This is a genomic window from Arthrobacter sp. STN4 (genome assembly GCF_024539665.1).
Lineage (GTDB): Bacteria > Actinomycetota > Actinomycetes > Actinomycetales > Micrococcaceae > Specibacter.
The window spans coordinates 1-56,269 of sequence record NZ_JAKZGX010000009.1 but is presented as its reverse complement, the minus strand read 5'-3'; the positions used below and the strand labels follow the sequence as shown (position 1 = coordinate 56,269).

The following is a 56,269-nucleotide window of genomic DNA, read 5'->3' as shown; positions in this document are numbered from 1 at the left end:
CGGCCGGGAGATTCTGTTTCATGTGCTGTCCTTTCAGAGGTGGGCTTGTTTAGCCGTTGGCTCCGCCGGAGCATGCGGCCCCGGGTTCCGGTGTTTGCGGGCCCATGGCGTAGGCCTTGATGAAGACGGGCAGTCGGGAGTCCCCGGCGTTGGAGACGTCCAGCTGGGTGCCCCAGGCGGACGCGGTCACTGCCGCTGCCTGGTCCGGGTTGGGGCTGAGGAGGACATAGGGTTTCCCCTTGACCAGGGCAGTCAGTGTGGTCACATCGGTCCCGGAGAGGCCTGGTTTGTAGCTGATCCATACGGCGCCGTGTTCGAGGGAATGCACGGCCCGGTTCTGGTTCACGGGGGTGGTGTAGGTCCCGCAGTTGGTCCACGTCGCAGCATGGTCCCTGCCGACCCCGGGCTGCTGCGGGTAGGTCACCGGGGTTTGGACGTGGTTACGGGTGAGATTCGGGTAGGTCTTGACTCCGGCGATGGGGCTTTTGGCTGCCTCAGCGGTCGTATTGCGGGTCTGGATGGATCCGGTGATGACAACCGTGACGACGACGATAATGGCGACGGCCAGCAAACCGAACCCGCCAAAGAAGAACAGATTACTTCTCCGTTGTTTTACCCGGTGTGCGGCGAATACGGCGTCGATTTTTGCTTGGCGTTCGGCTTGGCGCTCTTTGGCATTGCTCACTGGGGAGCTCCTTGTGCTGAGGGTTTTGCAGGTTTATCGGATGTACCCGTGGTGGATCCTGGTTCGACGCAGGAGCGGGGCTTTCGTCGCTGCAGCAAGAACGCGGCGGCACCGGCGAGCAGCAACAGGCCCGAGACCCACGTGTTCACCCGCAACCCCAGGATGGTGTTGGCATAGTCGGATCGCAGCAGCTCGAACACGAACCGGCCCGCGGTGTAGAGGACGACGTAGAGGGCGAAGACGGACCCGGCACCGAGCCGGAACCGTTTGTCCAGGTACAGGAGCACGCCGGCCGCGGCCAGGCACCACAGGGATTCGTAGAGGAAGGTCGGCTGGAAGTAGCCCAGCACGACCGGGGCACCGGCGGCGTCCAGGTGGGCGCGGCCGGTGGAGAAGTCCATTTGGTGGATCTGCAGTTTCCACGGCGCCGTGGTGGGGTCGCCGTAGAGTTCGTTGTTGAACCAGTTTCCCCACCGGCCCAGGCCCTGGGCAATCAGGAGCCCGGGGGCGGCGGCGTCGATCAGGGCGGTGAAGGATACCTGGTGGCGGCGGCAGCCGATATAGGCGCCGAGCAGGCCCAGGGCGATGGCGCCCCAGATGCCCAGGCCGCCGTCCCAGATTTTCAGGGCATTCCACGGGTTCCTGCCCGGCACAAAGTACAGTTCCGGGTCCGTGACGACGTGGTAGAGGCGCCCGCCGGCAATGCCGAAGGGCACAGCCCACATGGCAATGTCCAGGACCGCCCCGGGCCGGCCGCCGCGCGCGGTCAGACGCCGGCTGGCGAGCCATACGGCGATGACGATGCCGGCGAGGATACACAAGGCGTAGAAGCGGATCGTCAGCGGGCCTAGCTGGAACGCGCTCACGGTCGGTGAGGGGATGAGCAGGGGATTCAGTGCTGTCACAGTCATGGTGTGTCCGGTCTTAGGTGAGGTAGGAGAAGACGCCCATCATGCCGCGTTCGGCATGGTAGGCGTTGTGGCAGTGGAAGAGCCACTGGCCCGGGTTGTCGGCATCGAAGAAGACAGTGACGGTTTGTTTGGGCCGGACAATGACGGTGTCCTTCCGGGCCCCGGTCGCGCCGACCTGGAAGGTGTGGCCATGGATGTGCATCGGGTGCCACATCTCGGTGTCGTTGACGAACTTCACCTCCACCCGTTCGCCGGCCTTGATGTCAAAGACGTTCTCGAACGGTTTAGCCATGTCGAAGCGGTGCCCGTTGATGCCCCAGTCGTACTTCGCCATCCCGCCGGTCAGGCGAACCTCATGGGTGCGGTCCGGTGTCTTGGTGGGAAGGTTCACGGAGGGGTCGGCGGTGAGCTGTCCGCCGTCGACGACCTTGCCGGTCAGGACCTTCGGCAGGCTGGCCATGGCCGGGGCGGCCCCGGTGCCGGTGGAGATGAGCCCGTAGGCCATTTGGGCCTTCCCTTCGGCCAGGGCGAGCACGGGGGTGTAGCCGTCGCGGACGGTCAGGATCGCATCGATGCGCTCACCCATCCCGAGGACGACGGCGTCGACGTCGGTGTGTTGGACGGGGAAGCCGTCGGTGTGGGTCAGGGTGAGTTTCTGGTTTGGGACCCCGACGCGGTAGGCGGTGTCGCCGGCGGCGTTGATGATGCGCAGCCGGATCCGTTCCCCGGCCTTGGCTGTGAACGTTTCGGGGTTTCCGGGGTCCCGGCCGTTGAAGAGGTGGAGCGGGTAGGCGACATCGCCGGCGTCCCCGCCCAGGAAGTCGCTGCTGGCCCCCATGAGCATGTGCCCCATCACCATGCCCCCGTTACCACCGCCGTGGCTCATGCCACCCATGCTGCCCATGCCCTGGGAGAGTTCCTTCAGGACCTCATCGGGGGTGCCGGTGACGCCGTCGAGCCAGTCGTCCAGGACGATCACCCAGTCCCTGTCGTATTTCAGGGTTTCCTTCGGGTCCTCGATGACCAGGGCACCGTAGAGGGCGCGTTCGCGCTGCATTTCCACGTGCGAGTGATACCAGTACGTGCCCGGGTGGGGGAGCTTGAAGCTGTAGGGGTAATCCTTCCCTGCGGGGGCCGCCTCTTGGGTGAGGGCGGGGACGCCGTCGGCGTTGTTGCGCAGCGCCAGCCCGTGCCAGTGGATGCTGGTGCCTTCGGTGAGCTTGTTGGCGACCGTGACGGCCAGTTGGTCCCCGGCCGTGCCGCGCAGGGTGGGGGCCACCAGGTTGCCGTTATACCCCCAGGTGGTGATCTTCTTTCCCGCCAAGGTGGTGGAGAAGGATTCCGGGGTGAGGGTTTGGGTGACCGTTTTGCCCGTGCTGGCCCGCCGGATTTCGTAGTCGGCGATGAGCGGATCGGTGGGCAGGATGCGGGTGGCCTCTTTGGTGGGCGGTGTGGGTGCGCAGGCGGCAAGGGCTGCCGCGGCGGTTGCCGCGACGGAGAGACCCAGGAACGAGCGGCGGTTCAGTTGGTAGCTCATGAAGGAATCCTTTGAATGATGTGCGTTTAGACGGGGGTGATGAAGGTGCCGGAGAGGTTTTGGAGCTGGTAGATCCACTGCATCCACACGCCGCTGACCATCAGGAAACCGAGCAGGATGAGCATGCTGGCCCCGGCAAGGTTGACGACGCGGATGTGCCGGCGGATGAAACCCAGAATCTGGGTGACCCATCCCAGGCCCAGGGCGACGAGGAGGAAGGGGATGCCCAGCCCCAGGCAGTAGATGAAGGCCAGCAGTGCCCCGCGCCAGGCACTGCCGGAGGTGACGCTCAGGGCCAGCACGGCGCTGAGTGTGGGCCCCATGCACGGTGTCCACCCCAGCCCGAAGACCACGCCGAGCAGGGGTGCCCCGCCCAGGCCCGTGCGGCGGGTGAGGGTGATCTTGCGGGTCTGTTGCAGCCAGGAGAATTTGCCCAGCAACACCAGCCCCATGCCGATCACGACCACGCCGAGGACGCGCATGAGCGGGTCCTGCCAGCGCAACAGCCAGGAACCGATCATCCCGAAGGCAGCCCCGTACAGGGTAAATACGGCGCCGAATCCGAGCACGAACAAGCCGACACCGGCCAGTACGCGGCGCCGGTTCCGTGGCTGGTTCGGGTCGGTCAGCCCAGAGACATAGCCCAGGTAGCCAGGGACGAGCGGGAGGATGCAGGGCGAGAGGAACGAGACGATCCCGGCGATCAGCGCCAAGGGCATTGCCACGAGCAAGGCACCGGAGGTGACGGTGGTGGCGAAGTACTCTCCGACACTCATGGGTCTAGGACGCCGCCGGGCGGAAGGTCGCCCCGCCGTCGGTGGAGACCTGGACACCATCGGTGGTGGCCGCCCAGATCCACGGCTTGCCGGCACTGCCTTCCTGGGCGGTGACGGCTTCGACCTGGCCGCTGATTTTCCCCGTGGCGGACCAGGTCAGGCCGGCATCAGAGGACACGTGGACGGTGCCGTTCGGGGTCACCCCGACAGCCTCCGTGGGAGCCTTCTCCACGGACGTGGCCATGGCGGCGAATTGGATGACCGGGGAGCCAGGGACCAGCTTCCAGGTCTTGCCACCATCGGTGGAGCGCTGCATCCCCTCCTGGGTGGTGGCGAGCACCACCGTGGAGGCGGGGCTGCCTGCGAGGCCGGCCGGGGTGAACGTCGCCGTGGAGTTTTCCCACGAAGTTCCGTCGGTGCTGGTGCGCAGTTGCCCGTCGAAGGCGACCAGGCCACCGCCGGTGGCGGTCAGTGCGTGGAAGTCCGACTGCCCGCCCCGGGATACGGGTTTCCACGTCTTTCCGGCATCGGTGGAGCGGATGAGCCCGACAGGGTTGGGCAGGGACGACCCCTGTCCCGGATGTCCGGAAGCATAGAAAACGTTGGGCTCGGCGGTGGGGGTGAACCCCATCAGGTCAATGGTGTCGCTGACCTTGACCGGGGTCTTCTTGCTCGCGTCGTAGAGGCCGTCGTGGGTGGCGATCAGGATCTTGGTGGTGACCGGTTCCACGGTGATGCCATGGACGTGACTGGCGGCTGCTGCGGATGCGGGGCTGGGAGGCGGGGTGGCGGACGAGCATCCCGCCAGGGCCAGGGGCACGAGCACAAGAGTGGCGGCAAGGGGACGGCGGGCACGCATGAGGGCGGTGCGGGGTTTCACGGGACTCCAAAAGTACGAAGGGGGGGGGAAGGGTGGGGTGGCGGTCCGCAGAGTGTAGGACCGCCATCGGAAGTGCTGGCGCCTGGATGTTACAGGGCGGAGAGCTGGTCCTTCATGTCCTTGATTTCGGTTTCCTGTGAGGCGACGATGCTCTTGGCCAGGGTCACCGCGTCGGCATTCTTTCCCCCGCTGACCTCGGATTTGGCCATCTCAACGGCGCCTTCATGGTGGGCGATCATCTGGGTCAGGAACAGCTTGCTGGCCTTGGTGCCCTGTGCGGCTTTGAGCTTGTCCAGGTCAGCGGTGGTCATCATGCCGTTCATGGAGTGGTTCCCGGCCATGGCGGTGGGTTCGGCCCAGCCGGTGAGCCAGGTCGTCATCTTCGTGATTTCCGGGCCTTGGGCGGCCTTGATGCCCTTGGCCAGCGTCATGATCTTGGGATCGAGGCCGGACTTGGCGAGCATGATGTCGCTCATCTGAACGGCTTGGGCGTGGTGGGGAATCATCATTTGGGCGAACATCGCATCAGCGGCATTGTGGTCCCCGCCGGCAACGGTCGCTTGCATGGAGGAGCTTGTCGACGCGCCGTGGTTCATGCCCGGCATGGAGCCGCCGTCAGTGGAGCACCCGGCCAGGGCGAGCATGGCGGCAGCAGCGGTGGTGGAAAGGGTCAGAAGTTTCTTCAAGGGAATGGTCCTTCACTAAATCAGTCTCAATGTTTTGCAGGGGCTCCCGTATTGAAGGGCGCGTCGATGAGGACCCGCGAAAGTTTCACGGGTCGACTAATCGATTTACGTTCTGCTGATCGAGAGCTGGGTCAGTGAGGGAGGATCGGGAACACGGTCCCCGGACTTGTACCCGGGAATGAGGACGTAAGCGGTCCCAGTGGAAAAATGGCTGAGAGTCCCGGGAAGGGGAACACTCAGCACGGCCGGCCCGAACGACGGCACACAGGCCCCGTGCATGGCCATGGACGCGTCGCAGCCGGCGGGGGAGCATCCGCACACCACGGGACTTCCCTGGTGGCCGGGCTTGGCCGGGCCAACCGTCAAATCGCCCGCCGGCAGGGCGTGGGAAGGGGCGGGGTGTGCCGCCAGGGGAGAGACTGTAGCGCTGACGCCTGCTGTTGCGACAGCACTGCTCACCGTGGCTGGCGTCATCGCCCCTGCTGGGGCGCCGCCGATCACGTGCATGCCCAGGATTCCGCCGACAATGGCGAGGACGACGGCAAGCAACCCGCCCCAGCGCAGCAAAGATCCCACCGACGGCAAGTGATAGCTCGAGCGCATGGGGGTCCTTCCTGTCAGTCGGTCGTCGGGTCGTTGTGCAGTGTACTCACCCTGACTGAACGAACGCTCAGAACGCGATCAGCGGATGTCGGACGGCTGGGGGCTAGTTCGCCGTAACGGTGTAGCCCGCCTCGGCCACGGCCGCGTGAATATCCACCGCCGCAGCGGGGCCGGCAATCCTCAGGACGGAGGTACCTCCGGCGACGAGCTCAACGGTAGCGGATTCCACTCCATGAACTCTTGAGACGGCCGTCTCAACGCTCTGAACGCAATGCCCGCAGGTCAGCCCTTCCAGCTGGTAACCGGTGGTGGCCGCACTGGCGGTACGGGCCGGAGCAGCTGCCGTGGCCGCCGTTGAGCAGCAGGCGCAGGAGCTTTCCGCCATCGGGAGGGCGGTAGGGGTGGCTTCGTGTAGTTCGGTTCCGCACATGATGAGGTGATTCCTTTGGATGAGAGTCAAGGGAGCGTTGCGGGTTGAACGGCAGTGGCGGCCGGAGTGATCCTCGGTCGAGACAAACTACTTCACTAACAACAACGTAAATATACCCCTTAGGGGTATGAAATTCAAATGACCGCCTTCACCCTCGACTCACCTTTCCTTAGATGGGGCTGTGGCCTCGTTCCACCCCTGGTGTGCCGCCGGCGTCGTGGATCGAGATGCCTCTCGACCCTGTTGCCCAACACCAAGGTGTCGCCAGGGCCGGCCCCGATGAGTGATCCGAAGCCGTTGTAGCTGATACCCCCGTGGAGTATATTAGGCCGGAGGCGGGGCCTCCGCCTCGTACAAGAGGGGAAGGGCCATGCACGATCGTAACCGGAAACGCTCTGAATCGTTCACTGCCTCATCTATGGTGCTCTCAGTCGATGCCCCTAGCGAGCGGGGTGCCGCATGTCGGCCTATGTGAGCGTATTCATCGTCGTTGGCGTGTGCATCGTGGCGATCGGCGGCCTGTACCTGCTCGGGCGCGCCATCTCCGTGTCGCCCGATATCGTCGAAGTGCTTCCTTTTCAGTCGGGCTGGAAGCCACGTGAGCACGCGTTGTCCCGATTCCACGCCCGCTGGTACCCGATGACACTGGTATTCCTCGCCTTCGACGTCGAGATGCTGTTCATGTACCCGTGGGCTGTCGTGGTTGCCCGGATCGGTGCCGCAGCGGCGATCGAGATGTTCGTCTTTCTCGGCGTGCTCGTTGCCGGCATCGTCTGGGCCTGGCGGGAAGGGGCCTTTCGATGGGTCTAGGCAGTACGATTGCCCGGTTGGCGACTAGCCGTGTTCACGTCCTCATCATTGAGATCCCGGGCTATTCACTGGTGCGCATTCACGCCGAGGCTGCAATCACCGCCAGGGGCTGGGTCCTCGCCGCTGCGCCCGCCGACGCCGACGTCCTGCTCGTGTGCGGCGAAGCCACGGGCGCGTTCGTGGAGATCACCGACAGCGTCTGGAACCAGATCCCCAGCCCCCGCCACCGCACCACCCTCGCAACGGTCGACGCGCTGGCCCCGACACTGAATTCGATCCCGGCCATTCTGAGCGACCAGCAAAGGCAGCTCGCTGACGCCCGGCAACGCCCCCAGCGCATCATCGGGGAGGACGCCGACGGGCACGGCGACGCGGACACCCACCACAGCCATAAGACCCACCACACCCATGACGGACATGACCATGCTGCGATGGAGCACAACGGGCACGGGGCCCCTGACGCCGACGGCGATCCTGACGCCGGGATGGGCATGGGCGGGATGGACATGGGCGCAGACGCCGGGATGGACATGGGCGGGATGGACATGGACATGCATATGGACATGTCCGGTCCCGCGGGGATTCCGCTCGCCAGCGGTGACGAGAGTGACCGCGATGGTCTTGAAATGGATGTCACCCACCTCACCCTGGGCCCGGTCCTGCCCGATTGGCCGGCGGGCCTGGTGGTGCACTGCACCTTGCACGGCGACGTCATCGGTGAGGCGGCCATCGAGCTCCTTCCCGGCCGCGAGGCGGATGAGCCCCCGACCGGGCGGCTGTTCGGGGACACTATTCGGTCCGTGGAACTGTGCGATGCCGCCGGGCACCTGCTCGCCGTCGCCGGTTGGGAAGCCGTCGAGTTGAAGATCCGCCGGGTCCGCGACGAGCTCCTCACCGGGTCTTCCCTTGAATCGGCGGCCGCGAGATTGAACCGGGCGTCCCGGCAGATTGCCCGTTCGCTGACCCTGCGCTGGTCCCTGGCCGGCATCGCCAAGGGCGGCGGGATCGATGCCCGGGCCAGGCTGCTCGACTGGCTGCGGACCGCCGCCGCGCTGCTGGCCGGGGAAGCTGTACCGTCCAACGACTCCAACTGGCCTGACAACCTCGATGATGTCCGTAGCTCCTTGATCGGGCAGGAGCTGTCCACCGTCCGGCTGCTGATCGCCTGCATCGAACCGTCCCGGCTCAAAAACCTGGTGGGGGCGAGCCATGGATAGCGCCGTTGCCGGTGCCGTTTGGGTGCTTATTCTCCCGCCCGCGTTGGCCGTGGCGGCGTTGCTGGCTGCGGCCGCCAACGCCGTCGTGGACGGCCGCGCCCGTGGCCTGTCCGCCACGGGCGGCCTGGCGGCACCCCTCCGTGAGACTGCCCGGCTGTTGCGTCAGCAGCGGCGGACCCTGCCCGGTGCGGACAGTTTGTTGTGGCGGATCGGCGGTGCCGGGCTCGCGATCGCGGCCGTGTTGAAGGTGCTGGTGATCCCGTTCGGAAATTTCACGTTTGCCGACTTGCCGGTCGGCCTGGTCTGGTTCAATGCCATGGACGTGCTGCTCTGGGCACTGTGGTGGCTCCTGGGGTGGGGCGCCAACAGCGGCTGGTCCCTCGTGGGCGGCTACCGCTTCCTTGCCCAGGCGCTCTCCTATGAGCTGCCCCTGATGTTTGCCCTGACCGCACCAGCGGTCGGCGCCGGGAGCCTTCGCCTGCTCGACATCCAGGGCGCCCAGCACACGTTGTGGTTCGTGGTCTGGATGCCCGTCGCATTCCTGGTCTATGCGGCGTCGGTCGTCGCGTTCTCCTCCTGGGGCCCGTTCCAGACTGCCACGGGACGGGATGCCGCTGGCGGGGTGATCGCCGAACTCAGCGGCGTCGACAGGCTCCTGGTCCTCGCCGGCCGCTACATGGTCCTGGTCGCGGGGGCGGCCTTTGCTGTGCCGTTGTTCTTCGGGGGAGGCGCCGGCCCCTGGCTTCCCGGCAGCGTCTGGGTGATTGTGAAGTCCCTTGCCCTCGTTGCCTTGTTCATCACCGCACGCAGGCTGTTCCCGACCCTGCGCCCCGAGCGCCTCGCTGAGGTCAGCCTGGTGCTGATCATGCCCCTGGTTCTCATTCAGGTGCTGGTGGTCGCCGTCATCGTCGTCGTGAACGGAGGGGCACCGTGATCGCTGCCATTGTGTTTTGGTTCTTCGCGGTCGTGGCCGTCGCCAGCGGCGCGGCCGTGTTCATCGTCAACTCGATGGCCCGGGCCTCCTATGCCCTGGCCATCTCCTTCATCGCGGTGGGGGCGATCATCGTGCAGCTGGACCTGGACTATATCGGGGTGATCACGATCTTGATGATGGTGATGGAGATGGCGATCATGGCCGTGTTCATGGTGATGTACATGGGGATGAACCCGGCGCTGATGCCGATGGACATGACCCACAACAAACGCCGCTCGGCGATCATCGCGGTGGTCGTGTTTCTCGTCCTCGCGGCCGGGGCACTGTTCATTCCGTGGCCAGGCCGGACGGGCTCACCGGCCGGGGACTTGATTGCCTCGCTGGGGGAGGCGCTGATGGGATCGAAGATGCTTGTGATGCTGACGATCAGCCCCGCGCTGTTTGCCACCATTGTCGCCTCCCTCGTGCTGGCCAACCCCCGGGGCCGCTACGACCGGCTTGGGGACAACCTGGCCCGGCGCGGCAGCGACGGACGAGCCGCACCCGAGGATCCGATCCGCGGAGGGCTGGGACGATGACGCTGCAATTGGTGTTGCTGATTGCGGCCGCCCTGTTCGCCGTCGGCCTCTACGGGGCGCTGTCCCAACAGGTCGTGGTGATGGTGATGATGGGCATCGAGCTGATGATCAACGGCGTGCTCCTGACAGGGGGCGCCCTTTGGTTTTACCTTGCTCCGACACCGGACGGGCAGACGCTGCTGCTGGTTGTCCTTGCCGCGATGACTGTGGAGATGGCGATGGGCTTCGCCGCCGCCACCGTGGTCCACCGCTCCAGGAACTCCGACATGACCGACGCTGCCACGGAGCTGCACGGATGACCGCGGTACTCCTGTCCGTCATCGGGCTGCCCACCCTTGCCGGGGTTCTCCTCCTGCTGGCAGGCCACCGGATCGACCGTGTCGCCCCCGCCCTGGCCGTCTCCGTTGCAGCCCTTACCCTCGGCGCCGCCGTCACCGCCGCGCTGGCCCTCCCCGCCGTGAGCCTGCCGTTCATCACACCCGATGGTGCCGCTCTCACGGTCGACGGACTGACCGTGGTCCTGCTGCCCACCGTCGCCGCGGTGGTCCTGCTCGTCCTGGTCTTCGCCGCCGCCGAAGGAATCCGGCCCGCGGCCCGATTCCACGGACTGATGCTCCTGTTCACCGCCGCGGTGATGCTCACCATCACCGCGACTTCACTGCCGGCACTGCTCGCCGCCTGGGAAATCATGGGAGCCACCTCCTATGCCTTGATCGGCTTCCACTGGCAGGAGCCCCGCACGATGCCAGCTGCCCTGGTCGCGTTCGCCGTGACCCGCGGCGCCGACCTGGGACTCTACGCTGCCGCGGGCGCCGCTGTCATCGCCGGGCACGGCTGGCACCTGGACGACCTCGCCGACGCGGACGGGCCCTGGCTGCACGTCATCGCCGCCGGCGTGCTCATCGCGGGACTGGGCAAGGCGGCGCAACTGCCGTTTAGCTTCTGGCTCTCCCGGGCCATGGAAGGACCGAGCCCCGTCAGCGCGCTGCTGCACTCCGCCGCGATGGTCGCAATGGGCGCCTACCTCCTACTCCGCCTCGAACCGCTGCTGCTGGCCTCCGGCTGGGCCGGCCCCACGGCCGCCTGGATCGGCGCCGCCACCGCGATCGTGCTCGGAATCGTCGCCGTCTCCCAGACAGATCTCAAACAGCTCCTTGCCGCCTCGACGGCCGCCCAACTCGGCTTCGTCGTCCTGGCCGCCGGGCTCGGCGCCACCGCCGGCGGCACGGCGCAACTCGTCGCCCACGCCGCCACCAAGGCGCTGCTCTTCCTCACCGCCGGCGCCTGGCTCACCGCGGTGGGTTCGAAGCAGCTTCCCGCCCTGCGCGGCATTGGCCGGCGCTGGCCGCTGGCCGGGGCAACTTTCCTGATCGGGGCACTGTCCCTGGCCGGACTGCCGCCGCTGTCGCTGTGGCTGACGAAAGACGCCATCCTCGCCACCGCCCTCCACACCAGCCCCGCCCTGTATGCCGCCGGCCTCCTGGGTGCCGCACTGGCCGCCGCCTACTCTGCCAAGTTGATCGCCATCGTCTGGGCCAAACCGGACCCGCAGGAACAGGCCGACATTGAGCGAACGCAGTGGGACACGGAACAGGTCGGCACCCGTCGCATCCCGCCGGCGGCGGCTGTGCCCCTGATCGTCCTCGCTCTCGCGGCCGTGGTGCTCGGCGTGACCGCCATCCCGGGCGTGTCCGCACCGTTCAGGGCTCTGCTGAACGCGCAGACGGAGGTCGAAAGCACCGTCTGGGAACTGGTGGCGTCCGCGGGGGTCGCCATCGTGGTGATCATTCTGGTGTTTCGCCGCGGCACCCCGAGCCTCCCCGCCGCCGCCGGCTGGTTTGGGCTTGAACGGGCCGCGGGGGTGGTTATTGTCCGCCCCATGTTCGCCACCGCGGAGGCGCTGGCGCGCCTGGATGACCGCATCAACGCAGCGATCCTCGGTTCCGGCCGCCTGCTGGACCGGGCCGCCGCCGGAGCCGGCGTCCTGGACCGGGCCGTGAGCCGCACGCTTGGCGTCATCACAGCCGGCACCGCCGCCCTTGGCGCGCTGGCCCGCCGGGCCCAAACGGGCGCCATCGCCGACTACTATGCCGGTGCCGCCCTCGTCACCGTCGCCGCTCTCGCCCTTTTGATCGTCGTGAGGTAACCGAAGTGCTCAGTATCGTCATCCTCCTCCCCGTCATCGTCGGCGCGGCTCTCGCCGTGGCGCGCGGGCTGCCCGCCATGGCGGCCCGGCTGGTGTGGCTGGCCGCCACCCTGGCCGACCTCGCACTGCTGATCGTGCTCACCTTCACGGCCGGTACGGGTGCGAATGGATTGCGGGCCGAGGAGCGCGTGAACTGGATGCCGCAGCTGGGCAGCAGCTACCACCTCGGAGCCGACGGCCTCTCCCTGCCCCTGCTGCTGCTGGCCGGGGTCATTTTCGTGGTCTGCGCCATCTGGTCCCTGCGCGAAACCGACCGGCCACGGTCCCAGGCGGCCCTGTTCCTCTTCCTGCAGACGACCTGCCTGGGCCTGTTCGCCGCCCAGGACCTGATCCTGTTCTTTCTCTTCTTTGACCTCTCCATCGTCGGCATGTACTTCGTCATCGCCGGCTGGGGGCACGGCAACCCGCGCCGCTCCGCGCTGGTGTTCTTCATCTACACCTTCCTCGGCTCCCTCGCCCTGTTGCTCGGGTTCATCGGCCTCTACCTCGGGGCGGACCCGCACACCTTCGACATGGTCGAACTCTCCCGGCACGGCGCCTTCACCGGCACTCCCGCCGCGGCAGGATTCGTGCTGGCAGCGATTGTAATCGGCCTGGCCGTGAAGACCCCGACGTTCCCGTTCCACTCCTGGCTGCCACCGGCCCACACCGACGCCCCGACCATCGGATCGGTCGTCCTGGCCAGCCTGCTGCTGAAAATGGGCACCTACGGCTTCGTCCGGATCGCGATGCCCATGCTTCCCGACGCCTGGCGGTCCTGGGCATGGGTGATCGTCACCATCGGCATCGTATCGGTCATCTTCGGAGCCCTCGTCGCACTCGTGCAAACCGACATCAAACGAATGATCGCGTTCACCTCCATCAACCACATGGGCTACATCATCCTCGCCGTCGGCGCCGCCGGCGTCGTGGGACGCAACACCGCACAAGCGCAGCACCTCGCCATTGCCGGGGCGGTGACGCAGATGGTCTCCCACGGCCTGATTACCGGGGCCCTGTTCCTGCTCGCCGGCGTGTTCTACGACCGCACCGGCAGCTATGACCTGCGCCAGTACGGCGGACTCGCCCGTCCCGCTCCACGATTCGCCGGTTTCTTCGCCATCGCCGCGTTCGCATCTCTCGGGCTTCCAGGGTTCAGCGGCTTCATCGCCGAGTTCCAGATCTTCACCGGCAGCATCGGCACCGTCCCCTGGGCCCTCATCGCCCTGCCGGGCATCCTGATCACCGCGGTCCTGTTCCTGCGCGCTTTCCAACGCGTGTTCACCGGAGAAACAAAGCAGCTGTCGGCCGGTTTCGCCGACCTCAACCCCCGTGAAACCACGGCACTGGCGGTACTGACCGTGCTGAGCGTTCTCATCGGCATCGTCCCGGGGCCGCTGCTGGCAATGATTGAACCGGCCGCCAAGGTTCTCATCGGGAGCCTGAACCCGTGACCTCGATGTCAATGAACATGGACTACTGGGCCCTGCTGCCCGAAATTGTCCTCCTCGCCGCCGCGGTGCTGGTGCTCCTGGGCGGCAGCTTCCTGCCCCGGGCCCGGCAGGTCATTACCCGCTGGTTCAGTCTCGGCGCCCTTGCCCTCAGTGCAGCCGCCGGCATGGCCGGACTGGAAGGCATGCCGGAGTCAATCTTCGGGGGCAGCTACGCCGTTGACATCTCAACCGCCGTCGTCCGGATAGCGGCACCCCTGGCGACCCTCATCGTGGTGCTGATCGGACGGCATGAATTCACCGGCTCCGCCCGCGAGAGTGAAACATACGCACTCCTGCTGTTGGCAACCCTGGGGACCGTCGTCATCGGCGGCACCACAGACCTTCTGGTGTTGGTCGCTGGATACCTGCTGGCCAGCGTCCCCCTCTATGCGCTGATCGGGTTGTCCCGCAGCAGCCCCGCCGCCGAAGCGACACTGAAGACCTACCTGATCGGCGCACTGTTCGGTGTCCTCCTCATGGCCGGGGTCACCATCCTCACCGGCATCGCCGGGACCAGCAGTTACCTGGACATGACCGAAGCACTGGGAAATGCCCCGGTCGTCGCTGTCGCCGGAGGCGCCGTCGCGGTACTGATCGGACTGACGTTCAAGGCCGGTGCCGTTCCGGGCCATTTTTGGATCCCGGACGCCAGCCAGGCCTCCGGAATAGCCGTCGCCGCGTTCCTGACGACCGTGCCGAAAATCGGTGCCCTCGTCGCGCTGGCCCGCCTGATCGCCGTCTTGCCCGACACGGTGGACGTGCCCCTGCTCGTCGCCATCCTCGCCGTGGTCAGCATGACCGTCGGCAACCTCGCCGCACTGGCACAGACGAACGTAAGGCGCCTACTCGGCTGGTCGACCGTCAGCCAGGTCGGCTACCTGCTGATGCCCCTCGCCGTCATCACCACCAGCAACGGCGCATCGTTGGCACTGCTGGCCTACATCGGCCTCTACGCGCTCACGAACCTTACCTTATTCGCCGTCGTTGCCTGCTTTCCCCGCCGGGAAGAGCTCGACGACTGGGCAGGCATGGCCCGGGCCCACCCCTGGCTGACCGGTTCCCTCATCGTCGCAGCGCTCAGCCTCGTAGGAACCCCGCCCACGGCCGTGTTCATTGGCAAAGTCGCCGTCTTCACCGTCGCCTGGGACGGGGGCATGCCCTGGCTGGTCGTGGTCGCCGCCGCCAACACCGTCCTGAGTCTCGCCTACTACCTCAGGCTCATCCGGCCCGCCTTCCGGACCCCCGGGATCAGCCCCCAGCACGGGAGCCGGAGCACGCCGGGGGTGGCCCTGACTGTCAGCGGGACGGCTGTCACACTCGGCTTCCTGGTCCTGGCGGCGGGTGCCGGAATCTGGTTGGCGTTCCTCGCGTAGGCTACCCACGGTCCGGATCGCTGGAGCATTCGATGAGCTTCTCAGCCATTGTGGCGGTGGCGTCGTTTAGAGGTCACTGAGGCCGATTCCCTGGTCGTCGAGGCAGGGTGAGCGTTTTCCTGCCGACGGGCCGATGGAGCGCAGGCACGTGCACGCCGGTCCTTTCACGGCGGGCATTGCCAGCCAAACGAACCGTTGCATCTTGTTGAACGTGCCGAAATCCAGGACGGCGCCGTCGAGTTTGGCAGCCAGTTCATGGCTGACGCTGATCACGATCCCTTCATCCCGCCCGGACGTCCCCGGGGCGCTGAGCTGGCACCGGATCGGCTTCTTCGGTTCCGTCCGGGAAAAATACAGGCCCTGCCTACGGCAACCACCCTGGCCCTGGTAGCAATGCAACAAGCCGCCGAACACGCCAATCATGGCAAGAGCGTCGCCGGTCACGATGAAGGTGCCGTGTTTGGGGATGGACGCCTCCAGGCCGCGGCCCAACGCCTCCGGGCTTCCCACACCAGTCCGTGCCTCAGTGATGGACGTGCGTGGAAGTCTCACGACCGGCCTCGGTCTTCCCGTGCGGGTCGGTGATTGGCGTGATTGCCATGTCGTCGAGTTTGGGAAGGGCCTGTTCCAGACGGTGTTCAGCGGCGTGGAGGGTTTCCTGGACTGCTGACAGGGCGGCGTCGGCGACGACGACGGTGGCCGCTCCCTGGAGGCGGTGCCCTACCCAGCGCAGTTGCAGGCGTTCCACCGCGAGAATTCCCGGGGTGCCATCGAGGGCAGATTGTGCGCGGGTGACGAGGTCGGGCTCGATCCCGTCCATGAGTCGGCGGCCAATACTCTTGACCGTGCCCCAGAGCAGGACGATGATGGCGGCGGAGATGAGCAGACCGACGATCGGGTCGGCCAACGGGAAGCCAAGCATGACCCCTCCCGCGCCAAGGACGACGGCGAGGGAGGTGAACCCGTCGATGCGAGCGTGCACGCCGTCGGCCACGAGCGCGGCTGAGCCGATCTGCCGGCCCACGCGAATGCGGTAGATGGCCACAGCCTCGTTGCCGGCAAAACCGATGACACCGGCGGCCAGCACCCACCACAGGTTATGCAGGGGTTGCGGATGAAACAGCCTGTCAATGGACTGCCAGGCCGCTACCACGGCGGAAAGTGCCACGACGGCAACAATAAAGAGGCCGGCAAGGTCTTCGGCCCGGCCGTAGCCGTAGGTGTAGCGCCGGTTCGCGGCCCGGCGGCCCAGGATGAAGGCAATCCACAACGGCACGGCCGTGAGGGCATCGGAGAAGTTGTGGATGGTGTCCGCCAGCAGCGCCACCGAACCGCTGATGAGGACCACCAGGAACTGCAGGACCGTGGTGCCCAGCAGAAGGAAGAGGCTGATCTTCAGGGCACGGACGCCTTGGACGCTGGATTCGAGGGCGTCATCGATCGAGTCCGCGGAATCGTGCGTGTGCGGGACAAACAGCTCGAACAACCACCCCTTGAAACCCGTATGGTGCTTGTGGGAGTGTCCATCGTGGTCGTGGTCGTGGTCGTGGTCGTGGTCGTGGTCGTGGTCGTGGTCGTGGTCGTGGTCGTGGTCGTGGTCGTCGTCATGCGGGTGGTCTTCGCCATGCGCATGGCTATGTGGGTGGTCGTGGTCGTCGTCGTCGTGGTGACGGTGGCCCGCCTGTCCGGTGAGGCTCATGCTGTTTTCTGCTCTGCGCGGTGGTGCGCGGGCATCCCGCCGAGCGCGTGCTCGGCCTGGTAAATCGCGTCAGCGACCAGCTGGCGGGCGTGTTCGTTCTCCAGCCGGTACATGACCTTCGTCCCGTCCTGCCGGGTGGAGACGATGCGTGCCAGGCGCATCTTCGCCAGATGCTGCGACACAGCGGCCGGTGACTTGCCCACTGTCTCCGCCAATGCACCAACCGCCATCTCACCCTCGCGCAGGGCAAGGATGATCCGCACCCGGGTGGCATCGGCCAGCATTGCAAAGACCTCGACCGCCAGTTCCACGTATTGGCTGTCGACATCCAATGTGCAAGCCTTCTTATCTGCATTCATACGCAAAGTCTCTCATTAAGTGTTTGACAATGTCACTTACGCCGCCAAGGAGGGTCCCGTGACTTGGCCATCCATTCCGGCATTCATCGCCCGACCGTGCCCGAACGGCTGCAAAGCCAAGGAACGGTCATAAACGAAAAAGTGCCCAGATCATGGTCGTTAGTATCCTCAGATGCCATTGGCTGCCTGCCAGCCTGTCTGAAGTAGTTAGAGTCGCGTTGCCAAGAGTCGGACCTGCACTAACAGCCGATACTGGCTCTCACTTACAGAAAAGCCGGGATGACAGCGCACGTTGATGGATTCGCGAAATGTTGCCCTTTCGCCTACGGTCTCAGACCGGGCGTTGAATGTCGCAAATTTCTTGGCCATGGTCTTTGAGGAGGACGGAGTCAATGACCACCTTGGCGGGCTCCATTCTGCGGACCGCCGCCTGCTCACCTTTACCGGACGGGATTTCAATCTTTTGCGTGAGGATCATGTGTCTACTTGCCTTCCACCACGCCCGAACGCCTGCAGCACCTCAGTGTTGTCCGGAGCCTCATGAGTTTTCTGGACGTAATGCTTGCTCGTAATCAGTTCGCTGGAATGGCCGAGCTGAGCTGTTGCGGCGGCCATGCCCTGGGTATTTGCCAGGATGGTCCCGACGGACTTCCGGAAAGTATGCGGGGTGACCCATTCGAAGCCGACAGCTTTCCGGGCGTCGCGCCATTGCTTTCGGAAACCGTTGGGGTCCCGGATGGTCAGGGTACTTGAGGGGAATACGAGGTCAAGGGTGTTCTGTCGAACTGGATCGGCTTGGCGCCGGCGCAGCATTTCCACAGCAAAGGGTGGCAGGAAGTACCGTTGCCGCGAGTTGGCGCTCTTGGGGTGGTCTTGGATCCTGAGTCCGTTCTTGCCCCGAACGTCGATGATGGTCCCTTGGATGGTGACGGTCGGCTTCTCGGCGGCGAGATCGACGTCGGACCACCGGATGGCCAATGCTTCCCCGATCCGGGCGCCGGTGGCCAGCATGATGTCCACGACGTCGAGGATGTCCTTTTCGTGCAAACCGTTCTGGCGTCCGGTTGGTTGCTGCCAGCGGTAGACGTCGTGGCGAAGTTTGGCGACCTCGTCAATGGTCAGCGCCCGGACTTCCTTAGAGCCGGTGGGGATTCGGGCGACTTCCCGGAGCGGATTTGCCGGGGCGGCGCCGTGGCGTGTGGCCAGGGACATCATGCCGGAGAGCAGCGTTTTGCACATTTTGGCCGTTGCATTGCCGTGTTTGGTGCGCACGCCCTTGAGGAACTTGTCCAGGGTGGAGACGTTGGCTTCGCGGATGGTGAGGTTGCCGACGCCGGGCAGGATGTAGGTGTCAATGATTTCCCTGTAGCGTCGGCGGGTGTTGGCGGCCCGGCCGAGGTCTTCGAATTCCAGCCACCAGAACGTGGCGAGTTCGCTGATGACCATGTCGGGGCTGATTACGTCGTCGGTGGGCGGGAGCATGGCATTGAGCTTGGCCAGCAGAGCGGCTTCGGCCTGTGCCCCTGTCGGGCCGGTCATTTGGTACATCCGGGGCTTTCCGTCGTAGCCGCGCATGGTTGCCCGGGCCCGCCACGTGGTCGGGCCAAGCTTGCGGCGGGTAATTTTCCCCCATGTCCCGAGCGGCGTTTTTGCTCTAGACAACGGGGTCTTCCGTGGTGGCGAGCCACGCGTTGAAGTCCGTGCGACTGATGCGTAGGTGGCGCCCGATCCTGTGAGCCCTGGGGCCCGCGTGCTTGACGCGCCACTGGTAAAAGGTCTGCTCGGGGATCTGCAGCTCACGGCAGACCTCCTTGGGCGTCATCCACTCGTCGACGAAACCCGCGGTGGACGGTGTGTGGTTTGTCTGCTCGGTCATCGGATTCTCCTGTCCAGTATTGGTCTTTCCCCTTCCATGGGGCAAAGGCGCTGAAACTACATGACTTGCGTTGACATGCCGGAAGAACGACGGCGGCCGGCTCGCCTTCCGATGGTCACGTGCGGGAGAGATTCCCGCAACAGCGGCAGCCCGTTATGGATCGCGGCGTCCCCGTTCCTGGTTACGCCACCGACCTCACGGTGGCACTGCGAGTCTTGATTCTTGAGGCCGGAGACGGGAGATCACGACGGCCCGATGACCGGCGACTGATGCAGCTGGAAAAGATGACTGCGAGGATGGACAGATGAAGATGTGCTGGAGTGCGCGGGATCGGCCGTGCGTTGCTGGTGATGCAGGGCGTGTTTGGCAAATCATTCCAACGCAGTGGCTTCTTGAAGCGGTCGAGGGGCCGGACCATACTTGAAGAACTCCCGAGTATCGGATTGGAGAACCATGGCGGACCAGGAATCGCCCAGGTCAGGCGACGAGGCCAGGCGCACGCCCCAGGGCGAGCTTGCTCGAAAACTTCATCTTTTGCTTGACGTCGCTGTCGCGGAGAGAGGTGAGGCACTGACTTTTCCGGAAATTCGTGCGGCGATGACTGTTCGCGGGGTGGGATTGTCCCGGGCGCGTTGGTCCTACATGAAGGATGGCAATGGTCGCCTGGTCCAGGACCGGCCGCTGTTGACCGCACTGGCTGACTATTTCAACGTGGATCCCGAGTATTTGCTCAGCGTCGAGGATGTCGAGACTCCTGAGATGGTCGGCCGGCAGCTCGAGTTCATCAAGTCGTTGAGGGCCGACAGGGTCAAGTCATTCGCGGCCAAGACTCTCGGGGACGTCTCGCCGGAGACATTGGAAATCATCGTTGAGTACTTGGATCAGGATATTGCCCTGCATCCTGGGGAAGGGCCGGCCGCCGATTAAGGAGATAGTCCTGATGGGCTTCCAATAGTTCCTTGATGCGCTCTTCAGCCACTGAATAGCGCGGTGACCTGCCGTGCCGGCGGCCCTGGACGATGTCCACGACGACGGCCCCCGTTTTTTCAAGCGCAATCAGGTGCTGGGCAACGCTTGCCTCGCTGGCACTGACGGCTTCAACGATGTCCCCGCGCGGCACCGGCCCGCTTCCTTCCAGATACCGGATGATTTCCAGGCGGGCCCGATTGCCGAACGCCTCGATTGACGCTTCGACATCGGCCGTCCAGGCCAGGTCTACGGGGTGCGTGATCTTAGGCATGGTTCAATTCTGCACCATTTATCCACAGAATGACATAGTAGGGGTTGACATCAGGAAACCGTGAACTGACACTGGTTTATATCCTCTCTGGGATTTTGGTGCGCAACTGGGATCCCTACCGTGGTCGCAATGCCGTCGCTCCCTTTGGACAGTGTGGTGGCCTACCCCAAATAGTGTGCAGTTTCTCGTGAACGAAGACGATGATGGTCTCTTACCCGTCAAATCGAAGGCCCCACCGCAAAGACCAACTTCCGGACGATTTCAGGCCCGGTTCCAAGGCTCACGGTCCAGATATTGGTGGTGAAGATGTTATGACTGCCGTGGGCGATATTTCCCAGTTTGTTCGTTCCCGCCTGGCCAGGGCTGGGTTCCCCCACGAGCTCGAGGACGTACTGCAGGACATCCGTCTCGCAGTGTGGTCCGGTGTGTCACGGGGACGGTACCGGCCGCTGCCGGGCGTCCGCTTCGGGGCATGGGTTCAGGGCATCGCCAACCGCGTGTGTGCGGCCCACATAGCGAAGGCGGCTGCCCGCTACGCCGTTCCCCTGTTCTCGGCAGAATCCAACGACCAACCGAGCGTCGATCGGCCGCAGAATGTTGTGGCGGAGCCTTCCGGGGTTGCCGATCGGGAATGGGCCCTGGACGTCCTGAAGCTGACACGGATGTGTGTCGGCGAGGAAGCCTGGGGGTCAGCCATGTTCCTTCTTTTGGATGATGATGACGATACCCAAGGCGCGGCAACCGCCGTTGCCGACCGTGCCGACACCCCGGCTTATCGCCGGGCGCACAGGGATTTGAATTTCGTGCGCCAAGTGGCCATCACGGTCAGGAACGCGCTGGCCGTGGTGGATTGCGACAAAGCAAATGCCGACGCAATGGCAGTGAGTGCCTCGAAATGCCTGCCCACTGAACTGCACCGGGCCATCGCGGCAACAATCGTTGTTCCCGGGTTGAGCGGACCGGAACGTCTCGCCGCCCTACGCGTCATTGGCGCCAGGACCAACGTCACGCCGAGATACGTCGCCGTGCAGACCGGACGTGCCAGGGCACTCTACCTGGCGGCACTGAAAGTCATCGGGATGTCGCAGCCGCCCCAGGCCGTAGCCTCATAGTCCCCAAGCCAACAGCGTCGCTGCACCCAGCCTTCTTGCGTCCCGGGGGCTTTGACGTACCGACAATTCGAAAGCGGCAGACAACACCCGTAGACAACACCCGTGTTGTCTCGACGCGCACGACGACGTGGCCTGGCTTGAGAGGGCCGCTCCGGTTCCGCCGCGGCCAGGTCATGCGCCGTTTGCTCCTGGGCCGCATGGACGGGTAAAGGAGGTCTCCGATGCGCGAACCAACAGCATGGAAAAGCTACATACCCCGTTCCCGGCGACAGTGGTTCCTGATCGCGGTACTGGGAGTCCTGTCGGCGGCGGTCATTGCCTTGTTTTTGCCACCCGGCGCAGGCGTGCCCCAACGGGCCACCGGTAGTCCGGCACCCCCGCCTTCGACAAGCGAAACGGCAGCTAGGCCGGGGGCAATAGGGCCGGATCCTTCAGTCGCAGCAACAACGGCACCGGCCGAAGCTGTCGTGGCGCCGGGGGAGCCCCGGACCCTCGATTTCAAGAAGTACGCCGAGGCCACAGCCGAAGCGCTGTACACCTGGGACAGCCGCACCTCCACCTACACCCAGGTGTATGCGCACGTGCGCAGCTGGTGGGTGGTCCTGGCCGACGGCTCCAACCCGCTCACCGTCTACACCGACGAGTTCGAGGGGACCGGGATCAACGCCGCCGCCTTCGCGCAACTCACCGCTTACAAGGCCTACCGCACCGCCACGGCCGTCCAGGCCAGCTGTGATGGCCAGCTGGCCCAGGTCCGGGACCATCCGGCACCCTGGAAGGGGCTGCACGTCTGCACCGTGACGCTGGACGTGACGGACCGTTCGACGACGGACCCCCACGCCACCCCCTACAGCGTCCCGGTCAGTGTCATGGTCAACTGCCCGCCGGCAGCAACGGCCCCCGCGCATCGGTGCGTCCTGGTCGGCTTCACCACCACTGCCAGCAGAATCGTCTACTGATGCCCGCGGCGGCCCTGGCCACGATCGCGAAAGCCCGACTGATCCAACGCGCCCTGGCCGCCCTGGTCGTGTTGGTGCCCGTGGGCATGGCAGCCGCGGCCGGCGGCGCCAGCCTTCTCACTGCCCGCCTCGCCGACCCAAACACGGCATGTGTTGCGGCCTCCCGAGACACTGCCGCTGCGGGCAAAGCGTCCCGACCGGCCGTCCCGCCGGCCAACGGCACGGCGGACATGACGCTGCCGGGACCCGACGGCATCCCCTTGACCCTTGACGAGCGCCAGCAGCGCATCGCGGTGAGCTATATCTCCGTGGGATCAAACCTTGGGGTGCCGGCCCGGGGGATCGAGATCTCCCTGATGGTCGCCCTCCAGGAATCGGGGCTGCGGATGCTGGCCAACCCTGCCGTACCGTCGTCCCTGTCCATGCCCAACGACGGTCTGGGCTCCGACCACGACTCCCTGGGCTCGGCCCAGCAGCGGCCCAGTGCCGGGTGGGGCAGTGCCCGGCAACTGATGACACCGGCCTACAACGCCGAAGCCTTCTTCGGTGGCCCCCAGGGCCCCAACCACGGCTCGCCGCGCGGGCTGCTTGACATCCCTGGGTGGGAGTCCATGACCCTGGGGGCGGCGGCCCAGGCCGTGCAGGCCTCAGCCTTCCCCGAACTCTACGAACGCTGGGCGCCTACGGCGGCAGCCCTCCTCAACGCCGCCGGCGGAACCGCAGGCCTGCAGGAGTGCCCGGCACCTGGACCCCCAGACAATTCTTCGGCACCGGCAATTCCCGCACATCTGGGTGCAACCCGGACGGCGATTCTCCGCTACGCCCGGGAGGGCGTGGGCGGCAGCTACATCTGGGGCGGGACGGAATTCAAGGCCTGGGACTGTTCCGGCTACGTGCAGTGGGTCTATGCCCAGGCCGGGATCCGGCTGCCCCGCACCGATCAATGGCTATCAGGCCGGCCCACGTCCACGCCGCAGCCCGGCGACCTCGTCGTCCAGAACCCGGATGGTCCGAACCACTGGGCCCACATCGGCATTTACGCCGGGAACGGCATGATGTACAGCGCCCTGAACCCATCCGTCGGCACACTCCTCCACCCCGTCAGCTGGAACACCGGGACTCGGTACTTCACTGTCCTGGGCAAAAGATAGCAACCAAGCGGCAAATGGGCGCCCAGGTCATGCGGCGGAGTCGAAACCGGGCATGGAAGGGAAGAGGCAAACGCACCGTCTGCCTTCACCGTCCGGATGGAGTAGTGTCATGAATTTCGCGCCCGTGGACCCTGGAATCGTCCCCAACAGCAACTTCCCGTTCCTGGACTCCCTGAAACAAATCGGGGGAGGAATCCTCGTCGGGGCCTTCATCGTGATCGCCATCGTCGCCATCATCGGCGCGGCCATGCTGCTCGCCGGAAAACTCAGCCAGTCATCCCGGCTCGCCTCAGGAGGTGGCATGATCCTGCTGTGGACCGGCCCGGTCGCCGCGATCCTTGGCGGGATCAACGGATACATCCTGTGGTCGCAAACCGCCTTCCACCTGGGCTTCTGAGCGGCCGTCATGCCAGCACTGGAATGCACCCTCGGGGGATGGTGGCCCCTGGGCTGCGGAATCGCCTCCGCCGCCAAGGACAGCGCCACCTCAATCCTTGGCGGGTTCTTTGCCGGAATCCTGGAGAGCATCGCCTCCTGGCTGTGGTCCTTCATCTCCGGGGCCTTCGGCGTCTCCAACGTCGACGCCTCCCAATGGACGGCCGTGCAGGGCCTGACCGGCTGGTGGGTCATCGTCATGATGACGCCCCTGGTGGTCGTCATGATCCTCCAGCTGCTCTCCGGCCTGGTGGCCCAGCAGCCGCGCCGGATCTGGCGCGCCCTGATCGGCGGCTTCCTCGCTGTCCCGGCGGTGGGCGGGGCCGTGTACTTGATGCAGGCCCTGACCCATGTCAGCGACAGCGCCTCCACCGCCCTGCTGGACACCATGGGCCCGGACCCCTATGTGGTGTTCATGCGCCTCTTCGGGTTCCGGCGTGGCCCCGCGGGCTCCGGGCAGGCATGGATTGCCACCCCGTTCGGAGAGCAGGCTTCGACGGGGGACCCGGCTGTCGGAACCATCCTGATTACCGTCATGGCCACCCTCATTGTCTGGGTCCTGGCGTTCATCCTGATGTGCTCGATGATCTTCCGCTCCTTTGCCCTGATCGTGCTGGCCGCGGTCGCCCCGGTCGCCCTGATGCTGATGCCATGGGAGAAGACCAGGTCCTGGGCCGGGCGGTGGTGCGAGATCGTCGTGGCCCTGCTGCTGGCAAAACCCCTGGCGGCGACCATCCTTGCCGTCGCCGTGAAACTCTACGCACACGCGACGTCCTTTGACGGCATGGCCGCCGGCGCGGTCGGCATGGCCCTGGCCTGCGCCGCACCGCTGATGGCCCTGAAACTGGTCGGCTTCGCCGGCGGCGAACTGGCCGCCGCCGCCCAAGCCGCAGGGGGCGGGCACATCGCCCAACAAAGCTCCCGCTTTGCCGGCCGGCAACTCGGACAGCAATTGCGCAGCCACCACCTGCTGACCAGCAGCAGCGCGAAAAGCCCCAAGGTCGTTCACTCAAGCAGCAAGCCGGAAACGGCACACGTGAAGAAGCCGGACGACGCCAACCCGGAGCCCGGCGCCACCCCCGACACACCCAAGGTCCAACAACGCCCAGGCGGCGCCACCACGCCACCGCCGGCAACCGCCGCCCCGAAGCCCGGCCAGGCTTCCCCAACAGCAACGCCGGGGCCGGAGAAGAACCCAGGGCGCCCACAGGCATCCCCGCAGCCATCAACGGGCAGCAACACCGCACCGGGAACCGGCCGCAAAACCCCGGCAAACCCCGGCCCGGCAAGTTCCGGCCCAACATCCGTCCCGAAGCCACGGCCGCCTGCCACCGGGCCCGGCAACCCACCCATCAGACCGCCACAAACGGGAGAGCACCATGAGTGAGAACAGCAACGCACTGCAACCGGTCACCTTCCCCCGGCACGAGCGACGCGGGGTGATCATCGGCCTGCAGTGGTACCAGCTCGCACTGGCCTGCGGTGGCATCCTCATCGCCGCGGTCTCCTCGGCCATCGGCGGTTCCGGGGCACTCATGGGATCCAGCCCGGCCTGGATGTTCCTGCTGCTCTTTGGCTTCCTGCAGTACGAGCGCACCCCCTACCCCCTGTGGGCGTTCACGGGCGCCCGGTACCTGCTGCGGCGACTGACCGGGCAAACCACCTATTTCTTGCCCACCGAGGACCCGGTCCCGGTCGGCACCCTCGTCCTTCCCGGCGGGCTCGCCACCCTTGCCATCCACCGCACCGCCACCGGCGAGTGCTTCGTCGTCGACACCCAGGCCCGTGAGGCCTTCGCCGTCCTGCGCTGCACGGCAGGGGCCTTTGCCCTGCTCGACGACGCTGACAAGGCCTACGCCGTCCAGGCCTGGTCCCGCGTCCAGGCCGCCCTCGCCAAGAGGCCCGCCGTCGCCCGGATCGCCATCCAGGACCACACGGTCCAGTTCCCGGCCACCGCCCTCCAAGACTATTACGACCAGCAAACCGCCACCCGCGGCGGCCGGACCCCGGCCACGGGCTGGGGCGACAGCTCCTACCAAGACCTCATCGCCGCCGCCGGAACAGCCTCCAGCCATGAAATCCTCCTCACCCTCGTCATGGACACCACCAAAGCCCGGCGGCGGATCCACGACGCAGGCGGCGGAACCACGGGCCTGGAGAAAACCCTGCGCTCGGAAATCCATGCCCTGCGCACCGGGCTGAAAACCCACGGCGTCATCGTGGAGGAATGGCTCAGCGACAGAAGCTTCGCCGCCGCCATCCGGGGAGCGTTCGACCCGGAATCCGTCATGCGCACCTCTCAACGAACCGGCACCTTTAGCGGCGTTGACCCGTCCCAGGCCGGCCCCATGGCCCTGGAAGAACACTGGTCCTACCTCCGCACCGACAGCGGCTTCCACCAAACCTTCTGGATCGCCGAATGGCCTCGCCAAAAAGTCTTCCCCGGCTTCCTCCACACCCTGGTCTACGTGGGCAGCTTTCGCCACACCGTCACCCAGGTCATCAAGGCCATCCCCACAGACCAGGCCCTCAAGGACATCCGCTCCGCCCACGAAGCCCACGAAACCCGGCGGCGGATCAATGCCAAGTTTGACCGCCCCACCACCCGCGAACAAAGGGCCGAGGAAGAGGAAGTCCAACAGCGCGAGGACGAGATCGTCGCCGGGCACGGCGACGTCCGCCCCGCCGCCTACATCACCATCACCGCTGACTCCCTGGAGGAACTCTCCAGCCACCGGCAGGAACTCGAATCAGCCGCAGCCAGCGCCTTCGTGGAACTACGCCTCCTCGTAGGCGAGCAGTGGCCCGCCTTCATCGCCGGCGGACTGCCCCTCGGGCGGGGGCTGAAATGAAAATCACCCCGCAGTCCATCACGTTCATCCCCAGTCATGAGTCCCGCAGCGACCGGCGGCAACGCCGCCAACTGCAGGGCCACAACGCCGCCGGCCGACAGGAACCCTTCTGGACAAGGAAGGGGCCGCCGGCCGGCGACGAGGAAGGAGGCACCAGCACCAACCAGCAGCAGCCCTTCGGGCCGCACTCGTTCAGGGGCCCGCACCGGTTGCACCCCTCCCCGCACCGGGCCTCCACCATGACCTTCGCCGCCGCGTACCCCTTCATCACCGAATCCGGCCTCGGACACGAAGGCACCTACATCGGCAGCGACGTTTTCGGCTCCGGCGCGTTCTCCTACGACCCCTGGGTCCTCTACGACAAGGGCGTCATCAGCGGCCCCTCCATCGTCGTCATCGGCACCGTCGGGACCGGCAAATCCATGTGCGGGAAATCCTTCGTCGCCCGCTCCATCACCCTGGGACGGAAGGCCGCCGTCGCCTCCGACCCCAAAGGCGAATGGGTCCCCGTAGCCAACGCCGTGGGCGGGAAAGTCATCTCCGTCGGCCCAGGACGGTCCACCCGGGTCAACCCCCTTGACGCCGGCCCCCGCTCCCGGGACCTCTCCAACGCCCAATGGCAGGCCGTCGTCCGGCAACGCCGCCGACAACTCCTCGTCGCCCTCGTCTCCCTCATGCGCCAAGGGGTCCCGATGCATCCGGTGGAACACACCGCCCTGGACATGGCCCTGACCGAAGCGGTCGCCGCCAACACGACACCCACACTGCCCATGGTCCTGGACCACCTACTCAACCCCTCCAGGGAGACCCGGGAACTTGTGGGGCCCGACGGCGGCCGCGCCGTCGCCCACTCCCTGCGGCGCACCGTCTCCGGGGACCTGGAAGGCATGTTCGACGCACCCTCCACCGTCTCCTTCGACGCCGACGCGCCCATGATGGTCATGGACACGTCTGCCCTCATCGGAGCCTCCGAACAAGCCCTCTCCCTGGCCGCCGCCTGCGGGGCCACCTGGCTGGAAGCAGCCATCACCAACCCCGACGGCGGCAAGCGCATCGTAGTTTACGACGAGGGATGGCGCATGCTCGCGGACCCCTACATGCTTCTCAAAATGAGCGAACAGTGGCGCCTGGCCCGCACCTACGGCATCGCCAACCTGCTCATCATGCACAAAGTCGCGGACCTCAACGAGATCGGCGACAGCACCAGCGGCCACCGCCAAAAAGCCCTCGGCCTGCTCACCGAGGCCGACACCCGCATCATCTACCGCCAAAAACACGACTCCATGCGCCTGACCAAGGACGCCCTCGGCCTGACCGAGGCCGAATGCGCACAGGTCGAGGAACTCCCCAAAGGCGTCGGACTGTGGAAAGTCGGCAACCGCTCCTTCATCGTCGCCAACCAAGTCACCAGCGACGAACTCAAAGTCTTCAGCACCGACCACAGGATGATGCCATGAACCTCGCCCACGCAGACTCCACACCCCTCATCACGACCGGACTGGTCTGCGGGGCAGCCTTTGTCGGCTTCAGCGGCCTCACCGAGGCAGCCGCGAACGTGGCCTCGCAGTGGAAATGCGGGCGCGGGCTGGGCGGCCCGCCGAGCCCGGTGGCCGCCGTCGGACTATTCACCGGCAACATTGCCGCCATCGGACAACCCCCACCGGGCTGCAACCTGGGTGTCGGCACCGTCTGGGTCCTCCTCGGGCCCGTGCTGGTCCTGCTCCTGGTGGGAGTCATCGCAGCCTGGCTGCTGTGGCGCAGCTGGCGCCAATCCGGGGCATGGCTGCGCCAGGACATCCTCGGACGGGACGGCATGGCCCAACGGGCCGAAGTCGTGCGCGAATTCGGCCGCCGCGCCGCACTGAAACGGGGCAGGATCACCCGCCCCGGATTGAAGCACCCCGACCTGGCCGACGTGTCCTGGAGCCTCGGCACCTCGCGCGGCACGAAGGTCCACGTCTCCACCGAGGAATCCATGGTCATCCAGGGTGCCCCACGGTCCGGGAAGGGGCTCTTCGTCGTCATCAACGCCATCCTCGACGCCCCCGGCGCCGTCGTGACCACGTCCACCCGTGCCGACAACCTGGCCGTCACCATGCAAGCCCGGGCGTCTGGCGGGCGCCCCGTCACCGTCTTTGACCCGCAGGGCATGTCCGGTCTGGGCTCTACCCTGCGCTGGTCACCGGTGCGAGGCTGTGAGGATCCCGACGTCGCCGTCCGGCGGGCGATGGTCATCTCCGCGGATTCCAAAATGAGCGGCGAGAACGCCGCCTGGCAAAAGCGAGCACAAATAGTCCTCCAATGCCTGCTCCACGCCGCAGCCCTCTCGGGGGAGGGCATCCAGGCCTTCCGGCGCTGGTCATCGAACCCGACACTGGCCACTGAGGCACTGGACATCCTCCACGGGCCGCGAGCTGCCTTGGGATGGCATTCGGACCTGTTGGGCATCCTCGAAGACGACCCCAGGAACACCTCCAACTCATGGATTGGCGTCTCCGCCGCCGTCGCACCCCTGTCATCACCCCGGGTCCTCGCAGCCCTGGACCCGGTGAACCGGGAGGACGAATTCGATCCCAAAACCTTCATCCGGGACCGCGGAACCCTGTACCTGATCGGGACCAAGTCCGGGTCAGCCGCGGCGGGCCCGTACCTGTCGGCACTGATTGACGATATCGACGCCGCGGCCAGGGACATGGCCTTCACCGCCCCGGGTGGCAGGCTGGATCCTCCGCTGTCGCTGATTCTGGATGAAATCGCCAACCTCTCCCCGTGGCCTGGACTGCCCATCGTCCTCTCCGACGGCGGCGGCATTGGGATCTCCACCATGGTCGTGCTCCAATCCCTCTCCCAGGCCCGCTCCGGCTGGTCCATCGAGGAAGCCTCCACCATCTGGGAATCCGCCATCATCAAGGTCATCTTCGGCGGCGGCTCCGACGAAAGGGACCTGCGCGACCTGGCCTCCCTGCTGGGGGAGCGGCGCCACACCTACAGAACCCACTCCTGGTCATCCCAAGGCCGACAGGAAGGCGAACAAGTCAGGGACCTGCCCGTCATTGCCCTCCACGAAATCCGCCGCCTACCCGCCGGGACGGCCCTGATGCTCGGCCGGCGCACCCGCCCCATCCTCCTCGACCTGCGCGGCTGGCACCAACGCCGGGACGCCGCCACGTTGGGCCGGTTCAAGATCGAGGCCGAAGACGCCCTCGCCCAAGGCCACATCCATCAACAAGCATTGGAGCAGGAGACCCGAGATGAACCTGTTTGACGACGACGAGGCAGCCGCAGCACTCTTCAGTGACATTGCCTCGGGAAGCTCCCAGGACGGGGCTCCGGGTGGATCGGCCGAACCCACGTACCGGTGGCGGGAACTGGACTCCGTCACTGCCCCCAAAATATGGGAAGCCCTGGCACGGTGGGTGTCCTGGCTGGTCGCCACCTATCGGCTGACGACGTCGGTCGTCCCGGACTGTTGGTGGCGGCACCCGGAACTGGTCGCCGAACTGTACGCCCTGCAAAAGGCTGAACTAGCCTCCTACACGCCAACAGATCCCGGGTTCGGGCCCCTCGGATTCCACGAACGGCTGCCCCTGGCCATCGAACGCCTCCGGCAGGAAACCCGGACAATCGGCTGCGTCGGGCTCCAAGCCCACCGCGAGGCAACCCCCCGCCACCTGCCCACCGATGACCCGGACTTCCTGGGTTGGGCTGCCGAGCCGCACCAGATTCCCACCGACAACTCCGCCGACGGCGGTCATGTGGGTTAAGGCACTTTTCGCCATGGATAGGTAACACCGGAAACACGGGGAACCATTTAGAGGAAAGGGAGGCGGCCGTCGTGGTGCCTGCAACAAGCAACCACTCGCATAGCAAGGGCGAGGCAGCGAGCGAACGCTCCGCGGCCCCACGTCCGAGCAGTGAGGACAGGCTCACCGCGCTGACAGAACAACTGCACGGACTGCTGGAGAACGCCATTTCCACGCCCGGACGCTGGCATATGCTCCTGGACACCTCGGCAACCCTGTGGCGGTACTCAGGCGGCAACATCGCCCTGCTCATGGCACAAATGGAAGAGCGCGGGCAACAGCAGCCCCTGCTGGTTGCCGGGTTCCGCGAGTGGGAACGCCACGGCCGAAACGTCGTCAAAGGCGAGCACGCCCTATGGGTCCTCGCACCACGAACAGCACCCAAGAACACGGACGTGGAACCGGGCGGCGATGCCAAGACGGGGTCTAGCGCTGCGGAGCACGCCAGCTCAGGCGACGAGCAAGGAGACCGGCGAAGGATAGTCGGATGGCGGACCCAGGCAGTCTTTGACGTGTCCCAAACAGAAGGGCAACCCATCTACATACCCCGCCCCATGCAAGGCATTGGATCCTCACCCGCGGGACTGTGGCCCTCACTAGTGAAATTTGCGCAGCGCAAAGGATTTACAGTCGAAGAGTCCATGAGCCAGTACGGCATGTCCAGCGGATACACCGACTTTGCGAACAAGAAGATCCAAATCGGCGCCTGGCTGGGACCTGAACAGCGCTTGGCGGTGCTGGCCCACGAGCTCGGCCACGTATGCCTCCACGGCCCGGATGACCAACTCGGACAACTCTACGGAAGCGGACTGGACCACCGCGGCCTCGCCGAAGTCGAAGCAGAGTCCGTCGCCTACACCGTGCTGCGCGCCCACGGCATCGACCGCAGCGCCGAATCCGGCAGCTACCTCGCCGGCTGGGCCGACCAGGTGCTGGCTGTCGAGCAAGCCAGCACGGCCGGATCCGCAAGCGAGAAGGGCCCGACCAGCCGCCTTGAGATCGCACGGACAACGCTGGCCCGCGTGACATCAGCGTGCCGCTCCATCCTGGAAGTCACTGATCCCGACAACCTGGGCGGCAAGCCCGCAACGGCCAGCATGGTCGTTGCCTTCGATCGCGGCGACCTAACCGGGCCTGTGAACGGCCACGAAGCAACCGACCTTGCCCCGAAGATCGACGCGTCGTAAATCAAGCAAGTCTCCTGGCAGGACACACCGGCCGGGATCAAGAAAGGTAGGAAAACAAAATGGGCACAAGAATCCCAGTCAGCATCAACGGCAACCTCGTTGCCGATCCGGAACTCTCCTACGGGGAATCCGGCATCGCCCACGCCAAGCTGCGTGTCGCCGTCAACCAGCGCTTCCAGGCACCCGACGGCACCTGGCGCGACGGCATCCCCGTTTTCCACAACGTCTCCGCCTTCCGGACCCTGGCCGAAAACGTGGCAGCCTCCCTCAAGAAGGGCGACCCCGTCACGGTCGCCGGCGAGTTGGAGTTCAGGTCCTACGAAAAGGACGGCGCCCAGCACGAGGCGCGCCGAATCGTCGCAGAGACTGTTGGCCCCGACCTCCGGTTCGGAACGTCCTCCTACGCGCGTACGCCCAAGGCAAACCTTGGTGCGTCCGTTGCAGCCCACGGGCCTGACCAAGCGGAGCCCGGGGTGGCTGCTACTTGGGGAACCGCACCTGCCCAGCCGCTGTCAGCGCCCTCCGTGGCCGGGGTTTCTGTCAACGGTCTGCGGATGTGAACTCGAAACCAACGGTGATCCTTCGGCGATTACGAGGGTGGCAGCGTTCCAAGCATCAGTTTGCAGCCCTTTCTCAAGGCTACGAATTGGCCTAGTACGTGGTAGTTTCAACCTGCACCTTCCATTTTTCCTTGGTTGGTAATTGGTTGGTGTTGGAGGCTTCGATGCATCGGAGCCTCCTTCTTATTTAGTGGAACAAAACAGTTATTGCTCAAAGAAGTTCTCGTCGATATCGATGGCGACGAAGATCGTGGCGACCCGGATGCTCAGCCTGTATCGAATCCTGAGGTCCGCAGGCTCTTGCCATCCAGCAATTTGATGCTCACGGGAATCGCCTTCGCACATTCCCTAGCATGCGAGATGGGATTGCTGTTTGTGATGAAACCGCCACGGCTTGCTGACCGGCCGGCCAATGCGAGCACGTTATGGCTGGTTCGCCCAAGTCAATGCAGCGTCGTGGTCACGAATGTGTAGCCCTTGGCGAGCGCGTCGAGCCCTCGGCAAAAATCAGGTCCTGGAGTTCGCATCCTGAAGACGCTGTGATCCACATCGACGCCCTCGCGTCGTACTCTGGCGGCCAAGAGGAACTCGTGTTGCCGAACTTTGGACTAGCGCCGCGTCGAAACTCGTACGTAGCCGGTCCGTCTAATCAAGGCAGCTTCGAAGTGTCTCTTAACTAACGGTGGATGCACTGATTCTTCCAGAACGTTTCGAGACATAGTTGTGAGAATTGTCCGCGGTGGAGCATCCCAAATGAAAACGCGACTATTCGAGCATCACCGCATCAGTGTCCGCTCAGACGGTGAGACGCCTCGTAACTTTAGGGTTGCAATACGCACCTCATGATGCCGCAGGACACCCAGTTGCCGGGCAGACCCAACTGTGTGACATGACGCCCTGGTTAGCTGGAAGCCTTGGGGCTAAACATCTCCTCGATCGGCCGTGTACCTGCCTCGAGATCATTCTCGAGGGCGTCGAGGTGGTCCTCTGTCAAGACCTTCGACAGTGTCAGTTCCGCTTCGAAACCTATCCTCATGCCAGCTCGATTGATAGCGTCATTCAAGCCCTGCGTTGCGATTTCGCGTAGCTTAACCGTTAGGCGCGCGAATTGAATTGCACGCCAGGCTTTTGCCGGATCCAGTAGCCCCTCGGCCAATAGTCCACGGCCGGTCCAGCCTGTGGCCTTCGATGCACGAAGGACGATATCGTGAGATTTGAGTTGGAAGGTACCGAAGTCAAAGCCCGACTCACTCCCGTGCGCACCTGTTGTGAAGTCTGTCATTACGCGGGCCTCCCGGTCGGAGGCACTCATTACTCGAAGGGTGTGGCGAAGTTCTCGTTTTAGTCCTCGAGGAAGAGATGCTACCAGCAAATTGTTTGGATGGAGTGGTTTGCTCGACCAACGTTGGCTATTGTCGTCTACTGCGCCGACCTGGCTGAGGTATCTGTATTTTCCCCATCGCTTTGTCACGAATTCACGCTGGAGCAGTTCAATGCGAAAAGCAATAGGGCGACCACTGGGGTCTTCGGGACTCCGGAAGTACTCGATCTCCAAATAGAGCTCACCTCGGACAAGGTCCCAAAGTGCAGCCTGGATATAGTCGCGGAATGACTCCTCGAGTTGCCAATGCCGATAACCGTTGGATGGAAGCGCATTAATAACGAGGTTCAGAACGTCTTTACTGTACGGGCTGATATTAATGTCGAATCCGTCAACCATACTGCTCCCGTAGGGAAGCGCTCGGCTATGAAGATCTTGAAGGAACATATGTTCGTTCATTCCAAGCCTTTGGTTCGCAATGGTCCGTAGGATAGCTTGCTTCCTAGGCTTAGCGACAATTCTATGCTGGTCTTGTCGAGAACCTACGAGTCCGGCAAATGGGTCGTCGTTCATCCTTCTCCACCCGCACTTTTGCTCTCATGATTTTCGTTCTCACGGTACCGAGCGACCTGATTTGCTAGCATCTTCGCTTTGTGTCCCAGAGCGGCATCTTCGGGCAGATAGTCTTTGAGGTATTCCACAATGAACAGCACATAGAGATCGTCCTGGATTCCGTATCCGCGTGGGGCTAATGCTGAGACGATCGGACTCGGATGAGGGAGTTTCTCCGCGTTGTCAAAATCCCAGCTATGGGTTTCGTCCTGACCGATGTTGCGTTCTTCGAATACGCGACCCATCTCGATAGATCTTCGGCTCCGCTCAATTCCGCCGACAGTCAAAGCAAAAGTACCATCTACGAATTCAGCGGCCGCCAGCAGGAACTCAGCAATCTCAGAATAGTTCGTGAGCATGTCGTCCCACAGCAGCTTTATCTGCGGCCAAATACCGTTATCGTCCAGTTCATACATGAGCATCGCGTAGCCGGCAAGATCCATCGCCGTAATGATTGGCTCGACAGCGTAGATAGTGCGGACTCTTTGCTCCTGTCGTTCAAGGTCCGCGGCGATTCGGAGCCTCGCTGGCTCCATCTCCTGCAGGGCAGCAGAGTACATGGCGAGACCCCTCGTATGGTCACCCGCAATGATTGATCGGAATGCTCCGTCGACTACGAATTGGTAGAGCTGACCATACAAATCCGGTTCCCGGGGATCAAACTTTGTGGTGCGGAGTGCGGGGAGTAATTCCGATAACTTGCCAAGCATCGCGGTGTGTTCTTCTGTCGGACTAATTGTCAACTGTTGGCGTTCAGGCCAGTTCCCTATGCTGGTGTTTAAGTTGCGAAAGGACGCAAGCTTTTCTTCGGCCTTTCGTATTGACGGTTCGTGGAATTCAATCTTGTGAAGCAATTCCAAGGAGGCCATACCAGTTACTGCTGCGAGATCAGGACGGTCCGCCTCTTGGAAATGGGTCACTTGCCCGATTGTGCGTCGTTGAACTTCGCCTAGCACCCCGTCCTCCGTGGCCAAAAGAGCTTCCGCCATGCTGCGTGCGGCAAGGTGGTCTATCCACCACCTTGGTGTAGTCCGACGCCCTTCAATTTTATGTTCCCGCCGAATTGCCAGGGAGAAGGTTTCCAGCATTTGTCGCGTTGCTGTGGGGAGGTGTCCACGGTAGCGTTCATCGGGGTCCAATAGTGCCGCGTCAAACTCGGCGGAAAGGTCACGTTTTATTATCCTGTTCGCAGCACTCGCGAGCCCAAGCACCATCTGAGTCAACGGCAGGACCAGACTTTCAGCTGCAGCCATCTGATTCAACCGTACTTCGTAATCGTCAGCGTCAACGGCGGCGACTTTCGAAGTCGTAGTCACTTCAAGAACGACTTTGTCCCATGCGGCTTCGATCGCAAGGGCCTCATCGATTTGAAGGCGGGCGGTTAAGTCAGCGAGAACGTTCGCAGCTGCTTCGGACATGTTGAGCGCGTTTGCGCCGCCTTGCGACTGAAAGGCGATGGTCAGGCTTTTACTGAGAAGACGTGCAATTTTGTTCTCCAGCCAGAGATAGTCCGGCTGAAGTTCTGGCGGTGATCCCACTGATGTATTGAGGGCCATCTGCAGGCGGGTTTGGTCGATGGTCAACCAGTTCTGGTGTTTGGGGACTCTGTCCCACCAATTGCTGTCAGTTGGAATTTTGTGCTTTTGCGATGAATATGCGCGTACGATCGCTAGAAGCTGTTGAGTGAGTGCCACCGGCCCCTGGGCATTGCGTAGCTCCTTGTCAGAGACCATATCGACAAGGTTCCGGAAGGATGCGAGAGCCCGATGCGTTTCATAGCGTGCTTCGGACTGGCGACGCGGCAGCGCTCGTGTCTTCCCATTTGTGGCCAATTGGATACCGACGCCAATCTGCTTTAAAAGTGGCGCCGAGAGTTTAGACGGGTCAAAGTAGTCAAACAATCTCTTAGTGACCCCAACGAGTCCTATGCAGGTAAAAGCTGCAAAAAGGCCCAGGACGACAAGAGTAAGGCCAGCAACGTTGTGCCCCAGCGTTCCAGCAACCAGGATGGTGATGCCGCCGGCTATGGTGAGAATAACGATTTTGAGGTATGTCTCGCTACTTCGTTCACGGATGAATAAGTCGCGGACGTCTCCAGACACCGACCTATAGATCGTGGAAGCGATCACTCCAATGGTCGCGTAATACAAACCAAGTAGCGTAGCAGCGATCGTAATGGCAGCAACAACGAAGGCCGAAACGATTCCTTGGAGGTCGACGGCGGGGGGCAAGAATAAAGGGTTTTTGGCAACCCATGGTGCATGTCGGGCCATTGTGCAGACAAATTCGAGCACTGAGATCGCCAGTACTGATAGAAAGATCAGCCCGAGGCTTCCTCTGAGCAGCCGCCAGCCTGCACCTACGGCGCTTTGTGTGTCATTAATTCGACTTCGTATTCGAGTATGGGCCCGGTCCCACTTCTGTGCACGGTTCCGATGAAGCTGTCGACGTCGCCAAAATCGGGGGCTTCCTAGCTCACGGAGTTGCCATACTTCAAACCAGCTCATCTGGTCACCTCGACGAATAAAGACTGATCACGAAAGTCAAAAAACGGCCATAGACTCCTAAATCCTTGGTCATCAGCCAAACTCAGCCCGAATCGTGTGAACCACCGTATAACAGGGTCAGATGTGACTGCGGTTATCCCATCCACAACTCGATCCCTTCTATCATTGACAAGTTGCTCTTCATCCTAGGACCACGGACCGACATGCCCGCCTTCCGTCTCGACTATCTCGACTATCCGCTGTCAGCATTTCACACAGCAGTTTTGTAAGATTGGCCGATCGTGCCGCGGCGATGAGCGCTTGGGCGGCACCTGCTGTGGCTAGCCTTCGAAACTTAACTTGGACGGCATATCTTGAATGTATCCTCACAAGCCAGGAGTCGAGCAAGGCCGGGACAGCCACCCCTGTCTTGCAACCAAAGCGTCTCGAAACCCATGGGATACGAGACATCTCAATGACAGGAGATTGCGATATCGGCGATCACAGACTGTGGTCACTGAAAACATCGGCCTGGTATCCGAATCAGGCGTTGGATGGGTTGATCCCGACGAGCGACTGATATTTGGGATCCCTGACGTAGGGGAGTGCTTCTGCTGATGCGAATGCATGGTAGTCAACTGCCATCAGATAGTAGATCTCAGGCCAGGGGCCGTGCACTTGGATCTGGGCCGGATCTGGGGAGATCAGTAGGACTGAACCACGCCAGATTTCGTCAGGGAGGGCTTCCATCCAGGCCCGCTGGACGTGACCGAATTTGTCCCAGCGGATAGTGACCCATGTGCCGGTTGGGTCCAACGAATGGATGTCCAGAACTGTGATCTCCGTGGTGACACCCAGCCGGCTTTTGACGGCGGCAAAGTGTTCCCATTGATGGACTGCGTTGCCAATCCAGACGTTCGTCCGGCGGACTTGGACGAGCCAAATGGCTGCGGCTCCGCCGGCCAGGACAATGGCGATGGCCATGAGGACCAGCCCTGCTCCCCATGCGGAAGATCGGCCGAGGAAGAGGCGAATGGCAACGACTATGCAGACGCAGCTGATTACGGTGAGTGTGACTGCCCAGCCGGAGGACGTCTGGGGTTTGACCATCGGATTCGTTCGCATGATGAGACCTCCGCCTATGGACCGATTTTACAGCGACGGGCCGACAACGGGCAGTGGTGAATGTGGCGCGGCCGTCGGGACAACCGGCGACCGCCCCGACTCGGTCGCCGTGGGTGCGCTGTGCCTTGCTGCGGTGATTCGGTTCTCGATCCGGGTTCGTTGGTCGGCTTGGTGCCAGTCGGTCGAGCTGGGAGGCGGCCCGAGGGGAAGTGAATCGTTGTCGATGTCCCAGCGATCCCGGTAACCTGCGACGTCGCGCACGAGGTCCTTCCACCTGTCGTCGTTGGCTTGGAGCCCGGATTGAGCCCGTAGTTGGCGCACCCAGTCCTCCTCGTTGGCGAGGGCGCGAACGGAGATGGTTGAGATTCGTTTGGCGATCCGCTGTTCAACATCGTTGAGGAGTTCACGGAGGTCCTCCCGGTCTGTGGGCACCGTCGCTGGCGCATACCCAGTTGCCGCGGCGGCGTGGACCTGCCGCTGGAGGGTTTGAAGGCGCGAGTGCACGATGGCGGCCACGTCACGGGCACCTGATGTGGGTCGCAGCCCGTCGACAAGGGTTTGTTCCGCCAGGGGCCGGTTGGTGGCTGCCGTGCGCCTCCATACGGCGACCATGGCGCCCCACGATGGCGACTCCCGCATCTCGGGGACAAGGTTGGGGGAGTGGGTGTTGATGAGGCGGGTGACGTCGTCGGACGCGGCGATTTGTGCCAGGTAATCGTGTTCGGCGAGCAAGCGGGATAGGGAGTTGGCCTGTTTTTGTTGTTCGGCGCGGACTTCGTGGGCGGTGTGTTCGGCGCCTTCGACGGAGAGCACGGCGCCGAGGATTTGCCGCCAGTCTGGCAGGGAGGACGGGTCGACGCCGTGGTGGTCGCGGGGGTCGGGTTCACTGATGTAGGCGTGGTTTCCGGCCTTCCCGCGGGTCATGGAGACGTAGAAGAGTTCGCGGGTGAGCCGGCCTTCGCTGACCAGGGTGTGGCCGGTGTCCACGGTGATTCCCTGGGACCGGTGGGCGGTGGTGGCGTAGCCGAGCTCCACCGCCTCGGCAAGATAATTGGCGCCCAGGAGAATTTTTGCGCCGCTGTCGCAGCGGATCCCTTCGATGGAGCCGTCTGGCCTGGGAGTATGGGCGACGGTGATGAGGGTGCCGTTGCGGATGAAGTCGCCGGAGTCATCCAGGATGTGGCGGTCGTTGCGCCGGGCCAGGATGGTGTCGCCGCGCCCGGCGTTCAGGCCGTCGCTGAGTTTCACGGTGGCCTCTGCGTCGACGGCACCGGAGCCGACGCGGTCGGCTTGGGCGCGTTCGTTGAGCATGGCAACGGTGTCGTTGTCGGGGGCGATCAGGATCGATGTCCGGCCTGTGCGGATGTCGGCGTCCCAGTGGTTGTAGGCGTCGTCGACCATGGCGTCGTAGCTCCCGCTGCTGATGCGCTCGTGTGCGTCGTAGTCGGCGATGACGTTGAAGTCGCCCTTGCGGAGTTTGAGGGAGGCGGCGCGTTCCCATTCATTCGTGAACCGCCAGACCGTGGTGAGGCGTTCCGCGCAGCCTGTCCGGTCCAGCCAGCCGAGCACACCGCCGGCGTCGATGGAGTCCAGTTGTGCCGGGTCTCCGACCAGCAGGACCTTCGCCCCGGCGCCGTCGGCTTGGTCGAGGAGGGCGGCGAGCTGGTAGGTGGAGACCATGGATGCTTCATCGATGATGACGAGCTGGTCGGGGCGGAACTGCCACCGGGATTGTGTCGCGGTGAGGGCGCTCATGCGCTGTGCCAGGCGCTCCAGGGACTTGCGGGCCTGTGTGTCCTGTCTGGGGGATTGGCCGGCTTCCTGGTACCTTGCTGCGGCGTCTGCGTAGTGTCCTGCCCGGTTGGCTGCGCCGGGGCCGGTGGATTCGTAGAGCCATTTGCTCACGTTGTCGGTGGCCAGGCCGAGCTCGCGTCCGAGGACGTCGGCGGAGGCGGCTGCGGGGGCGAGGCCGACGACGGTTCCGGTCCCGAAGTGTTCTTCCCAGAGGGCCTTGACGGCGCTCATGGTGGTGGTCTTGCCCGTCCCTGCGGGGCCGACGACGGCGTCAAGCCGCCTCCCGCTGGCCAGGACGGTCTCGGCGGTTCTGCGTTGCTCACCCTGCAGTGGCTCACCGCGCCGGGTGACGAATTGCTGGAGGGCTTCCTGGGCGGTCGCCCGCTCGACGTGGGGGCCGGCGTCGAGCGCGAAAGCGTTCATGATGGCTTCCTCGTTGGCGAGGGTGGAGACGTCGGTGAAGAGGTGGGCGCTGGCGAGGTCGAAGACGCTGCGGCCGTTGTAGACCAGGTCGGGGGAGGCGGTCGTGGGGATGCCGTAGCGGAATTCGTTGAGCGCCACGGACTGTTCCTCGGCGGAGGTGGCGATGGCTTCCATGAGGTTGAGGCGGTCGGCGGCGGTGGCGCAGCGGATTTCCAGGCACACCCGTTCTGCTTCGGCAAGGAGGTTCCAGCGGTTCCAGGTGGCCCGCCGCCGGGCCACCACGTCCTTGACGAGCGCGGCCGTGCTCGTAATCCAGGCTTCGTTGGCATCGGATGAGCTGAGGGAGTGGGTGTGGGAACGGTTGATGGTTGCCGCCAGCACGTCTTCGGCGGCGAACCCTTTGGCTTGGGCTCGTTCGCGCCATTGGCGGGCGCGGACGTTGAGGGGGACGACGTCATGGTTTTTGGCGGTGCGGGTGGACAGGGTGGCCTGCTGGCGTAGCTGCAGCTTGATGGCGGCGCTGGGCTCGCGGCCGTGGGATTCTGACCAGTCCTTGATGAGCCGATCTGCTTCAATGTCAATCAGCCGGGACCTGCTGGAAAATTCGCGGATGAGTTCCTCGTCCACGCCGGAAAGTTCAAGGCCGTAGTTGTGGGTGGAGCTGGCCGGCGTGCGGACTTCGGCCTCGGTTCCCAGGTCGCGACCGAGTTGGTCGTAGAGGAGCCCGTTGTAGTGTTGGCTGGCGGTGACGGTGGCCTTGTAGAGCGTGCGCGAGTCCAGGCTCGTCCAGGCTCCGTCGGTGACGCGTTGGGCCTTGTTGGCGATGACGACGTGAGTGTGCAGCTGGGGGTCGCCGGAGCGGGACTCCCAATGGTCGAAGGCGGCGGACACAGCCCCGTGGACGCCGATGTGGGCGACTCCTGCGTGGCCGGCCCGGGTGTGGATGGCGGAGGTTTCCAGCCAGGCCAGTGTGGCTTCAAGGGCGGCATGGTGGGCTGCCATGATCCGGTCCTTGTCTTCGTCGCTGCCCAGGGCCCAGAGAACTGAGATGGACTTTGGCACGCTGAAGGTGAGGTCGAAGCCGGCGACGGCGGCGCGGCGCTGGGGGTGGCCGTTCCTGCCTGTTACGGTCGTGGCCTGGTTTGGCTTGTGGCCGAGGGGAGTTCCGGTGGTGGGGTTTTCGCCGCGTTCAAAGAGGGCCTTCGCCGCCGCGTCCGTGACCGTTGTGTGGGGTTCCATGCTGATGCCGGGAAGGCCGGCCCCGAGCCATTGGCCTGGGGGATTGCTGGCGTTCGTGTAGTAGCCGGTCAGGTCCTTGGTTTCGACGTCGGCGTGGCTGGTGGTCTTGAGAAGGTAGGAGACGCCGGCCTCGGTGGACAGGCGGGCTATGGAGACGGTCATGACTTTGCCGTCCTGGTGTTCCAGCCGCGGCGGGTGAAGATCTCCGCCGTCCTCGGATCGAGCCGTGTGTGGGTTTCGTCGTGCAGGGCCATGAGCCGTGCGGCGACTTGCTGGAGGTCTCGCATGGCCTGCCGCTCGCGAAGCGCGAGGTCTTCCCTTTCTTTGCGCAGACGCGCCACCGCGGCTTCCAGTTCGTCTGCTTTCGACGCGGCCCGTGATGCTGCCCGGGCGCTGTCGTTGAGCTGTTCGTGGGCGGCGGCCAGTCTGCTTTCAAATGATCGCGTCATGGCGGCAAGCTTGCGTTGGTCCGCGGATCGGAGCTTTCGGAGGGCTGCCTCGTAGAGGGCAGTGAGCGCTGTCGTTGCTTCCTGGCTGTCGGTTATCGAACGATCGATCGGGTTGGCGCCCGGCGTCGTCACGTCTTGGCGGGTTTTCCGGTACTTGCGTTGGCGCCGGCGGTGGGCGCAGGCCGGTCGGCAAAAGACCTGCCGCGGACTGGCAGCTGTGAACGTGGTGTTGCATTCGGGGCAGATTTGTATGGGCATATTGATCCATGGTGATCCGGGCCAAAAACTATATGACTTGGCGTCACATCCCGCCGTGACGGCACCGGGCTCGGGTGCCAGCGGTGTGAAGGGCTTTTTGGTTGCGGCAGCGGCATGGCTGTTGGTGGTGGAGCTGTTGTGGTGGGTCGGGCTGGTGACGACCGGGGAGTTTGGCTTTGATGATCGTGCTTACTGGACGGTGGGCGGGATGCGGGCAATGGATGGGGCGCATGAAAGCGCCGCATGAGGTTCTCATGCGGCGCTGAAATTCTTGTTGGCTGCCTCTATCGGATGGCAAGTCGCAGCCGTTCGATTTCGGTGGGGTTGAATCCTGACCAGTGGTGGTGATCGTTGACGATAATGATGGGCGCCTGGGAGTAGCCCAGGTCTTGAACGTATTCGAGGGCTGCGGCATTGGTGGTCAGGTCGACGACGGCGTAGGGGATGCCGGCCTTCTCCAGGCTGCGGCAGGTGAATTTGCATTGCTGGCAGCCGGGCTTGCTGTATACGGTGATGACCATTGTTATCGCCTGGATTCGAATCTGTTGGTCGTGGGCCCCGCGGCCGGGGTCAGTGGGTCCGATAGCAGGTTTCTTTGTGTTGCGCCCAGCCGGAGACGACGCCGGCCCCGAGCAACTGGTCCAGCAACTTCGCCAGGTGGTAGTCCGGGTCGAATGTGAGGGCGACGTGCATGTAGTTCGCGGCGGCTGTTCCCTTGCCCTTCCACCAGCAGATGTGGCCGAGCATTGTCAACGGTGCGGCGGCGTGGGTCGGGGCGGCGATGGTAAGCAACTGCCGCAGCAGATTCTCGGAGCTGTCGATCCGGTCCCACAGCGGAGCCTCGGTCGTGGCACCGAAGAGTGTTGCGTCCATGGGTTCGTTGAGGCCTGGCATGTCGGCGAGGATATGGTCCCTGAGTCCGACGTCCTGCAGCCCGGCGAGGACTTCTGCGAGTTCGTCACGGGTGGGTTCGGCGCCGTGGTCAAGGAGGTCCATCCACAGCCGGTAGGCGGCGTCGAGGTTCTGGGCCGGGTTGGCGGCCATCTCCCGCATTGCTGACTCGACGGCGTCGTGGTCGGCATGGGTGGCGGACAGCTCGGGGATGGCGGGCGTGTCGTTCTGTTCGATGAGGCTGCCCTGGTAGACGAGTTCTGCGTTCAGCGTGCTGGATTCGAGGGCCTCCAGCGGGGTCTCCTTGCCGCAGAAGGTGGGATTGGCGCCGTCGTACGGGGCAAAGGATTCGGGGCCGACGATCCATACATGGTGGACGAGCAACCCCGCGGCGGAGAACTGGCGCTTGAGTCCTTGGACCATGGAAGCGAAGGGCTTGGGGTCTCCCTTGCCCCACGGTCGATGGGTGAACAAGGCCATGAGGACGGCGGTGGCGTCGAGGTCGATGCCGAAGTAGTGGGCAACGCGCTCCGTGTAGGTCTCGATGAAATCGAGGCTTGCTGGCAGGTTGACGCGCAGGGTCGGGCCGAGGGCGGTGCCTTCGAGGGCGACGCAGACCAGGCTTTCCTTCGGCCAGTAGCCGAGGCTGTGGCCCATGTAGCTGATGGCATCGGCCGGGCTGCTGATTCTGATCGGTTCCATTGCCTTGCTCCTCTTTATGTGTTCGGTGGCCGGTTCTTCGCGGCCGCCTACTCTGTTGGTGCCTTCTGGTAAGAGGAGTCACCGCTGGGTATTTGGGGCCGGAGGGCAACTTGGGGTACCGGGCACGGGGCAAAAATTGTTTCGAGGAAATAAGCGACGGAGGAGCGCCGAGGAAGAATTTTTGGGGGAGTGCCCGGCGCGCAGCGCCCTGGTTGCGTGGAGGGCCCGCCCAGCGATGATGGGGTACCAGAAGGCACAACGTGGTTTGGCATGTGTTCATGTAGGTCCATCGACCGGGGCCGTTGTTTGACCTGACTGTTAGAGAGCCATAGGCGTTACGGCATCGACGGCCCTTCTCTGAATTCAGGCTTGGCTTTGCCAGCCCGGGAGAGCAGTGTCGAGGGCAGCCTCTTGCCCAGGTGGCGTTGATGGGGCTATAGCCGTTCCGGAAGGCCACCCATCCCTGGACTATCTGTAACTGGAACAAGAGGCTCAGTAGTGGCGCAGGTCAAGTTCTTGATGTCGCGTCCTCAAGAACTGATGTGAGATGCGCGATTCCGTTGCCACAAGAATCGTGTCTAAGGTTAGACTGAGTGCACAGCCTGTGGACAACACGCTACAGGCCAAGTTTCGCAAGGGTATGCCTGTGGAGAATCATGTGGCTAAGTGGAAAGGGAGAAGATGACTACTGTCTTTGACGTCGCCGATGAACTTCTTCGGCGGGCCCCGAACAACAAGCTGCAGACAATCAAATTGCAGAAGCTGGTTTTCTATGTTTTTGGTTGGTATGGACATGTAGTTGGCCGCCCGCTCTTTGAGCAGGGCTTTTACTCGATGAAGTATGGCCCCGTCGTGACCAACCTCCTTGACGTCCATGCTCAGCAGCGCTCACTTTCGCTTGATGACCTCCGGACTCAAGTTGCCACATCCAAGATCGAGGATTCCCACGTTGCTGCGGTTGTTGACGCCGTCTGGGCAACCTATGGAAAATACGACGCTTGGGATCTCGTGGAAATGACGCACCAAGAGGACCCCTGGTCAACGTCGTGGGCATCCGCAGAGTTGCGTAATGCAAAACGTGGTGACATGTCGAGTGATGAGCTGGTCGCATTCTTCGAAGAAAAACGTACCAGCTCATACATGCTGAGAGGGAAATTGGTCTCTGTGCCCGTTCTATCTATGCTCCCGGATGCCTTCGGGCGCGCTGTGACTACAGCCGAGTTTGCCGAAATGGAAAACTGCGATCAGGTAGTGCCAGCGAACCTATTTACTGACCTTCCTAGTGACTACCAGCGCTTGCTGATGTCCATCTGATCTCCAGCAGCCTTCCACTATGAACCAAGCTATTGACGGCGCCTTCTCGTTGCGTGCCCTAGATGCGGCACACGATCTGAGGGCATTTGACTGCAAACGCAACGAGGAAATGGATACTTGGCTCCGCAAGTCAGCCCTCAGGAGCCATGAGAGCGATGTCACGAGGGTTTTTGTGGCGGCCGATGCCAATAATCGGGCACTCGGCTTCTTCACACTTTCTGGGTATTGTCTTGAAGTCGAAGTTCTACCAAACGGCGATAGTAAGAAACTTCTGAGTAGGCGTGACGCCAAATCCACTGTGCCCGCGCACTACATCGGGCGCTTAGCAGTCGATAAGAATCATCAAGGAGGCGACCTTGGCAAGTTTCTTATGGACGCCGCATTCCTGAAGTATGCTCAAATCCTGAAGCTTACGACTAGTAGTTACCTATGCTTGGACGCGCAGAACCCAGGACTTGTTGACTACTACAAGAAGTTTGGGTTCAAGCCGACGCCGAAGGAAGTGAGCCAAGGTGCGCCTATTCCGATGTATCTAAAGAGTTCCGCAATCAAGACATGGGTAAACGCGCTAAATTCTGAGGGCAGCCACCTTTAAATCGATCGTTTTGGTTCAGCCCCGTCCACCATGTGTGGGCGGGGCTTTGTGCTGCCTGGACTCGTGGAGGCCGCGGCGGAGTTGGTCTGGCGCGGCCCCCACGGCGCTGGTGCGTTGCGTTTGGGCAGGTGGCGCCGAGGTGCTGAGCGGGATGGGTCAGGATTTGGCGGCATTGCGCCGGACGTAACCCTCGGCATCGACGCGCCTCTCCGATAAACGAGCATACAAGGTTGCCCGGCTTGAATAACTCTGCCCTTGTCCGAGGCTCCCTGACGTCATTCTTCTCACTCAACCACACCAGATGTCAGGGCACCTTAAGTCGCTGAGAGTGGGCAATTTGCTGGCCGCAAACCTATCGGGCAGAAGCAGATCCGAACGAACCTGAACTAACCAACTCTCAGGCCATCGTCGAATGACTGCAGCACCAGTTCCAACCGATCGAAGACGGCGTCGCCGAAGAGGTCGTCGGGTCCGGTTGGCGCCAGCTCGCTATACGGTGACTTGTAAAGGGCATCAATCGGCACGGATCCATTTTCGGACAGCTGTGTGGTGAGTACGGACAGGAAATCCAGTTGCGCCGCGTTGAGCGTGGACCCGGTGATGAATTCGGACAAGGCCTCCTCCACAGCGGTCTGGTCCAGCCCCACGAGGGAGCGGACAAAATGGGCCAGTCCCTCGGACCTAGCCCGCGCCAGGTCTTCGGCAGTCCCGGCGCCGCTTTCGGCCAGGATCCGCTCGAGTTCCGCCAGGTCCAGCTCCGTCAGCGGTTTGTTGCGGCGGAGGCGCTGCAGGGTGGCGAGATTCAAATGTGAACGCAGGTACGTGCGCGCCTTTTCGCGGTACCGGGAGAAATCGTTGACCCCGGAGTGAACGCCGTCGAGTTCAATCTCCACGAGGTCCCCGAGTTCGTCCTCGAAGCTCGTGTACACCACGTTGCGGCGCCTCTTTTCGATCAGGTGCACCAGCTCGCGCAGCTTGCGTCTCACCGATTCCAGCCATTCCACCGAGACGGATTCCCACTCCTGGTTGTCCGCAATCTGCTCCAGCAGGACAAGGACGGGTGCGATGGCCGGGTTGTTGGGCTGGTCAGCCAGGGCGGCGGCGACGGCCTGAATCTTCTTGCGGTAAAAGTCCAAGGCGCCGGGGTTCTCCAAGGAAACAAGCTGGGCATTCAACACAAGAAGGTCAAACCGCTTCGCCTCCTCCTGCCCGCCCGGAACACCCTGGCCCGCAACGCGAGCCAGCCCGGTTTCAAGTGCTGCAATGTCTCCTTCGCCCAGCCCGTCCCATACTTCGGGCAGGGAGTACTTCTCCACGGCCCTGCGGTGCGGCTTGACCAGGAAGTTGGCCTCGGGGAGACGGGATACTTGCCCGGACAGGGTGTGGACTAGGTCTGTGACCAGCGAGGGGGAGGCATCGGTGGCACGGGCGGAGTAGAGCAGCTTGGCCCGGGCGGCGAAGGTCAGCTCTGACAGGGAGCGGCCCACGGAACCTTCATTCCCGTCCATGCCGGCGTTGAAAAATTCGGCGTTCCGGCACAGGTCAAAGATGAAGAAGTCCTTCTTGTCCTTGCCCGGCCCGTAGAGGTCGGCGCAGAGGCGGGTTCCTCGGCCCACCATCTGCCAGAACTTGGTTTTGGAGCGGACCATCTTGAAGAACACCAGGTTGACCACTTCGGGTACGTCGATCCCGGTGTCGAGCATGTCCACGGAGACTGCGATGTGCGGGTTGTCGCTCTTGCGCATGAAGGCCTCGATCAGGCTCTGTGCGTAGTTCACCTGATAGGTGATGACCTGTGCAAAGTGCCCCTTGAGGTGCGGGTAGTTCTTGTCGAACTGCGCGGCGATGAAGTTGGCGTGGTCGCTGTTCTTGGCAAAGATGATGGTCTTGCCCAACCGGTCCCCGCCGGCCACCTTGTGCCCGCGGGCCATCAACACTTCCAGAGCCTTGTTGACGGTGTCGGTGTTGAAGAGCCAGCTGTTCACCACGGCGGGGTCAACGGCGTCGGGAACCACCCCGTCCTCGTCCCACTCAAGATCGTCCCATTGATCCTTTTCCGCCTCTGAAAGGTCGTCGTAGCGGATGCCCTCATAGGGAAACTTCAGCGGCACGGGGACCACCCGCGGTGGCACCAGGTACCCGGCCGCAATGGCCTCGTCCAGTTCGTAGGCAAAAGTGGGGACGTTGTCCTCGATGTCGAACATGGAGTAGGTGTTGCGATCCACTTCCGACTGCGGGGTGGCCGTTAACCCCACCAGCAGGGCGTCAAAGTAGCCGAAGATCGCGCGGTACTTTTGGTAGATGGAGCGGTGTGCCTCGTCCACGATGATCAGGTCGTAGTAGCCAATCCCGTACTGCCGCGCCGCAATGAGGTTCATGATTGCCGGGTATGTCGCGACGTGGATGCGCGACTCCGCTTCGGCGTCGCGCCCCAGAATCGCCGGAGCGCTTCCGGGCAGGTGTGCCTTGAATGCCTTGGCGGCTTGCTCCACCAGGGCCACCCTGTCCGCCAGGAACAGGATGCGCTTGGCCCAGTTGGCGTCCATGAGCATCTTGGAAAGCGCGACGACGGTCCTTGTCTTCCCCGTCCCTGTCGCCATCACGATGAGCTGCTTCCGGTTCGCCGCCTCGACTGATTCCGTCACGGCCCGGATGGCCGCGTGCTGGTAGCCGCGCTCCACTATGGCGTTGTCGATGGGCTCGTTAGCCAGGCTGCGGCGCGTGTAGCGGCGTGCCGCCATCAGCTCCAGTTCATCGCGGGTGTGGAAACCCTGCACGGGGCGTTCCGGGTACATGGTGTCGTCCCACAGCCAGTGTTCGTAGCCGTTGGTGTAGTAGATGACCGGGCGTCGGGAAAACTTCCGTTCCAGCGCGTCGGCGTAGAGCTTCGCTTGCTGCTTGCCGTTGTGGGCGTCCTTGGTGGTCCGCTTGGCCTCCACTACGGCGAGCGGCAGACCGTCAGCGCCCCACAGGACGTAGTCCACCCACCCCGTGCCGGCAGCATTGGGCATTCCGGTGACCGGGTACTCACGGTCCTCGGGGTTCCCAAGGTCCCAGCCGGCGTCGTGCAAGTCCTCATCGATCAGGTAGTCGCGGGTGTGTGCCTCGTCGTAGTCGTGATGGTCGGGGACGCCCTCGTTGCGCTCCTTCGCGGCCTTGACCTCGGCCTGGAGCGCGGCCAGCTGCTGTACCAGGCTGGCCGATTCCGCATTTGCCTCGGCCAGCGCCGCATCCTTAGCCGCCAGTTCATCGCCCAGCGCCGTGAGTTGTTCGGCGGTTTGCGGCTCCGGCACGGGTTGGCTGGGCTTGAGCCTGGGCTTGAGGAGCTCGGGGTCGAAGCGCAGTCCCTCGGGCGGGAGATTGGCGGGGTCGAGCGTATAGGTCCGGGCCAGCCAGTAGCAGACGTGGAAGAGTTCGGTGACCGCCTGCCGCGAGGCGAGCGGGGAGGGATCCTGCTTGTCGTGGACGGCGCGGTTGCCCATCTTGCGGATGGCGTCCAGCTTGTTGCCGATGGCGGTGCCAACAATGTCCTTGAACTCGCGCTGGTTGATCAGCGCGTTCAGGTCTGGCTTGTAGGGGACCGGGATGGACGGCTCGGCCTGGTAGATCCAATCGACCAGGTGTTCCGCGGTGTGGCGGGCGTAAAACATGGACGTTCGGGGGTCGATAAAGGCGAACTGCTCCGCTTTGCGGGCGCGCTGGGCCAGCGCATCCCATTCGTTGCGCAAGAAAGCAAAGTTGCTTTGCACTTCCCCCAAGACCGCTCCATTCACGACTGCCGCCTCGATGCGGCCAGATCCTCTGATTCATTGAACCACGGACGGGTGACACCATGGTTTATCGGGCCGCATTTGATGCCATGAAGGGCGATTATCGATGCAATAAGGACGCCGTCTAAGGAAGTGGTCGAACTTTTCGGCGGCATCGCCAGCCTGCTGGTGCAGTGCCTGCGCCACACTACAGGCTATCCCGTGTCAAGTGCCGGCCCAGCGTAGGACCTCAGCCTTTCGAGTAGCCACTCGTTGGCACTATTCGAAGAAGTCCTCGTCGAGCTCCACAACGTCATAGCTCTCCTTGACCTGCACGCCCACCCGGTACTTGATCATCAAGGCGGCTAGGCGTTCTCCGTCGATCAAGATCACGCGAGACGGGACACTCGAAGCGTATCCAGTGGCAAACGGCGTGAACGAGCTTGTGGTGATGAAGACACCCTTGGATGCCCCGACGCCCTGCAGCGCGCCGACGAACGCCTGGACGGTTTCCCGGCTGATGTTGTTGCCTTCGCCGTAGCGCTTGGCCTGGACGTATACCTTGTCGAGGCCCAGTGGATCCTGATCGATAACACCGTCGACGCCGCCGTCGCCCGTCCCGCCGATGCGCTTGCCGCGCTGTTCTGCCCCGCCGTAGCCCATCTTCAGGAGCAGATCGACCACGGCCTGCTCGAAGAACGCGGGATCGCTGGCGCGGAGGCGTTCGATGAGGTTGTTACTTACGTCGGCGTGGATAAGATCAATGCCGACCTCAATCTGCTCCTGCGGGGAAAGTGTTGATTCCAGCGTTTCGGCGCCAGGCTTGGCAACTTGTGAACTGGTCGGGATCTTGCTGGATTGGTGGTCTCTGTACGCGTCGATGGTGGCTAGTATGTTGCGATCCAGGCCCAGAGGATGCTTTTGGAGCAGTTTCCGGCCGAGCTCCGTGATTTCAAATGTCGCGCGGACCGGGCGTCGAACGGCCGTCGCAGTAGTCAAATCGGAAAGTGCCCACCCCACTCGATTTTCAATTTTAGATTGACCCGAATTCAGCTGGACGGATCGTTGTTCAGCCGTCAGCTCGGCGACGTCCTGAACCGCGACGATCAAGTCTCGCCGCCGCCGCGGTGTCCCATCGGAGAGGACCTTCAGTACTGGAATCATAAAATCCTGCCAGCGCGGAATGCCATCCGTTACTGGGCTTGACGGTTCGGTGGACACTTCTCTCCTCTAAATGCTCGGTGTTGCAAGGATACGAAAAATCTGCCGAGTTCGGCCTGGGCGGTTAGTTCATGCTGAAGTGGGTCAGGGCCATTTCAACCAACTTCTCACGGCGCGCAAGAATGTGTTGCTCGGTCCATTCAGTTTGGGAAACAACGTCGTCGTTGATGGACAGTCCGTTCTTAAGGCCGACTGAGCGCTGGCCGTTGTCGGTGGACGTGAGCTTTTCAGCGAATGACTTGTTGCTCAGGGTTGAGTTGAAGCGGGTAATGCTGAGATTTCCCAGCGTGTGGACCAATTCATTTTGAACGCGCTTGGCGTCGTCTGCGTCCCCGCCCATGGCTTCAACCCAAGCCTTGGGGATGTTTGCCCCTTGAGGGAAGATGTGTTCAACGGACCAGGCACGCCGGGTCCCGTCCGCCATCGCCCAGAGGTCTACGCGCGTTTCGTCCGTCATGGTGGACTCCGCGAGGGACGCGAGAATGAACCTGGCCATGTCGCGGGCGTCCTCGTACAAGTCGCCGCGCAGTTTTTCCCGGAACTGGTCGTCCGTGGTCGAGAGTGCAACCAGCCGAGTTTGCAGATGATCGAAGACGGAACCGCTCCAGTCCCCTTCCAAATCCCGCGTGATGCCCATGAAGGTGCGCTGAAGCTCGTACGTCGCGGGCAGGCCAGTCACGTTGCGGCGGACGAAGAATGCCACCAGCAACCGGCAAATTGCCACGAGCTCAGTGACTGACAATTCCAAACGCTGGCGATGGGTCATCAGGTACATCAGGAGCAGGTATGACGTTGACCCCTGCGCCCTGCGAACGCTGGCCAACGCTTCATCCAACGTTGGCGTTCCGGTATCGGCTCCCGATCCGATCTGGCTGTAGATTTCCGCGGCCGCCGTGAGGTCGCCGATGAGAATTTCGGGATTGTGCTCGATCAACTTCTCAAAAATCTTGATCAAGTTGGACTTGGTGGCCACGGCTTCATTGACTACGGATTCCAATGACGGCTTGAATGCGTTGTAGTACTGGCGGAAGAACCGTTCCTGCTGAACATAGTCGTCCCCGAGCAGATCGATGATCCGCATCCAGTCGGCAAAGACCTCGTCAACGGCTTCGGCGTCGTTGCCGTGGGTGGTTGCCAGCAGTTTGTTCTTGATCAGGTCGATGGGCGTCAGCTGGGCCCCGCGGTTGTTCAGCGATTCAAACAGGACATAGGCATCAGAGTGCGTCTTAACTTCGATTTTGACCAAGACAGCATCCGACACCAGGTCGACGAAGGAGAAGAGCCTCTCGATGGCATCCGGCTCGGTCAACTTGCCCCGGATTGCCAGTTGCTCTTTGAAAAACTTGAACGCTTTCATGATCTTGCGGTTTCCGAGGTTGGCGGGCCGTGCTTTGTCTGAAATGATGCCGGCCGCTGCCAGGACAGCCTTGTAGTCCGCATTGTTGTTGTTCTGCTTTTGCGGGCTGAGACGAATGAAATCCTTGGGGGAGCGGAGCACAAGTTTCCGCTTGAGATTGAGCAGCTCCGAGGTGAACTCTTCGTCGAGCTCATCCTTGCGCTCGTTCAGAAGCGAGTACAGTGCAGTCAGCAGGATGGACAGGGTGGTCATCCGCTGCTGCCCGTCAATGAGCTCTAAAGTTGCCACGTCCGTGGCATCCTTCTGCTGGTTGATGCAAATGATGGAGCCAAGGAAGTAGCCCTTGGGTGAATCCAGGACGTCGTCCAGCAACTGTTCCCAGTGGGTCTTGTTCCACTTGTACTCCCGCTGGTACGGCGGAATGTGGTAGACGATCTTGTTGTCGACCCCAAGGAGGAGTGAAACAGCGCAAGCATTGACGGAATCGATCACAGGTGGAACTCCTAGAGTTAAAGTCGGCCGCTAAATGCGCGGTGTTGGAATGATGCGAAGAGGGTGTCCAGCTGTGCCAGCTGGGCGCGGTGCTGCTCTTTCAAACGTTCGACGCCGGCCACTCGCCTTGCGAAGGTCTGCTGCAGTTCCAGCGGTGGGATCGCGATCGGAACAGACAGCAATTTCGGTTTGGAGATGTTCTTCATGGACCCGCCACTGCCGGTGGATCGGCAGCTGATTTCTGCGCGGATTCGATCTGATTGGAGCGCAGCCACGAGATAGTGCGGATCAATTTCACCAGTGGGTACAGCCCGCCACAGCTTGTCAGGCAGCACTGTTTGCCCATTCGTGGCATCAACGAGAGCGCTGGCTCCGACAAGCTCAGTCGTGTTTGCCCGGCTAATAATGACGTCACCAGGCCGGACAACGTGATCGGCAGCATGGATGTAGTCCGAGGGGAGTGCCTTGGACTCGGATTCAAGGTACTGGCCCGAAGTGACGGCGCTAATCTTCAAGACCCTGAACGGGTTGGTGCTGTCATCGGCACCGACAATATTCTTGCCGCCAATAAGGGCTGAGACCGCATCTGACAAAACACCTTCCGGCGGCAGGCTGCCGAACATGTCATTGAAGATCGACTGCGTCAGGGCGTCGAGGTGGGCGATGGCTTCGCGGCGCTGGGCGCGGAGGTGGTCGGCCTTGTCCAGGATGGCCGCGATCCGGCGCTGCTCGGGGAGGGGTGGAAGCGGGATACGAACTTCTTTGAGGAACTTGAAGTGTCTGCTGTAACCGGCAGACGGAATGTCGATGAATCGGAGGTAATGAAAAAGGAATCGGACGTCGGCGTCGATCTTTGGAACGAGAACTTTGGTTCCGTCGGCCCCCAGAATAAAAGGGCCTTCAACGTACTTGAGGATGCGTGTGTGATCACCGAAAATGATGACTGGTCCGTGGTCAACTGCGAGCAAGGACTTCTCGTTGGAATACCCAGCTACTTGGCGCCGCCCTTGATCAATGATGGGGTAGCGTCCGCTGGCCAGATACTCAGAAGTTTGGACCTTTGGATTGCCGCCCGTCTTGTCCGCAAAAACGTCGAGGAATGGCAGGGTTTCGAGAGGATCAACCATCGTCACTTCAGCAGTTCCCGTAGGTCTGCCATCCCCGACAGGATTGATGCTTCCAGCTCATCGAGGCCGCCGAGGATTTCTTCGGGGGACTTGTGGTCCACGTCGTCGTATTCGATCTCCTTGTAGCGGTTCAGTGAGAGGTCGTAGTCGTTGGCTTCGATCTCGCAGCGGGGGACGCAGAAGGACTGGTCGGTGCGCGCGCGGGTGAGCTCCGTCGTCGAACGTTCCATCCAGCGGGAGAAGACGTCCTCAAGGTCGGATGAGCCCAGGGGCGTGCGTTTGTCGTCGAGGGAGAAGCCGTCGCTCTTGACGTCGTAGAACCAGACGTTTTTGGAGCCGCCGGCGTTGGTCTTGGTGAAGAACAGGATGGCGGTGGAGACTCCGGCGTAGGGCTTGAAGACGCCGGAGGGGAGCTTGACCACGGCGTCGAGCCTGTGGCCGTCAACAATCAGCTTGCGCAATTCCTTGTGCGCCTTGGTGGAGCCGAACAGCACGCCGTCCGGGACGATAACCGCCGCGCGGCCGCCGGGCTTGAGCAGGCGCAGGAAGAGTGCCAGGAACAGCAGCTCGGTCTTCTTCGTCTTGACGAGGCTCAGGAGGTCCTTGGCGACGTTGTCGTAATCCAAGCTGCCAGCGAAAGGAGGATTGGCGAGGATGAGATCGTACTTCTCCTCCTCGGTTTCATGGAGGTTGGCGAGCGAATCCCGGTAGGTGACTTCGGGGTTTTCCACGCCATGCTGGAGCAGGTTCATGGCACCGATGCGCAGCATGGTGTTGTCGAAGTCGAAGGCGTGGAACTGCTGGTTGTTGTAGAAGGTCCTGGTCTCAGCGTTGGTTAGCAGCGTGTCGTTGTGCTTGCGCAGGTACTCGGATGCCTGGACCAGGAACCCGCAAGTTCCGGAGGCGGGGTCGCATATTTCCTCCATGGGCTGGGGAGCCTGCATGCGGACCATGAGGTCGATGATGTGGCGCGGCGTGCGGAACTGGCCGTTGGTGCCGGCCGTGGACAGTTTGGAGAGCATGTACTCGTAGAGGTCGCCCTTGGTGTCCTTGCCGGACATGTCCATTTTGGTGATGATGTCCACCACCGTGCCGAGGACGTTGGCCGTGGGGATTGTGAAGCGGGCGCCTTCCAGGTGCTTGGCATAGCTGGATTCCTCGCCGTTGGACTGCTTGGGCAGTTCCTCGCGAAGGAACGTGAACATTCGGTCCGTGAAGAGCTTGAACATCACGTCCTTGGAATCGTTCTGGAAGTTCTTCCAGCGCAGGTCGCTCCACGGGCTTCCCAGGTGGTCATTGCCGAGGGGGAAAGGCAGGTTCCGTGCCGGCTTGCCCGTGCGCAGGGCCTGCTTCTCGGCTCGCGTCTGTGCTTCGTCCAGGCGTTTGAGGAACAGCAGGTACGTCACCTGCTCGATGATCTCGATGGGGTTGGAGATTCCGCCGGTCCAGAACGTATTCCAAACCCTGTCTACCTGGGACTTAATTTCACCTGTGATCACGCATTTGAGTGTAGCCGCGGGGGCTGACATCCCAGCACCGGACCTATAGGTGGCTTCAAGTTTTGACTCCGTGTGGACTGCAGGGTTCATATTGTCTCCCGTGCCAGTCCATGTCTTTGCCGCGATGGATTTGGGTGGCGGAGAACAATTTGAGGCGTTCGGTCCCGTCCGGTTCGTACGAGGTGATGATTCCGGTGGGGTGGGGGAAGGCGACGGCGGTGCCGAAGAGTTCACGGACTTGGACGCGGGGTTGTTGCCAGGAGGGAGAAGCGCTGGGGTTCTCTGTCGTTGGGGTCCGGGTGGCGGTCCGAGGCGGCGACGATCTCGATGAGCTTGGAATCTGGATCGAATTTATTCATGACCAAAGTATTCGCGGGCCATCAGACATAGAACCTACATCGCAGGGTGGACTACCACTAGCCGCAAGAAGATCGTCGGCGTGCTGACGAACATCGAGCTGCGTGCCATTGAGTGGAGCGAGGCCACGTACGCCGACTACCGTCACGGATTTGACGCCCTGCGGGGGAGACTTCCGGACGGTACCCGGATCATCGGCGTCCGTGTTGAAATGTAGAAATTGGGCGGTCCAGACCGCGGTTTTCTCCGCTAAGTCGGGAACGCTCCGATTTCCAAGCGGCGTCTTCCCGACGCCGAAGCTAGCAGTCCCCTGGCGAGTTTCTGACAATGGACAAAACGGCGGCGCTGCCGCGGCTCGAGAGTGCTGTTCGGCCATGGCAACGAGGGGATTTCTAGGGGACCGGAGGTGATTGGACTTGGCTGCGAGCTATGGCATCTCGCATGTCAGCTACGGACGTCGAGAAAGCCAGTGGGAAATCAAAAACGTGAGCAGAAATTGAACCTATTTCGGTCCAAATGAGGGCCAAAAACGTGACCAACTTTTCGTTCAAAAACGTGAGTAAAACGTGACTTGGGCCGTTTTTGGCCTTAAACGCCTCTGACCTCCGGAATATAACCGCAGGTCAGAGGCCCTTTTGGGTGCCCCGGGCGGGAATTGAACCCACGACCAAGAGAATCTAGCCCTCTGGGTTCTGATGGGTGCGGTTGCTCGCCAAAATCCGCGTGTTTCCGGGGTGCTTCGTTGTTTCCGAAGGCCATGGCATGTCGTTCATTGCCGTAGTTTTTGGTTGAAAAGGGGGAGTAAAAGGGGAGTACTTCTCCGTGAGCCGGTGGCAGTGTCCAAAATCGGGTTCAATATCATGGCGGTGTGGGCCACGTGTGTGGTGCCTGATCTCGTGGAAATTGCTGTCCATGGTGACCATTTTA

The 56,269-nt window shown here is 63.1% G+C and carries 55 protein-coding genes (1 of these 55 cut by a window edge); 24 read left to right on the top strand and 31 right to left on the bottom strand.

The features are described 5' to 3' along the window. From MMF96_RS08920 to MMF96_RS08880, 9 genes are all read right to left on the bottom strand, one after another. Positions 1–22, bottom strand: the start of a protein-coding gene (locus MMF96_RS08920) for a hypothetical protein (protein WP_256883307.1). The gene continues 224 nt to the left of window position 1, outside the view; only the first 22 of its 246 coding nucleotides appear in the window; the start codon lies at positions 20–22; its stop codon lies beyond the left edge, outside the window. 27 nt (positions 23–49) lie between these two features. After that, a complete protein-coding gene (locus MMF96_RS08915; RefSeq protein WP_256883306.1) occupies positions 50–685 on the bottom strand; it encodes a DUF3105 domain-containing protein in 636 nt (211 codons plus the stop codon). After that, on the bottom strand, positions 682–1,596 hold the full coding sequence (lgt, locus tag MMF96_RS08910) for a prolipoprotein diacylglyceryl transferase (protein ID WP_256883305.1): 915 nt from the start codon (positions 1,594–1,596) through the stop codon (positions 682–684). Before lgt ends, MMF96_RS08915 begins: the two co-directional genes overlap by 4 nt. A gap of 13 nt (positions 1,597–1,609) precedes the next feature. Continuing rightward, positions 1,610–3,133 (bottom strand): multicopper oxidase family protein, encoded by a 1,524-nt coding sequence (locus MMF96_RS08905; protein ID WP_256883304.1) that lies wholly within the window; start codon positions 3,131–3,133, stop codon positions 1,610–1,612. A gap of 26 nt (positions 3,134–3,159) precedes the next feature. Beyond that, positions 3,160–3,909 (bottom strand): cytochrome c biogenesis CcdA family protein, encoded by a 750-nt coding sequence (locus tag MMF96_RS08900; protein WP_256883303.1) that lies wholly within the window; start codon positions 3,907–3,909, stop codon positions 3,160–3,162. Between the two features lie 4 nt (positions 3,910–3,913). Beyond that, positions 3,914–4,789 (bottom strand): F510_1955 family glycosylhydrolase, encoded by an 876-nt coding sequence (locus tag MMF96_RS08895; protein ID WP_256883302.1) that lies wholly within the window; start codon positions 4,787–4,789, stop codon positions 3,914–3,916. 89 nt (positions 4,790–4,878) lie between these two features. Further along, positions 4,879–5,475, bottom strand: coding sequence for a DUF305 domain-containing protein (locus MMF96_RS08890; protein ID WP_256883301.1), 597 nt, complete (start codon positions 5,473–5,475; stop codon positions 4,879–4,881). 105 nt (positions 5,476–5,580) lie between these two features. Continuing rightward, complete coding sequence (locus tag MMF96_RS08885) at positions 5,581–6,078, bottom strand: hypothetical protein (protein WP_256883300.1); 498 nt, start codon at positions 6,076–6,078, stop codon at positions 5,581–5,583. 103 nt (positions 6,079–6,181) lie between these two features. Then, entirely contained in the window at positions 6,182–6,463 is a 282-nt protein-coding gene (locus MMF96_RS08880; RefSeq protein WP_256883376.1) for a heavy-metal-associated domain-containing protein, read from the bottom strand. A gap of 516 nt (positions 6,464–6,979) precedes the next feature. Here MMF96_RS08880 and MMF96_RS08875 point away from each other — a divergent pair. From MMF96_RS08875 to MMF96_RS08840, 8 genes are read left to right on the top strand one after another with little or no spacing between them, the layout of a single operon-like run. Next, on the top strand, positions 6,980–7,318 hold the full coding sequence (locus MMF96_RS08875; RefSeq protein WP_256883299.1) for an NADH-quinone oxidoreductase subunit A: 339 nt from the start codon (positions 6,980–6,982) through the stop codon (positions 7,316–7,318). A 17-nt stretch (positions 7,319–7,335) separates the two neighbouring features. Next, positions 7,336–8,535, top strand: coding sequence for a hypothetical protein (locus tag MMF96_RS08870; RefSeq protein ID WP_256883298.1), 1,200 nt, complete (start codon positions 7,336–7,338; stop codon positions 8,533–8,535). Continuing rightward, positions 8,528–9,469, top strand: coding sequence for a complex I subunit 1 family protein (locus tag MMF96_RS08865; protein WP_256883297.1), 942 nt, complete (start codon positions 8,528–8,530; stop codon positions 9,467–9,469). The genes MMF96_RS08870 and MMF96_RS08865 overlap by 8 nt, the downstream gene beginning before the upstream one ends. Then, positions 9,466–10,047 (top strand): NADH-quinone oxidoreductase subunit J, encoded by a 582-nt coding sequence (locus MMF96_RS08860; protein WP_256883296.1) that lies wholly within the window; start codon positions 9,466–9,468, stop codon positions 10,045–10,047. The genes MMF96_RS08865 and MMF96_RS08860 overlap by 4 nt, the downstream gene beginning before the upstream one ends. Continuing rightward, entirely contained in the window at positions 10,044–10,346 is a 303-nt protein-coding gene (locus MMF96_RS08855; RefSeq protein WP_256883295.1) for an NADH-quinone oxidoreductase subunit K, read from the top strand. The genes MMF96_RS08860 and MMF96_RS08855 overlap by 4 nt, the downstream gene beginning before the upstream one ends. Beyond that, the gene (locus MMF96_RS08850; protein ID WP_256883294.1) at positions 10,343–12,193 is read left to right on the top strand and encodes a proton-conducting transporter membrane subunit; all 1,851 of its coding nucleotides are present in this window, start codon (positions 10,343–10,345) and stop codon (positions 12,191–12,193) included. The genes MMF96_RS08855 and MMF96_RS08850 overlap by 4 nt, the downstream gene beginning before the upstream one ends. A 5-nt stretch (positions 12,194–12,198) precedes the next feature. Next, complete coding sequence (locus MMF96_RS08845; protein ID WP_256883293.1) at positions 12,199–13,686, top strand: NADH-quinone oxidoreductase subunit M; 1,488 nt, start codon at positions 12,199–12,201, stop codon at positions 13,684–13,686. Between the two features lie 5 nt (positions 13,687–13,691). Then, complete coding sequence (locus MMF96_RS08840; RefSeq protein WP_256883375.1) at positions 13,692–15,098, top strand: NADH-quinone oxidoreductase subunit N; 1,407 nt, start codon at positions 13,692–13,694, stop codon at positions 15,096–15,098. Between the two features lie 66 nt (positions 15,099–15,164). Here the strand turns inward: MMF96_RS08840 and MMF96_RS08835 are convergent, their stop codons facing one another. The 7 genes from MMF96_RS08835 to MMF96_RS08810 all read right to left on the bottom strand — a co-directional run bounded on the left by MMF96_RS08835 (position 15,165) and on the right by MMF96_RS08810 (position 19,032). Beyond that, on the bottom strand, positions 15,165–15,608 hold the full coding sequence (locus MMF96_RS08835; protein ID WP_256883292.1) for a peptidase: 444 nt from the start codon (positions 15,606–15,608) through the stop codon (positions 15,165–15,167). Between the two features lie 13 nt (positions 15,609–15,621). Continuing rightward, positions 15,622–16,797: a cation diffusion facilitator family transporter gene (locus tag MMF96_RS08830; protein WP_256883291.1), complete on the bottom strand. Its 1,176-nt coding sequence runs from the start codon at positions 16,795–16,797 to the stop codon at positions 15,622–15,624. Further along, positions 16,794–17,156, bottom strand: coding sequence for a metalloregulator ArsR/SmtB family transcription factor (locus MMF96_RS08825; RefSeq protein ID WP_256883290.1), 363 nt, complete (start codon positions 17,154–17,156; stop codon positions 16,794–16,796). Before MMF96_RS08825 ends, MMF96_RS08830 begins: the two co-directional genes overlap by 4 nt. A 207-nt stretch (positions 17,157–17,363) precedes the next feature. After that, positions 17,364–17,549, bottom strand: a complete 186-nt coding sequence (locus MMF96_RS19875) for a hypothetical protein (protein WP_375141415.1) — start codon at positions 17,547–17,549, stop codon at positions 17,364–17,366. After that, positions 17,488–17,634, bottom strand: a complete 147-nt coding sequence (locus MMF96_RS08820; RefSeq protein WP_256883289.1) for a hypothetical protein — start codon at positions 17,632–17,634, stop codon at positions 17,488–17,490. Before MMF96_RS08820 ends, MMF96_RS19875 begins: the two co-directional genes overlap by 62 nt. Then, positions 17,631–18,704 carry a site-specific integrase gene (locus MMF96_RS08815; RefSeq protein ID WP_256883288.1) on the bottom strand — a complete coding sequence of 358 codons (1,074 nt, stop codon included), beginning with the start codon at positions 18,702–18,704 and terminating at the stop codon, positions 17,631–17,633. The genes MMF96_RS08820 and MMF96_RS08815 overlap by 4 nt, the downstream gene beginning before the upstream one ends. 106 nt (positions 18,705–18,810) lie before the next feature. Beyond that, positions 18,811–19,032, bottom strand: coding sequence for a helix-turn-helix domain-containing protein (locus MMF96_RS08810; RefSeq protein ID WP_256883287.1), 222 nt, complete (start codon positions 19,030–19,032; stop codon positions 18,811–18,813). A 453-nt stretch (positions 19,033–19,485) separates the two neighbouring features. Here MMF96_RS08810 and MMF96_RS08805 point away from each other — a divergent pair, with 453 nt between their 5' ends. Further along, positions 19,486–19,959, top strand: coding sequence for a hypothetical protein (locus MMF96_RS08805; RefSeq protein WP_256883286.1), 474 nt, complete (start codon positions 19,486–19,488; stop codon positions 19,957–19,959). On the opposite strand, the gene MMF96_RS08800 is transcribed toward MMF96_RS08805, so the two are convergent. Beyond that, positions 19,895–20,272 carry a helix-turn-helix transcriptional regulator gene (locus tag MMF96_RS08800; protein ID WP_256883285.1) on the bottom strand — a complete coding sequence of 126 codons (378 nt, stop codon included), beginning with the start codon at positions 20,270–20,272 and terminating at the stop codon, positions 19,895–19,897. The genes MMF96_RS08805 and MMF96_RS08800 overlap by 65 nt on opposite strands. A 311-nt stretch (positions 20,273–20,583) precedes the next feature. On the opposite strand from MMF96_RS08800, the gene MMF96_RS08795 reads away from it, so the two are divergent. The 11 genes from MMF96_RS08795 to MMF96_RS08745 all read left to right on the top strand — a co-directional run bounded on the left by MMF96_RS08795 (position 20,584) and on the right by MMF96_RS08745 (position 32,331). Continuing rightward, positions 20,584–21,384: a sigma factor gene (locus tag MMF96_RS08795; RefSeq protein ID WP_256883284.1), complete on the top strand. Its 801-nt coding sequence runs from the start codon at positions 20,584–20,586 to the stop codon at positions 21,382–21,384. A gap of 467 nt (positions 21,385–21,851) precedes the next feature. Then, positions 21,852–22,343: a hypothetical protein gene (locus MMF96_RS08790; RefSeq protein WP_256883283.1), complete on the top strand. Its 492-nt coding sequence runs from the start codon at positions 21,852–21,854 to the stop codon at positions 22,341–22,343. Continuing rightward, entirely contained in the window at positions 22,343–23,494 is a 1,152-nt protein-coding gene (locus MMF96_RS19645) for a C40 family peptidase (RefSeq protein ID WP_306295801.1), read from the top strand. The genes MMF96_RS08790 and MMF96_RS19645 overlap by 1 nt, the downstream gene beginning before the upstream one ends. Before the next feature lie 109 nt (positions 23,495–23,603). After that, on the top strand, positions 23,604–23,891 hold the full coding sequence (locus MMF96_RS08780; RefSeq protein ID WP_165183043.1) for a hypothetical protein: 288 nt from the start codon (positions 23,604–23,606) through the stop codon (positions 23,889–23,891). 9 nt (positions 23,892–23,900) lie between these two features. Beyond that, a complete protein-coding gene (locus tag MMF96_RS08775) occupies positions 23,901–25,316 on the top strand; it encodes a type IV secretion system protein (protein WP_256883282.1) in 1,416 nt (471 codons plus the stop codon). Continuing rightward, positions 25,309–26,781 (top strand): SCO6880 family protein, encoded by a 1,473-nt coding sequence (locus MMF96_RS08770; RefSeq protein WP_256883281.1) that lies wholly within the window; start codon positions 25,309–25,311, stop codon positions 26,779–26,781. The genes MMF96_RS08775 and MMF96_RS08770 overlap by 8 nt, the downstream gene beginning before the upstream one ends. Beyond that, positions 26,778–28,238 carry an ATP-binding protein gene (locus MMF96_RS08765; protein WP_256883280.1) on the top strand — a complete coding sequence of 487 codons (1,461 nt, stop codon included), beginning with the start codon at positions 26,778–26,780 and terminating at the stop codon, positions 28,236–28,238. Before MMF96_RS08770 ends, MMF96_RS08765 begins: the two co-directional genes overlap by 4 nt. Next, positions 28,235–30,046 carry a type IV secretory system conjugative DNA transfer family protein gene (locus MMF96_RS08760; RefSeq protein WP_256883279.1) on the top strand — a complete coding sequence of 604 codons (1,812 nt, stop codon included), beginning with the start codon at positions 28,235–28,237 and terminating at the stop codon, positions 30,044–30,046. The genes MMF96_RS08765 and MMF96_RS08760 overlap by 4 nt, the downstream gene beginning before the upstream one ends. Next, a complete protein-coding gene (locus MMF96_RS08755) occupies positions 30,033–30,545 on the top strand; it encodes a hypothetical protein (RefSeq protein WP_256883278.1) in 513 nt (170 codons plus the stop codon). Before MMF96_RS08760 ends, MMF96_RS08755 begins: the two co-directional genes overlap by 14 nt. A 71-nt stretch (positions 30,546–30,616) precedes the next feature. Beyond that, positions 30,617–31,771 carry an ArdC-like ssDNA-binding domain-containing protein gene (locus MMF96_RS08750; protein ID WP_256883277.1) on the top strand — a complete coding sequence of 385 codons (1,155 nt, stop codon included), beginning with the start codon at positions 30,617–30,619 and terminating at the stop codon, positions 31,769–31,771. 59 nt (positions 31,772–31,830) lie between these two features. Beyond that, positions 31,831–32,331 (top strand): single-stranded DNA-binding protein, encoded by a 501-nt coding sequence (locus MMF96_RS08745; RefSeq protein ID WP_256883276.1) that lies wholly within the window; start codon positions 31,831–31,833, stop codon positions 32,329–32,331. Positions 32,332–33,232: 901 nt separating this feature from the next. Here the strand turns inward: MMF96_RS08745 and MMF96_RS08740 are convergent. From MMF96_RS08740 to MMF96_RS08720, 5 genes are all read right to left on the bottom strand, one after another. Continuing rightward, positions 33,233–34,111, bottom strand: coding sequence for a hypothetical protein (locus MMF96_RS08740; RefSeq protein ID WP_256883275.1), 879 nt, complete (start codon positions 34,109–34,111; stop codon positions 33,233–33,235). A gap of 110 nt (positions 34,112–34,221) precedes the next feature. Then, positions 34,222–36,495 carry a hypothetical protein gene (locus MMF96_RS08735; RefSeq protein WP_256883274.1) on the bottom strand — a complete coding sequence of 758 codons (2,274 nt, stop codon included), beginning with the start codon at positions 36,493–36,495 and terminating at the stop codon, positions 34,222–34,224. Between the two features lie 798 nt (positions 36,496–37,293). Beyond that, positions 37,294–37,734, bottom strand: a complete 441-nt coding sequence (locus MMF96_RS08730; protein ID WP_256883273.1) for a hypothetical protein — start codon at positions 37,732–37,734, stop codon at positions 37,294–37,296. 168 nt (positions 37,735–37,902) lie between these two features. Further along, the gene (gene mobF, locus MMF96_RS08725; RefSeq protein ID WP_256883272.1) at positions 37,903–41,493 is read right to left on the bottom strand and encodes a MobF family relaxase; all 3,591 of its coding nucleotides are present in this window, start codon (positions 41,491–41,493) and stop codon (positions 37,903–37,905) included. Then, positions 41,490–41,780 (bottom strand): hypothetical protein, encoded by a 291-nt coding sequence (locus tag MMF96_RS08720; protein ID WP_256883271.1) that lies wholly within the window; start codon positions 41,778–41,780, stop codon positions 41,490–41,492. Before MMF96_RS08720 ends, mobF begins: the two co-directional genes overlap by 4 nt. Before the next feature lie 61 nt (positions 41,781–41,841). Here MMF96_RS08720 and MMF96_RS08715 point away from each other — a divergent pair, with 61 nt between their 5' ends. Further along, the gene (locus tag MMF96_RS08715) at positions 41,842–42,285 is read left to right on the top strand and encodes a hypothetical protein (RefSeq protein WP_256883270.1); all 444 of its coding nucleotides are present in this window, start codon (positions 41,842–41,844) and stop codon (positions 42,283–42,285) included. A gap of 37 nt (positions 42,286–42,322) precedes the next feature. Here the strand turns inward: MMF96_RS08715 and MMF96_RS08710 are convergent, their stop codons facing one another. Together MMF96_RS08710 and MMF96_RS08705 are read right to left on the bottom strand one after the other, a co-directional pair. Further along, positions 42,323–42,559, bottom strand: a complete 237-nt coding sequence (locus tag MMF96_RS08710; protein ID WP_256883269.1) for a glutaredoxin family protein — start codon at positions 42,557–42,559, stop codon at positions 42,323–42,325. Positions 42,560–42,608: 49 nt separating this feature from the next. Continuing rightward, positions 42,609–43,631, bottom strand: coding sequence for a DUF4192 domain-containing protein (locus MMF96_RS08705; RefSeq protein WP_256883268.1), 1,023 nt, complete (start codon positions 43,629–43,631; stop codon positions 42,609–42,611). 681 nt (positions 43,632–44,312) lie between these two features. Here MMF96_RS08705 and MMF96_RS08700 point away from each other — a divergent pair. Beyond that, a complete protein-coding gene (locus MMF96_RS08700) occupies positions 44,313–44,945 on the top strand; it encodes a Panacea domain-containing protein (RefSeq protein ID WP_256883267.1) in 633 nt (210 codons plus the stop codon). Positions 44,946–44,964: 19 nt separating this feature from the next. Continuing rightward, positions 44,965–45,540 carry a GNAT family N-acetyltransferase gene (locus MMF96_RS08695; RefSeq protein WP_256883266.1) on the top strand — a complete coding sequence of 192 codons (576 nt, stop codon included), beginning with the start codon at positions 44,965–44,967 and terminating at the stop codon, positions 45,538–45,540. 386 nt (positions 45,541–45,926) lie between these two features. Here the strand turns inward: MMF96_RS08695 and MMF96_RS08690 are convergent, their stop codons facing one another. From MMF96_RS08690 to MMF96_RS08665, 6 genes are all read right to left on the bottom strand, one after another. Further along, a complete protein-coding gene (locus tag MMF96_RS08690) occupies positions 45,927–49,268 on the bottom strand; it encodes a DEAD/DEAH box helicase family protein (RefSeq protein WP_256883265.1) in 3,342 nt (1,113 codons plus the stop codon). A gap of 300 nt (positions 49,269–49,568) precedes the next feature. Continuing rightward, positions 49,569–50,510, bottom strand: a complete 942-nt coding sequence (locus tag MMF96_RS08685; RefSeq protein WP_256883264.1) for a restriction endonuclease — start codon at positions 50,508–50,510, stop codon at positions 49,569–49,571. Between the two features lie 64 nt (positions 50,511–50,574). Beyond that, the gene (locus tag MMF96_RS19790) at positions 50,575–52,359 is read right to left on the bottom strand and encodes a DUF262 domain-containing protein (protein ID WP_256883263.1); all 1,785 of its coding nucleotides are present in this window, start codon (positions 52,357–52,359) and stop codon (positions 50,575–50,577) included. A 17-nt stretch (positions 52,360–52,376) separates the two neighbouring features. After that, the gene (locus tag MMF96_RS08675) at positions 52,377–53,486 is read right to left on the bottom strand and encodes a restriction endonuclease subunit S (RefSeq protein WP_256883374.1); all 1,110 of its coding nucleotides are present in this window, start codon (positions 53,484–53,486) and stop codon (positions 52,377–52,379) included. Positions 53,487–53,488: 2 nt separating this feature from the next. Continuing rightward, positions 53,489–54,985, bottom strand: coding sequence for a class I SAM-dependent DNA methyltransferase (locus tag MMF96_RS08670; protein ID WP_256883262.1), 1,497 nt, complete (start codon positions 54,983–54,985; stop codon positions 53,489–53,491). Between the two features lie 230 nt (positions 54,986–55,215). Beyond that, positions 55,216–55,344 carry a hypothetical protein gene (locus MMF96_RS08665; RefSeq protein ID WP_256883261.1) on the bottom strand — a complete coding sequence of 43 codons (129 nt, stop codon included), beginning with the start codon at positions 55,342–55,344 and terminating at the stop codon, positions 55,216–55,218. Between the two features lie 80 nt (positions 55,345–55,424). Here MMF96_RS08665 and MMF96_RS08660 point away from each other — a divergent pair, with 80 nt between their 5' ends. Further along, positions 55,425–55,559, top strand: a complete 135-nt coding sequence (locus MMF96_RS08660) for a hypothetical protein (RefSeq protein WP_256883260.1) — start codon at positions 55,425–55,427, stop codon at positions 55,557–55,559. Between the two features lie 460 nt (positions 55,560–56,019). Here MMF96_RS08660 and MMF96_RS08655 read toward each other — a convergent pair. Beyond that, a partial coding sequence (locus MMF96_RS08655; RefSeq protein ID WP_256883259.1) for a hypothetical protein occupies positions 56,020–56,269 on the bottom strand: 250 nt, incomplete at its 5' end.

What these genes read in the sequence shown, in the direction of transcription:
- MMF96_RS08795 (WP_256883284.1), top strand. Translation starts at nt 20,584, where the DNA reads ATGACTGCCGTGGGCGATATTTCCCAGTTTGTTCGTTCCCGCCTGGCC.
- MMF96_RS08810 (WP_256883287.1), bottom strand. Translation starts at nt 19,032, where the DNA reads ATGACCGAGCAGACAAACCACACACCGTCCACCGCGGGTTTCGTCGAC.
- MMF96_RS08885 (WP_256883300.1), bottom strand. Translation starts at nt 6,078, where the DNA reads ATGCGCTCGAGCTATCACTTGCCGTCGGTGGGATCTTTGCTGCGCTGG.
- MMF96_RS08805 (WP_256883286.1), top strand. Translation starts at nt 19,486, where the DNA reads ATGGCGGACCAGGAATCGCCCAGGTCAGGCGACGAGGCCAGGCGCACG.
- MMF96_RS08760 (WP_256883279.1), top strand. Translation starts at nt 28,235, where the DNA reads ATGAACCTCGCCCACGCAGACTCCACACCCCTCATCACGACCGGACTG.
- MMF96_RS08705 (WP_256883268.1), bottom strand. Translation starts at nt 43,631, where the DNA reads ATGGAACCGATCAGAATCAGCAGCCCGGCCGATGCCATCAGCTACATG.
- MMF96_RS08800 (WP_256883285.1), bottom strand. Translation starts at nt 20,272, where the DNA reads ATGCCTAAGATCACGCACCCCGTAGACCTGGCCTGGACGGCCGATGTC.
- MMF96_RS08840 (WP_256883375.1), top strand. Translation starts at nt 13,692, where the DNA reads ATGTCAATGAACATGGACTACTGGGCCCTGCTGCCCGAAATTGTCCTC.
- MMF96_RS08905 (WP_256883304.1), bottom strand. Translation starts at nt 3,133, where the DNA reads ATGAGCTACCAACTGAACCGCCGCTCGTTCCTGGGTCTCTCCGTCGCG.
- MMF96_RS08665 (WP_256883261.1), bottom strand. Translation starts at nt 55,344, where the DNA reads ATGAATAAATTCGATCCAGATTCCAAGCTCATCGAGATCGTCGCCGCC.
- MMF96_RS08745 (WP_256883276.1), top strand. Translation starts at nt 31,831, where the DNA reads ATGGGCACAAGAATCCCAGTCAGCATCAACGGCAACCTCGTTGCCGAT.
- MMF96_RS08815 (WP_256883288.1), bottom strand. Translation starts at nt 18,704, where the DNA reads ATGTACCAAATGACCGGCCCGACAGGGGCACAGGCCGAAGCCGCTCTG.
- MMF96_RS08855 (WP_256883295.1), top strand. Translation starts at nt 10,044, where the DNA reads ATGACGCTGCAATTGGTGTTGCTGATTGCGGCCGCCCTGTTCGCCGTC.
- MMF96_RS08695 (WP_256883266.1), top strand. Translation starts at nt 44,965, where the DNA reads ATGAACCAAGCTATTGACGGCGCCTTCTCGTTGCGTGCCCTAGATGCG.
- MMF96_RS08720 (WP_256883271.1), bottom strand. Translation starts at nt 41,780, where the DNA reads ATGACGCGATCATTTGAAAGCAGACTGGCCGCCGCCCACGAACAGCTC.
- MMF96_RS19645 (WP_306295801.1), top strand. Translation starts at nt 22,343, where the DNA reads ATGCCCGCGGCGGCCCTGGCCACGATCGCGAAAGCCCGACTGATCCAA.
- MMF96_RS08675 (WP_256883374.1), bottom strand. Translation starts at nt 53,486, where the DNA reads ATGGTTGATCCTCTCGAAACCCTGCCATTCCTCGACGTTTTTGCGGAC.
- MMF96_RS08850 (WP_256883294.1), top strand. Translation starts at nt 10,343, where the DNA reads ATGACCGCGGTACTCCTGTCCGTCATCGGGCTGCCCACCCTTGCCGGG.
- MMF96_RS08780 (WP_165183043.1), top strand. Translation starts at nt 23,604, where the DNA reads ATGAATTTCGCGCCCGTGGACCCTGGAATCGTCCCCAACAGCAACTTC.
- MMF96_RS08775 (WP_256883282.1), top strand. Translation starts at nt 23,901, where the DNA reads ATGCCAGCACTGGAATGCACCCTCGGGGGATGGTGGCCCCTGGGCTGC.
- MMF96_RS08830 (WP_256883291.1), bottom strand. Translation starts at nt 16,797, where the DNA reads ATGAGCCTCACCGGACAGGCGGGCCACCGTCACCACGACGACGACGAC.
- MMF96_RS08740 (WP_256883275.1), bottom strand. Translation starts at nt 34,111, where the DNA reads ATGAACGAACATATGTTCCTTCAAGATCTTCATAGCCGAGCGCTTCCC.
- lgt (WP_256883305.1), bottom strand. Translation starts at nt 1,596, where the DNA reads ATGACTGTGACAGCACTGAATCCCCTGCTCATCCCCTCACCGACCGTG.
- MMF96_RS08710 (WP_256883269.1), bottom strand. Translation starts at nt 42,559, where the DNA reads ATGGTCATCACCGTATACAGCAAGCCCGGCTGCCAGCAATGCAAATTC.
- MMF96_RS08730 (WP_256883273.1), bottom strand. Translation starts at nt 37,734, where the DNA reads ATGGCCATCGCCATTGTCCTGGCCGGCGGAGCCGCAGCCATTTGGCTC.
- MMF96_RS08770 (WP_256883281.1), top strand. Translation starts at nt 25,309, where the DNA reads ATGAGTGAGAACAGCAACGCACTGCAACCGGTCACCTTCCCCCGGCAC.
- MMF96_RS08765 (WP_256883280.1), top strand. Translation starts at nt 26,778, where the DNA reads ATGAAAATCACCCCGCAGTCCATCACGTTCATCCCCAGTCATGAGTCC.
- MMF96_RS08825 (WP_256883290.1), bottom strand. Translation starts at nt 17,156, where the DNA reads ATGAATGCAGATAAGAAGGCTTGCACATTGGATGTCGACAGCCAATAC.
- MMF96_RS08820 (WP_256883289.1), bottom strand. Translation starts at nt 17,634, where the DNA reads ATGATCCTCACGCAAAAGATTGAAATCCCGTCCGGTAAAGGTGAGCAG.
- MMF96_RS08865 (WP_256883297.1), top strand. Translation starts at nt 8,528, where the DNA reads ATGGATAGCGCCGTTGCCGGTGCCGTTTGGGTGCTTATTCTCCCGCCC.
- MMF96_RS08880 (WP_256883376.1), bottom strand. Translation starts at nt 6,463, where the DNA reads ATGGCGGAAAGCTCCTGCGCCTGCTGCTCAACGGCGGCCACGGCAGCT.
- MMF96_RS08900 (WP_256883303.1), bottom strand. Translation starts at nt 3,909, where the DNA reads ATGAGTGTCGGAGAGTACTTCGCCACCACCGTCACCTCCGGTGCCTTG.
- MMF96_RS08700 (WP_256883267.1), top strand. Translation starts at nt 44,313, where the DNA reads ATGACTACTGTCTTTGACGTCGCCGATGAACTTCTTCGGCGGGCCCCG.
- mobF (WP_256883272.1), bottom strand. Translation starts at nt 41,493, where the DNA reads ATGACCGTCTCCATAGCCCGCCTGTCCACCGAGGCCGGCGTCTCCTAC.
- MMF96_RS08755 (WP_256883278.1), top strand. Translation starts at nt 30,033, where the DNA reads ATGAACCTGTTTGACGACGACGAGGCAGCCGCAGCACTCTTCAGTGAC.